Origin of the sequence: Citrobacter sp. Cpo061 (assembly GCF_030332845.1) — a bacterium.
GTDB classification, from domain to species: domain Bacteria; phylum Pseudomonadota; class Gammaproteobacteria; order Enterobacterales; family Enterobacteriaceae; genus Citrobacter; species Citrobacter portucalensis.
Genome location: NZ_JAOWHB010000019.1, coordinates 112,930 through 170,600 on the forward strand (window position 1 = coordinate 112,930; position 57,671 = coordinate 170,600).

The 57,671-nt window shown below is 52.0% G+C and carries 54 protein-coding genes, 2 tRNA genes and 1 other RNA gene (2 of these 57 only partly in view); 26 read left to right on the forward strand and 31 right to left on the reverse strand.

Annotated features, from left to right (window positions below; translation table 11 throughout):
• From tdcA to garP, 6 genes are all read right to left on the reverse strand, one after another.
• Nucleotides 1-270, reverse strand: the beginning of a protein-coding gene (tdcA, locus tag OGX97_RS01840; RefSeq protein ID WP_003828596.1) for a transcriptional regulator TdcA. It extends 669 nt beyond the left edge of the window; the window shows 270 of its 939 coding nt (coding positions 1-270); the start codon lies at nt 268-270; its stop codon lies off the left edge, out of view.
• A 1,075-nt stretch (nt 271-1,345) separates the two neighbouring features.
• Nucleotides 1,346-1,722, reverse strand: an RNA gene (rnpB, locus tag OGX97_RS01845) — RNase P RNA component class A.
• A 32-nt stretch (nt 1,723-1,754) separates the two neighbouring features.
• Complete coding sequence (gene garK / locus OGX97_RS01850; RefSeq protein WP_032934186.1) at nt 1,755-2,900, reverse strand: glycerate 2-kinase; 1,146 nt, start codon at nt 2,898-2,900, stop codon at nt 1,755-1,757.
• A gap of 65 nt (nt 2,901-2,965) precedes the next feature.
• Entirely contained in the window at nt 2,966-3,856 is an 891-nt protein-coding gene (gene garR / locus OGX97_RS01855) for a 2-hydroxy-3-oxopropionate reductase (RefSeq protein ID WP_003828600.1), read from the reverse strand.
• A 30-nt stretch (nt 3,857-3,886) separates the two neighbouring features.
• The gene (gene garL, locus OGX97_RS01860; RefSeq protein ID WP_279850791.1) at nt 3,887-4,657 is read right to left on the reverse strand and encodes a 2-dehydro-3-deoxyglucarate aldolase; all 771 of its coding nucleotides are present in this window, start codon (nt 4,655-4,657) and stop codon (nt 3,887-3,889) included.
• 15 nt (nt 4,658-4,672) lie between these two features.
• Nucleotides 4,673-6,007, reverse strand: a complete 1,335-nt coding sequence (gene garP, locus OGX97_RS01865; RefSeq protein ID WP_008785890.1) for a galactarate/glucarate/glycerate transporter GarP — start codon at nt 6,005-6,007, stop codon at nt 4,673-4,675.
• Between the two features lie 405 nt (nt 6,008-6,412).
• On the opposite strand from garP, the gene garD reads away from it, so the two are divergent.
• The 7 genes from garD to OGX97_RS01900 all read left to right on the forward strand — a co-directional run bounded on the left by garD (nt 6,413) and on the right by OGX97_RS01900 (nt 14,806).
• Nucleotides 6,413-7,984, forward strand: coding sequence for a galactarate dehydratase (gene garD / locus OGX97_RS01870; RefSeq protein ID WP_079934943.1), 1,572 nt, complete (start codon nt 6,413-6,415; stop codon nt 7,982-7,984).
• Nucleotides 7,985-8,339: 355 nt separating this feature from the next.
• Nucleotides 8,340-9,599 carry an ABC transporter substrate-binding protein gene (locus OGX97_RS01875; protein ID WP_167820720.1) on the forward strand — a complete coding sequence of 420 codons (1,260 nt, stop codon included), beginning with the start codon at nt 8,340-8,342 and terminating at the stop codon, nt 9,597-9,599.
• A 78-nt stretch (nt 9,600-9,677) separates the two neighbouring features.
• Nucleotides 9,678-10,622, forward strand: a complete 945-nt coding sequence (locus OGX97_RS01880; protein WP_079934944.1) for a carbohydrate ABC transporter permease — start codon at nt 9,678-9,680, stop codon at nt 10,620-10,622.
• Nucleotides 10,623-10,631: 9 nt separating this feature from the next.
• On the forward strand, nt 10,632-11,456 hold the full coding sequence (locus OGX97_RS01885; protein ID WP_003024907.1) for a carbohydrate ABC transporter permease: 825 nt from the start codon (nt 10,632-10,634) through the stop codon (nt 11,454-11,456).
• 11 nt (nt 11,457-11,467) lie between these two features.
• A complete protein-coding gene (locus tag OGX97_RS01890) occupies nt 11,468-12,574 on the forward strand; it encodes an ABC transporter ATP-binding protein (protein ID WP_008785894.1) in 1,107 nt (368 codons plus the stop codon).
• Nucleotides 12,575-12,610: 36 nt separating this feature from the next.
• Nucleotides 12,611-13,867: a Gfo/Idh/MocA family protein gene (locus tag OGX97_RS01895; protein WP_048236827.1), complete on the forward strand. Its 1,257-nt coding sequence runs from the start codon at nt 12,611-12,613 to the stop codon at nt 13,865-13,867.
• 18 nt (nt 13,868-13,885) lie between these two features.
• The gene (locus OGX97_RS01900) at nt 13,886-14,806 is read left to right on the forward strand and encodes an ROK family protein (protein ID WP_008785896.1); all 921 of its coding nucleotides are present in this window, start codon (nt 13,886-13,888) and stop codon (nt 14,804-14,806) included.
• 37 nt (nt 14,807-14,843) lie between these two features.
• Here OGX97_RS01900 and agaR read toward each other — a convergent pair whose 3' ends face one another.
• Both agaR and OGX97_RS01910 read right to left on the reverse strand, forming a co-directional pair.
• Nucleotides 14,844-15,614 (reverse strand): transcriptional repressor AgaR, encoded by a 771-nt coding sequence (gene agaR, locus OGX97_RS01905; protein WP_003024920.1) that lies wholly within the window; start codon nt 15,612-15,614, stop codon nt 14,844-14,846.
• A gap of 323 nt (nt 15,615-15,937) precedes the next feature.
• Nucleotides 15,938-16,744 carry a DeoR family transcriptional regulator gene (locus OGX97_RS01910; protein ID WP_235126539.1) on the reverse strand — a complete coding sequence of 269 codons (807 nt, stop codon included), beginning with the start codon at nt 16,742-16,744 and terminating at the stop codon, nt 15,938-15,940.
• Nucleotides 16,745-16,993: 249 nt separating this feature from the next.
• On the opposite strand from OGX97_RS01910, the gene kbaZ reads away from it, so the two are divergent.
• The 8 genes from kbaZ (at nt 16,994) to kbaY (ending at nt 24,371) form a co-directional block, all read left to right on the forward strand.
• Entirely contained in the window at nt 16,994-18,289 is a 1,296-nt protein-coding gene (gene kbaZ / locus OGX97_RS01915) for a tagatose-bisphosphate aldolase subunit KbaZ (protein ID WP_020996349.1), read from the forward strand.
• A gap of 19 nt (nt 18,290-18,308) precedes the next feature.
• Entirely contained in the window at nt 18,309-18,782 is a 474-nt protein-coding gene (gene agaV, locus OGX97_RS01920; protein ID WP_003024925.1) for a PTS N-acetylgalactosamine transporter subunit IIB, read from the forward strand.
• Nucleotides 18,783-18,792: 10 nt separating this feature from the next.
• Nucleotides 18,793-19,572 carry a PTS N-acetylgalactosamine transporter subunit IIC gene (gene agaW / locus OGX97_RS01925; RefSeq protein WP_235126537.1) on the forward strand — a complete coding sequence of 260 codons (780 nt, stop codon included), beginning with the start codon at nt 18,793-18,795 and terminating at the stop codon, nt 19,570-19,572.
• Entirely contained in the window at nt 19,562-20,440 is an 879-nt protein-coding gene (gene agaE, locus OGX97_RS01930; protein WP_003024929.1) for a PTS N-acetylgalactosamine transporter subunit IID, read from the forward strand. The genes agaW and agaE overlap by 11 nt, the downstream gene beginning before the upstream one ends.
• A gap of 16 nt (nt 20,441-20,456) precedes the next feature.
• Entirely contained in the window at nt 20,457-20,891 is a 435-nt protein-coding gene (agaF, locus tag OGX97_RS01935) for a PTS galactosamine/N-acetylgalactosamine transporter subunit IIA (protein ID WP_008785899.1), read from the forward strand.
• A complete protein-coding gene (nagA, locus tag OGX97_RS01940; RefSeq protein ID WP_279850789.1) occupies nt 20,888-22,021 on the forward strand; it encodes an N-acetylglucosamine-6-phosphate deacetylase in 1,134 nt (377 codons plus the stop codon). The genes agaF and nagA overlap by 4 nt, the downstream gene beginning before the upstream one ends.
• Before the next feature lie 301 nt (nt 22,022-22,322).
• Nucleotides 22,323-23,477 carry an AgaS family sugar isomerase gene (locus tag OGX97_RS01945; RefSeq protein WP_279850788.1) on the forward strand — a complete coding sequence of 385 codons (1,155 nt, stop codon included), beginning with the start codon at nt 22,323-22,325 and terminating at the stop codon, nt 23,475-23,477.
• A 12-nt stretch (nt 23,478-23,489) separates the two neighbouring features.
• On the forward strand, nt 23,490-24,371 hold the full coding sequence (gene kbaY / locus OGX97_RS01950; RefSeq protein ID WP_016151042.1) for a tagatose-bisphosphate aldolase subunit KbaY: 882 nt from the start codon (nt 23,490-23,492) through the stop codon (nt 24,369-24,371).
• Nucleotides 24,372-24,426: 55 nt separating this feature from the next.
• Here the strand turns inward: kbaY and rsmI are convergent, their stop codons facing one another.
• Complete coding sequence (gene rsmI / locus OGX97_RS01955; RefSeq protein WP_003024942.1) at nt 24,427-25,290, reverse strand: 16S rRNA (cytidine(1402)-2'-O)-methyltransferase; 864 nt, start codon at nt 25,288-25,290, stop codon at nt 24,427-24,429.
• Between the two features lie 63 nt (nt 25,291-25,353).
• On the opposite strand from rsmI, the gene OGX97_RS01960 reads away from it, so the two are divergent.
• From OGX97_RS01960 to dolP, 4 genes are read left to right on the forward strand one after another with little or no spacing between them, the layout of a single operon-like run.
• Nucleotides 25,354-27,405 carry a penicillin-binding protein activator gene (locus OGX97_RS01960; protein WP_100271868.1) on the forward strand — a complete coding sequence of 684 codons (2,052 nt, stop codon included), beginning with the start codon at nt 25,354-25,356 and terminating at the stop codon, nt 27,403-27,405.
• A complete protein-coding gene (locus OGX97_RS01965; RefSeq protein WP_279850787.1) occupies nt 27,363-27,758 on the forward strand; it encodes a YraN family protein in 396 nt (131 codons plus the stop codon). The genes OGX97_RS01960 and OGX97_RS01965 overlap by 43 nt, the downstream gene beginning before the upstream one ends.
• 34 nt (nt 27,759-27,792) lie before the next feature.
• Entirely contained in the window at nt 27,793-28,383 is a 591-nt protein-coding gene (diaA, locus tag OGX97_RS01970; RefSeq protein WP_003024948.1) for a DnaA initiator-associating protein DiaA, read from the forward strand.
• A 9-nt stretch (nt 28,384-28,392) separates the two neighbouring features.
• Nucleotides 28,393-28,968 carry a division/outer membrane stress-associated lipid-binding lipoprotein gene (gene dolP, locus OGX97_RS01975; protein WP_279850786.1) on the forward strand — a complete coding sequence of 192 codons (576 nt, stop codon included), beginning with the start codon at nt 28,393-28,395 and terminating at the stop codon, nt 28,966-28,968.
• Nucleotides 28,969-29,052: 84 nt separating this feature from the next.
• On the opposite strand, the gene OGX97_RS01980 is transcribed toward dolP, so the two are convergent.
• A complete protein-coding gene (locus OGX97_RS01980) occupies nt 29,053-29,688 on the reverse strand; it encodes an NAD(P)H-binding protein (protein ID WP_149607308.1) in 636 nt (211 codons plus the stop codon).
• A 36-nt stretch (nt 29,689-29,724) separates the two neighbouring features.
• Nucleotides 29,725-30,153 (reverse strand): YhbP family protein, encoded by a 429-nt coding sequence (locus tag OGX97_RS01985; RefSeq protein WP_032945092.1) that lies wholly within the window; start codon nt 30,151-30,153, stop codon nt 29,725-29,727.
• A gap of 52 nt (nt 30,154-30,205) precedes the next feature.
• Between OGX97_RS01985 and OGX97_RS01990 the strand changes: the two genes are divergently transcribed.
• A complete protein-coding gene (locus OGX97_RS01990; protein ID WP_048236838.1) occupies nt 30,206-30,496 on the forward strand; it encodes a GIY-YIG nuclease family protein in 291 nt (96 codons plus the stop codon).
• Here OGX97_RS01990 and OGX97_RS01995 read toward each other — a convergent pair.
• Nucleotides 30,493-30,996, reverse strand: coding sequence for a GNAT family N-acetyltransferase (locus OGX97_RS01995; RefSeq protein ID WP_008785907.1), 504 nt, complete (start codon nt 30,994-30,996; stop codon nt 30,493-30,495). The two genes, OGX97_RS01990 and OGX97_RS01995, sit on opposite strands and share 4 nt — an antisense overlap.
• Nucleotides 30,990-31,514 (reverse strand): ubiquinone anaerobic biosynthesis accessory factor UbiT, encoded by a 525-nt coding sequence (gene ubiT, locus OGX97_RS02000; protein WP_003828637.1) that lies wholly within the window; start codon nt 31,512-31,514, stop codon nt 30,990-30,992. The genes OGX97_RS01995 and ubiT overlap by 7 nt, the downstream gene beginning before the upstream one ends.
• Before the next feature lie 220 nt (nt 31,515-31,734).
• Between ubiT and ubiU the strand changes: the two genes are divergently transcribed.
• The 3 genes from ubiU (at nt 31,735) to OGX97_RS02015 (ending at nt 34,803) form a co-directional block, all read left to right on the forward strand.
• Entirely contained in the window at nt 31,735-32,730 is a 996-nt protein-coding gene (gene ubiU, locus OGX97_RS02005; RefSeq protein WP_003024971.1) for a ubiquinone anaerobic biosynthesis protein UbiU, read from the forward strand.
• 8 nt (nt 32,731-32,738) lie between these two features.
• On the forward strand, nt 32,739-33,617 hold the full coding sequence (locus tag OGX97_RS02010; RefSeq protein ID WP_020996351.1) for a U32 family peptidase: 879 nt from the start codon (nt 32,739-32,741) through the stop codon (nt 33,615-33,617).
• 178 nt (nt 33,618-33,795) lie between these two features.
• Nucleotides 33,796-34,803: a luciferase-like monooxygenase gene (locus OGX97_RS02015; RefSeq protein ID WP_111464725.1), complete on the forward strand. Its 1,008-nt coding sequence runs from the start codon at nt 33,796-33,798 to the stop codon at nt 34,801-34,803.
• Between the two features lie 88 nt (nt 34,804-34,891).
• On the opposite strand, the gene mtr is transcribed toward OGX97_RS02015, so the two are convergent.
• From mtr to OGX97_RS02075, 12 genes are all read right to left on the reverse strand, one after another.
• On the reverse strand, nt 34,892-36,136 hold the full coding sequence (gene mtr, locus OGX97_RS02020; protein ID WP_279850784.1) for a tryptophan permease: 1,245 nt from the start codon (nt 36,134-36,136) through the stop codon (nt 34,892-34,894).
• A gap of 146 nt (nt 36,137-36,282) precedes the next feature.
• Nucleotides 36,283-38,211 carry a DEAD/DEAH family ATP-dependent RNA helicase gene (locus OGX97_RS02025; RefSeq protein WP_003828643.1) on the reverse strand — a complete coding sequence of 643 codons (1,929 nt, stop codon included), beginning with the start codon at nt 38,209-38,211 and terminating at the stop codon, nt 36,283-36,285.
• Nucleotides 38,204-38,284 (reverse strand): protein YrbN, encoded by an 81-nt coding sequence (gene yrbN, locus OGX97_RS02030; protein ID WP_010723222.1) that lies wholly within the window; start codon nt 38,282-38,284, stop codon nt 38,204-38,206. Before yrbN ends, OGX97_RS02025 begins: the two co-directional genes overlap by 8 nt.
• 106 nt (nt 38,285-38,390) lie before the next feature.
• Entirely contained in the window at nt 38,391-39,275 is an 885-nt protein-coding gene (nlpI, locus tag OGX97_RS02035) for a lipoprotein NlpI (RefSeq protein ID WP_003024982.1), read from the reverse strand.
• Between the two features lie 109 nt (nt 39,276-39,384).
• A complete protein-coding gene (gene pnp, locus OGX97_RS02040) occupies nt 39,385-41,517 on the reverse strand; it encodes a polyribonucleotide nucleotidyltransferase (RefSeq protein WP_008785911.1) in 2,133 nt (710 codons plus the stop codon).
• 246 nt (nt 41,518-41,763) lie between these two features.
• Nucleotides 41,764-42,033 carry a 30S ribosomal protein S15 gene (rpsO, locus tag OGX97_RS02045; RefSeq protein ID WP_000059465.1) on the reverse strand — a complete coding sequence of 90 codons (270 nt, stop codon included), beginning with the start codon at nt 42,031-42,033 and terminating at the stop codon, nt 41,764-41,766.
• A 273-nt stretch (nt 42,034-42,306) separates the two neighbouring features.
• On the reverse strand, nt 42,307-43,251 hold the full coding sequence (gene truB / locus OGX97_RS02050) for a tRNA pseudouridine(55) synthase TruB (protein ID WP_174770994.1): 945 nt from the start codon (nt 43,249-43,251) through the stop codon (nt 42,307-42,309).
• Nucleotides 43,251-43,655, reverse strand: coding sequence for a 30S ribosome-binding factor RbfA (rbfA, locus tag OGX97_RS02055; RefSeq protein ID WP_003024988.1), 405 nt, complete (start codon nt 43,653-43,655; stop codon nt 43,251-43,253). Before rbfA ends, truB begins: the two co-directional genes overlap by 1 nt.
• 149 nt (nt 43,656-43,804) lie before the next feature.
• On the reverse strand, nt 43,805-46,495 hold the full coding sequence (infB, locus tag OGX97_RS02060; protein WP_003828710.1) for a translation initiation factor IF-2: 2,691 nt from the start codon (nt 46,493-46,495) through the stop codon (nt 43,805-43,807).
• A gap of 24 nt (nt 46,496-46,519) precedes the next feature.
• Nucleotides 46,520-48,007, reverse strand: coding sequence for a transcription termination factor NusA (nusA, locus tag OGX97_RS02065; RefSeq protein WP_003024992.1), 1,488 nt, complete (start codon nt 48,005-48,007; stop codon nt 46,520-46,522).
• A 28-nt stretch (nt 48,008-48,035) separates the two neighbouring features.
• Entirely contained in the window at nt 48,036-48,488 is a 453-nt protein-coding gene (rimP, locus tag OGX97_RS02070) for a ribosome maturation factor RimP (protein ID WP_003024996.1), read from the reverse strand.
• Between the two features lie 207 nt (nt 48,489-48,695).
• Nucleotides 48,696-48,772: transfer RNA gene (locus tag OGX97_RS02075), tRNA-Met, on the reverse strand.
• A gap of 333 nt (nt 48,773-49,105) precedes the next feature.
• On the opposite strand from OGX97_RS02075, the gene argG reads away from it, so the two are divergent.
• Entirely contained in the window at nt 49,106-50,449 is a 1,344-nt protein-coding gene (gene argG / locus OGX97_RS02080) for an argininosuccinate synthase (RefSeq protein WP_005131837.1), read from the forward strand.
• Between the two features lie 196 nt (nt 50,450-50,645).
• Here the strand turns inward: argG and OGX97_RS02085 are convergent.
• The 3 genes from OGX97_RS02085 to OGX97_RS02095 form a co-directional block, all read right to left on the reverse strand.
• Nucleotides 50,646-50,732 (reverse strand) — tRNA-Leu (locus OGX97_RS02085).
• 9 nt (nt 50,733-50,741) lie between these two features.
• Nucleotides 50,742-51,074: a preprotein translocase subunit SecG gene (gene secG / locus OGX97_RS02090; protein ID WP_003025000.1), complete on the reverse strand. Its 333-nt coding sequence runs from the start codon at nt 51,072-51,074 to the stop codon at nt 50,742-50,744.
• 167 nt (nt 51,075-51,241) lie between these two features.
• The gene (locus OGX97_RS02095) at nt 51,242-52,135 is read right to left on the reverse strand and encodes a LysR family transcriptional regulator (RefSeq protein WP_008785916.1); all 894 of its coding nucleotides are present in this window, start codon (nt 52,133-52,135) and stop codon (nt 51,242-51,244) included.
• Nucleotides 52,136-52,283: 148 nt separating this feature from the next.
• On the opposite strand from OGX97_RS02095, the gene iadA reads away from it, so the two are divergent.
• Nucleotides 52,284-53,417: a beta-aspartyl-peptidase gene (gene iadA, locus OGX97_RS02100; protein ID WP_063941608.1), complete on the forward strand. Its 1,134-nt coding sequence runs from the start codon at nt 52,284-52,286 to the stop codon at nt 53,415-53,417.
• Nucleotides 53,418-53,427: 10 nt separating this feature from the next.
• The gene (dcuC, locus tag OGX97_RS02105) at nt 53,428-54,894 is read left to right on the forward strand and encodes a C4-dicarboxylate transporter DcuC (RefSeq protein ID WP_003025006.1); all 1,467 of its coding nucleotides are present in this window, start codon (nt 53,428-53,430) and stop codon (nt 54,892-54,894) included.
• 44 nt (nt 54,895-54,938) lie between these two features.
• Here the strand turns inward: dcuC and glmM are convergent, their stop codons facing one another.
• From glmM to ftsH, 3 genes are all read right to left on the reverse strand, one after another.
• Nucleotides 54,939-56,276, reverse strand: a complete 1,338-nt coding sequence (gene glmM, locus OGX97_RS02110) for a phosphoglucosamine mutase (protein ID WP_008785919.1) — start codon at nt 56,274-56,276, stop codon at nt 54,939-54,941.
• Nucleotides 56,269-57,117 (reverse strand): dihydropteroate synthase, encoded by an 849-nt coding sequence (folP, locus tag OGX97_RS02115; protein WP_048225717.1) that lies wholly within the window; start codon nt 57,115-57,117, stop codon nt 56,269-56,271. The genes glmM and folP overlap by 8 nt, the downstream gene beginning before the upstream one ends.
• Before the next feature lie 98 nt (nt 57,118-57,215).
• Nucleotides 57,216-57,671 carry the final stretch of an ATP-dependent zinc metalloprotease FtsH gene (gene ftsH / locus OGX97_RS02120; RefSeq protein WP_003025013.1) on the reverse strand. Its footprint extends 1,479 nt past the window's final position, so the window shows 456 of its 1,935 coding nt (coding positions 1,480-1,935); its start codon lies off the right edge, out of view; the stop codon is at nt 57,216-57,218.

The window sequence follows — 57,671 nt, forward strand, 5'->3', positions numbered from 1 at the left end:
GCTGTTCATCTCATCAACCATGTTTTTCATTTCACGGGTAATAGATTCAGACCATGAGAGCATTACCTGACCTGCCTGAGTCAATGTCACACCAGTATTTTTACGTACAACTAACTCAATACCGAAATAAGCCTCTACATCATTGATGATTTTACTGACAGCGGGTTGAGTTAAACCTAATTCTTTTGCAGCTGAGCCGATAGAACCGCTTCTAATGACTTCCTGAAAGACCACTAAGTGCTGTGTTTTAGGGAGTGTAATAGTATTCATATCGACCTGCGTTAATTACTTTGTTGACGGCAGGAAGTGTACCAAATTAAGCGAACAAGGATATGTGCTACCCCTCACAAATCCCCTTGACTTACATTTTGTAAGACTATCGTTAAAATTTAAATTACTTAATAATCATATAGATATGAATTATCGATCTCACTTTATCCTGACTTTAGTCAAAAAAAGATGGGGGGATAACGATTTTTTATGGCTATAACACCCCCATTTTTTCCACTATTTTTTAAAACCATGAAAGGCTATATTTCAATCAATTACAGAACAATTATCAGGCAAGATGGTGCTTAAATTTAATAAACAACTTATCAAATTTAATTATATTTTAATGATTATGGCGATTAAATAACGTTATGCATCACATTTTTTCGCCACATTTGTTTGTAAAGAAACATTGCATTCATTAAAATTCAATCTAAAAAACACAAACAATTATCATATGCAACATTATATTAACACTGATTTTGTGCGATTTATTAGCAAGTAATTTTGTGATGGCGATCGATTGCGTTCGATTATTCTCGAGAAAAACGTATCGCACAGCGTTTTGTGTTGGTCGTCACAAAATTAGAAATATCCACCGACACATTCCCCTCAGATAAAAGAAATTCGGTGCATAAATAATAGGGATATAAAAATTAGATAAGAAGGAAATAAGCGCCTGCATCCTCGAAAACCAATCTCAATGCTCGCTGTAAAACCTCTGCCGGATGGCGGTGTAAACACCTTATCCGGCCTACAAAACCACTCTCTCCCCCAGTAGGCCTGATAAGCGCAGCGCCATCAGGCATGGCAACCTGCCCAGAAAGCAAAAACCCCGCCGAAGCGAGGCCTTATAAAGAGTGAAGCTGACCGATAAGCCGCGTTCTTTTGAGTATAGCGTCGTGGACAGTCATTCATCTGGCTTACCCAGAAAGCAAAAACCCCGCCGAAGCGGGGTTTTATTAAAGAGTGAAGCTGACCGATAAGCCGCGTTCTTTTGAGCATAGCGTCGTGGACAGTCATTCATCTGGCTTACCCAGAAAGCAAAAACCCCGCCGAAGCGGGGTTTTATAAAGAGTGAAGCTGACCGATAAGCCGGGTTCTGTCGTGGACAGTCATTCATCTAGGCCAGCAATCGCTCACTGGCTCAAGCAGCCTACCCGGGTTCAGTACGGGCCGTACCTTGTGAACCCCTATTTGGCCTTGCTCCGGGTGGAGTTTACCGTGCCACGGACTGTTACCAGCCGCGCGGTGCGCTCTTACCGCACCCTTTCACCCTTACCTGATCCCACTTGCGTGGGCCATCGGCGGTTTGCTCTCTGTTGCACTGGTCGTGGGTTTCCCCCCCAGGCGTTACCTGGCACCCTGCCCTATGGAGCCCGGACTTTCCTCCCCTCCGCCCGTCTCCCCCGAAGAGGACGACGACGAAGCGGCGACTGTCTGGTCAGCTTCGGCGCGCAGTATAGAGGGTTTGCGGGGCAATGTCACCCCGCACTGCGCATTCCTATCGCTAACGTGGCAGCGATGTTTCTTGAGGCGCGATAAATATTATCAAATGCCCCACGGAAGGCCTCTTCCAGCGTGCTGATGCTGGTCAATACGCTAAATACCGCATCGATACCATATTGATGCACGACCTCCACATCGCGCGTCAGGCTGCCGCCAATACCAATAACCGGCTTGTGGTACTTCTTCGCGACATTCGCCACGCCTACCGGCACTTTGCCGTGAATGCTCTGGCTGTCGATCCGCCCTTCGCCGGTCACCACCAGCGTACAGTCGTGAATATGCTCTTCCAGATTGAGCGCCTGGGTCACAATCTCGATACCGCTGCGCAGCTCGGCGCCTAAAAAAGCCATTAATGCCGCGCCCATTCCACCTGCCGCACCGGAGCCTGGCACATCTTTCACATCAACCCGCAGAGACTTTTTAATAATGTCGGCATAATGAGACAGATTACGGTCCAGTTCGAGAATGCGTTCTTCCGTCGCCCCTTTCTGCGGGCCAAAAATGCGCGAAGCGCCAGAATCGCCGATGAGTGGATTAGTCACATCACAGGCCACGCGAATGGAACAGGTTTTTAAGCGCGGATCCAGACCCGAGATATCGATGGAGTTCAGACTCATCAGGCTTCCACCACCATAGCCAATTTCTGTCCCGTTGGCGTCGCAAAGTTTTGCCCCCAGCGCCTGCACCATACCCGCGCCACCGTCGTTGGTGGCACTGCCGCCGATGCCAATAATGATGCTCTGCGCACCGCTATCCAGCGCCTGCAAAATCAGCTCTCCGGTACCGCGTGACGTAGTGACTAAAGGGTTGCGCTTTTCAGGAGGCACCAACGCCAGACCGCTGGCTGCCGCCATTTCGATAAACGCAGTTTTACCATCTCCAGACATGCCCCAGCAGGCATTCACTTTTTCGCCCAGCGGCCCCGTTACTTGCGCTGAATGTTCACTCCCTTGCGTCGCGGCAATCATGGCTTCAACCGTTCCTTCGCCGCCATCGGCAACCGGAACAGAAACATATTGCGCATCGGGGAAAATTTCCCGAAATCCTTTTTCTATTGCCTGAGCTACCTCGGTGGCAGAAAGGCTTTCTTTATAAGAGTCTGGGGCAATTACGATTTTCATAGTTATGTAGCCTGACTGTGCCGCGCAAGGCAAGAAATACAGGGCGCACATCCGCGCCCTTCTTGTTAGCGAGTGACTTCCACTTTCGCCAGTTTTTCGTAGTAGCATGCGAGCGCACTGTGATCGGCAGTACCCAATCCATCTGCGCGTAGCGCCTGCATCATCTCCATGACTGCTGCAGTCAGCGGCAACTGAGCGCCAACGCCATGAGAGGTATCCAGCGCGTTCGCCAGGTCTTTGATATGCAGGTCAATACGGAAACCTGGTTTAAAGTTGCGATCCATCACCATCGGCGCTTTCGCATCCAGCACGGTGCTGCCTGCCAGCCCGCCACGGATCGCCTGATACACCAGATCCGGATTCACACCCGCTTTGGTCGCCAGCGTCAGCGCTTCAGACATCGCGGCAATGTTCAGCGCCACAATCACCTGATTCGCCAGCTTGGTAACGTTACCCGCACCAATTTCACCGGTATGCACCACGGAGCCTGCCATCGCTTTCAGCAGATCGTAGTACTTGTCGAAAATCGCTTTATCGCCGCCGACCATCACCGACAACGTGCCGTCAATCGCTTTTGGCTCGCCGCCGCTGACCGGCGCATCCAACATATCCACGCCTTTCGCTTTCAGCGCGTCGCTAATTTCACGGCTGGCTAACGGCGCGATGGAGCTCATGTCGATAAGCACTGTGCCCGGTTTCGCCCCTTCAATAATGCCGCCTTCACCCAGTGCCACTTCCTTAACATGCGGAGAGTTCGGCAGCATGGTGATAATCACATCACACTGCTCAGCGATATCTTTCGCTGTGGCGGCAGTTTCAGCACCTGCGGCAATTACTTCCGCAATGGATTCCGGGTTACGGTCAGCAACCACCAGCGAGTAACCTGCCTTGAGGAGGTTTTTACTCATTGGTTTACCCATAATACCGAGGCCAATAAAACCAACTTTCATTGTCATGTCTTTATCTCTCTCTACTGTCGATGGTGGTTATTTCTTAAAAGAATCAGCCAGTTTCTGCGTGGCTGAACGGAACACGCCAAGGTCGCTGCCAACGGCAACAAACGTCGCGCCCCACTCCAGATAACGACGCGCATCCGCCTCTACCGGGGCCAGAATGCCGCTTGGTTTGCCGTGTGCTTTCGCGCGGGCAAAAATGTGCTGGATAGCTTTCTGCACATCAGGATGTGACGCATTGCCGAGGTGACCTAGCGCCGCGGCCAGATCGCTTGGTCCGACGAAGACACCGTCAACACCTTCTGTCGCCGCGATTGCGTCAACGTTATCAACGCCCTGCTGACTTTCGATCTGCACGATGATGGTGATGTTCTTATTCGACTGCGCAAAGTAGTCCGGTACGGTGCCAAACATATTGGCGCGATGGGATACGGACACGCCGCGAATACCTTCCGGCGGATAGCGGGTCGACGCCACAGCGTTAACCGCTTCTTCTTCCGTCTCAACGAACGGGATCAGGAAGTTGTAAAACCCGATATCCAGCAGACGCTTGATAATTACCGGCTCGTTGGTTGGTACACGCACTACCGCCGCGCTGTCGCTGCCTTTCAGCGCCATCAATTGCGGAATAAACGTCGAGATATCATTCGGCGCATGTTCGCCATCCAGTACCAGCCAGTCAAAACCTGCCAGGCCTAAAACTTCGGTACTGATTGGGCTGGCAAATGCAGACCAGCAGCCAATCTGAATTTGTTGCGCCGCGAGGGCCGCTTTAAACTTATTCGGGAAAATCGTGTTATTCATCGCCTATACCTTTGTTTATTTCTGCAATTCCATACGTTTAATGTCACCGACAATAAACAGGTAGCAAACCATTGCCATCAGCGCCGAGCACCCTACAAACATCAGCGCAGCATTAAATGAGTGCAGCTCGCTCACCAGATACCCAATCACCAGCGGGGTGACGATGGAAGCCACGTTGCCAAATACGTTAAATACCCCACCGCACAGACCGACAATCTCTTTCGGCGCGGTATCGGAAATCACCGGCCAACCCAGCGCGCCGAAACCTTTACCGAAGAACGCCAGCGCCATCAGCGCCACCACAAGAGCGGTATTATCGGTGTAGTTACACAGAATAATGGTCGATGCGAGCAACATGCCGAGCACTATCGGCAGCTTACGCGCCAGGGTAATGCTGAAACCACGTTTAATCAGATAATCAGAGAACACGCCGCCGAGCACGCCACCGAAAAACCCACACAGTGCCGGAATCGAAGCCACCAGGCCCACTTTCAGAATCGACATACCTTTTTCCTGAACCAGGTAAATCGGGAACCAGGTGAGAAAAAACCAGGTAATTGTGTTGATAAAATACTGGCCAAAGAACACACCAAGCATCATACGATTTGTCAGCAACTGCTTGATATAATGCAGTTTAGGACCACCTGACTTCACATCGCCCGGTTTTTTATGGTCCATATCCACGACCGCGCCGTTTTCAGAGATAAACTTCAACTCTTCTTGCGACATGCGCGGGTGATCGGTTGGGTTATGAATAAACTTTACCCACAGTCCGGTAAGCACAAAACCAATCACGCCCATCACGGTAAAAACGTGCTCCCAGCCCCAGGCGAAGGTCAGCCAGCCGAGCAGCGGGGAAAACAGCGCCAGGGAGAAATACTGTGCGGAGTTAAAAATCGCAGATGCCGTGCCGCGCTCTTTCGTTGGGAACCAGGCCGCCACGATACGGGCATTAGCCGGGAAGGATGGCGCTTCCGAGAAGCCCAGCATAAAGCGCATGATGAACATTGAAATACCCGCCCAGGCCAGCGGGAACATGTCCACAAAGCCCTGCAGGAAGGTAAACAGTGACCAGAAGAACAAACTGTAGGTGTAGACTTTCTTCGAGCCGAATTTATCCAGCAGCCAGCCGCCGGGGATTTGCATCAACAGGTAAGCCCAGCCGAAGGCTGAGAAAATGTAACCCATTGAGATGGCGCTGAGATGTAACTCTTTCGCCACTTCAGTTCCGGCAATAGACAGCGTCGCACGGTCCGCATAGTTAACGGCTGTAACAATAAATATTATCAGCAATATTAAATAACGGGTGTGCGTACCTTTCTTTTTCTCGACAACTGTATCCAATATCATTCTATTTACCTCGGGCACATAAAAGGTTTTTATTATTATTTTGTGGGTGTTTCTCGTGATAAATTACCGATAATAAAAATAGATAATAATTTATCAGACGTTATGAAACCGTGATTTAGTATAATCATCAGCACAACGTTAATCATTGTGCAAGTGCTCATTAAATACACGTTATTAAATTAATGTTTTGGGCATATGCACACAAGCATGGGCGCTAATGCACACATTTACGTATTGCTACCACTGGTGACGCGGCCTTACTGAGTTTAAGTGATCATCGTCACATTCTTCACGTTAAACTCCTGACATTCTTATTTCACGATACCGAATCTTTATTACTTACAATTAGATTCAAAATATAAATATCCACACTATTATCACCACCTTGTTGGAGAATACTGGACAATGGCCGACATCGAAATCAGACAAGAATCGCCAACGGCGTTTTATATTAAAGTTCACGAAACAGATAATGTGGCGATAATTGTCAATGACAATGGTCTGAAAGCCGGAACGCGTTTTCCGGACGGACTGGAACTCATTGAACATATTCCCCAGGGTCATAAAGTGGCGCTATTAGATATTCCTGTTCATGGCGAAATCGTGCGTTATGGCGAAGTGATAGGCTATGCCGTTCGCGATATCCCACGCGGCAGCTGGATTGATGAATCAATGGTTGAGCTGCCCAAAGCCCCGCCGCTGGAGACGCTGCCGCTGGCAACTAAAGTGCCAGAGCCGCTGCCGCCTCTTGAGGGTTATACCTTTGAAGGTTACCGCAATGCTGACGGTAGCGTTGGTACCAAAAATCTACTCGGTATCTCCACCAGCGTGCACTGCGTAGCGGGCGTGGTGGATTATGTGGTGAAAATCATTGAGCGCGATCTGCTGCCTAAATACCCGAACGTCGACGGTGTGGTGGGGCTCAATCATCTCTACGGCTGCGGCGTGGCGATCAATGCTCCAGCCGCCATCGTGCCGATTCGCACCATTCACAATATTGCGCTTAACCCAAATTTTGGCGGTGAAGTGATGGTCATCGGCCTCGGTTGCGAAAAACTGCAGCCAGAGCGGTTGCTGGAAGGCACGTACGACGTGAAAAGTATTCCGGTCGACAGCGCCAGTATCGTCAGCCTGCAGGATGAAAAGCACGTCGGCTTTCAATCGATGGTCACCGATATTCTGCAGGTGGCCGAACGTCACCTGGCAAAACTCAATCAGCGCCAACGTGAAACCTGTCCGGCTTCAGAACTGGTGGTCGGCATGCAGTGCGGCGGTAGCGATGCGTTCTCCGGCGTGACGGCCAACCCGGCGGTGGGTTATGCCTCCGACCTGTTAGTACGCTGCGGCGCGACCGTAATGTTCTCTGAAGTAACCGAAGTGCGCGATGCCATCCACCTTCTGACCCCACGTGCGATTAACGAAGAAGTAGGTAAACGCCTGCTCGAAGAGATGGCCTGGTACGATAACTACCTTGATATGGGCAAAACGGATCGCAGCGCCAACCCTTCTCCGGGCAACAAGAAAGGCGGCCTGGCAAACGTGGTGGAAAAGGCGCTGGGTTCGATTGCCAAGTCTGGCAAGAGCGCGATTGTCGAAGTATTGTCGCCGGGTCAGCGTCCAACCAAACGTGGCCTGATTTACGCTGCAACCCCCGCCAGTGATTTTGTTTGCGGTACACAGCAGGTCGCTTCCGGGATCACCGTGCAGGTGTTCACCACCGGTCGCGGTACGCCGTATGGCCTGATGGCCGTGCCGGTGATTAAAATGGCGACACGCACCGAGCTGGCCAACCGTTGGTTTGACCTGATGGACATTAACGCGGGCACCATCGCCACCGGAGAAGAAACCATTGAAGATGTGGGTCTGAAACTGTTCGAATTTATTCTCGACGTCGCCAGCGGGCGTAAGAAAACCTTCTCGGACCAGTGGGGACTGCATAACCAGCTGGCGGTGTTTAACCCGGCGCCAGTGACCTGATTATCGAAACGAAAGCCAACGAAAAAACGGGGATTTATCCCCGTTTTTTATGTCTATGTAACAACAAATAAAGTGATAACGTTCGCATTTTAAGAGGTTTTTTTAAACATCTGTTTTTTTCGATTCAAACCCACAAAATGAACCTAACAACATGAAATTAAACGAAATAATATCGCCATTGTTTTATGTTATATTTTCGTTTTGATAAAAGAGAAACCTACCGAAAGACGACCTTGTTTTAATGCGATAATCCCCTATTTTTTACCGCTTTGACTTTCTCCGATGTAAAACAGATTATTCATAGGCTCCTGTAATTTACCTCATAAGCATTCTGACCTGAATAAAGAGGGAAGTTATGTATACCCTGAATAAAAATAATGTCGCATTGGCCTGTCTAATTTCCTGTTTACTGGCAACTCCTGTCGTCGCGAGTGCTGAAGGCCAATCGGACGCAAAGCCTGTTAAATTACGCTACACGTTATGGGACCGTAATCAACTCCCTGGCGAACAACAGCTCGTTAATGAATTCGAAAAAAACAACCCTGGCATCAAAGTCGAAATTGAATTAACACCTTATGACCAATATTTTATCAAGCTAAGTTCAGCAGTCGGTGGAAATGTAGCACCGGATGTATTCTGGATGAATATGCCTAATTTCCAGCAATATGTTAAAAATGGCATGCTGGAACCACTGAGCAATTATCTGAAAGAGAAATCAGCGCCGAAACTGGATGATTTTGTTAAAAGCTCAGTCGATGCCTATCAATACCAGTCGCAGCAATATGCCATCCCAAGGGATATTGATGCAATTGCCGTCTGGTACAACAAAAAAATGTTCGATCAGGCTGGCGTGAGCTATCCCGATAAAAACTGGACATGGGACGATTTAAAACAAAAATCAGAGCAGTTGCGTAAAGGGCTGGATAAACAGTCTTATCCACTGGCAATGGAATTCAGCAGCGGACAGGACAGTTATTTTAACCTGCTATTACAGGCTGGCGATAAAATTGTCCTGCCTGAGGGCAAAACGGATGTTGCCAATGACAAAGCCATCGCCGTCTATCGCGATGTTCAAAGCATGCTGAACGCGGGACTAATCCAACCGCCAGGCGAGATGGAAGCCTCGGATGTCTTTCAGTCCAACCGGGTGGCCATGGTCTACGCGGGCTCATGGTGGGCATTACCCTTCTCTCAAAACGAGCTGATTAAAGATCACATCGGCGTGGTACCAATGCCTAAAATGGCAGAGCAGGCAGGTGTATCCCATAGCCTGGCATTTGCCATGTCAGCAAAAAGTCAGCATAAAGATGCGGCGTGGAAGTTCATTGAGTTCATGAGTTCTGAGCATGCGCAGCAGACGCTGGCTACGGGAAAAGTCGTGATCCCCGCTAACCAAAAAGTGGCCAAAGAGTGGGCTGAAGGCTTTAAGGGTATTGATGTTTCAGCCTATATCGATTCATTGGCTTTCTCACATAAATATCCAACCGCAGGCTCCAATACCGCCAAGTGGAATAGCATCCTGAATGATGGCTTGAAAAAAGTCTGGACGGGTACTGACCCAGAAAAAGTCATGCCTGGTGTTGCAAAACGCGTTGAACGAGAAATGCAGAAATAATCCTGAGGGAGCCATGCTCCCTCTCGCTTTCGCCCACGCAATATATTTTGGTTGCACAGTGAGCATCCCGGAGTCTGTATGAGCTATTCAGATGAAGCTGCATCCCCACAATTACCAGCCAGGGAAGTGCACAAAAAATCCCTGACCAAGCTGGAAAAAGAAGAACGCTTCTGGGGATGGATAATGATTATGCCGTTACTGGCGGGGTTAATTGTTTTTTACTTTACTCCATTCTTCCAGAACGTTTTTTATAGTTTCACCGACCTGGGCGAGTTTCAGATCTGGACGACGATCAGCTTAGATAACTATATTAATTTATTCAGCGATGATGAGTTTCGTTCAGCAATATATAACACCCTGGCCTATGTTTTTATTTGCGTACCGATAATCACCGTTTTGTCATTACTGCTCGCAATTGGCCTGAATCAGGCGATTCGCGGTCAGTGGTTGTTTCGCACGCTGTTATTTCTACCCGCTGTCACTATGCCTGCGGCCATTGCTATGGTCTGGCAGTGGTTGATGAACCGAAACTTCGGCTTAATTAATCAGATCCTGGCTTTTTTCGATCTTCCGTCCATCGGTTGGTTATCCGATCCCGATGTCGTCCGCCTGAGCGCCTCGTTGGTTATCATCTGGTCGGCTATTGCGTTGAAGATGATCATTCTGCTCGCCGGATTGCAGGGGATCCCCAAACAAATTTATGAAGCGATGTCGCTGGATGGCATCAGCAAATTGCGTGGATTCTGGTCTATTACCTTACCGCTAATGATCCCAACGCTGTTTTTCGTACTGGTGATCTCTTTTATCGAAACGCTGCAAATTTTCGATGTGGTTTATCTGCTGTTTGGTAGTTCATCCATGGTGGACGATCAGACGATGACCATCGCCTATCTCTTCTATAAATACGCCTTTATCTACCATGAAAAAGGGTATGCCTCAGCAATCGCCGTGGTGATTTTCGTTATCACGATGGTCCTGACGCTGCTGCAAATATGGATTGGTAAACGACTTAAAGCACAGTGAGGCACCACGATGTTCATGACAAAACGTGAAAAATGGCTAATTTACGGCCTGATGATCCTCGCGACGCTGGTAACGGTGGTTCCGTTTATCTGGATGATCATCACCTCTTTTAAAACCCAGGCAGAAAGCATCGCCTTTCCGCCGATCCTGCTACCCGCCAACCCAGGGTTTCAGGCTTACGGTAAAATCTTGCATGAAATGCCTTTTGGCAGCTTTTACTTTAACTCGATCGTCTCCACGCTGGTCATCGTCATTTTGCAGACGCTGATTGCGGCAATGGCAGCGTACGGTTTCTCCCGACTGCGTTTCAAAGGACGAGATGTCCTGTTTATGCTGTGTATTTCAATTCTGATGGTGCCCGGTCAGATCTTTTTAATCCCACAGTTTTTAACCGTTGAAAAAATCGGTTTGCTGAACTCAATTCCTGGACTGGTGTTACCGGGTTTATTCAGCATATATAGCGCCTTTTTATTACGTCAGTTTTTTCTGTCAGTACCTAAAGAACTGGAAGAGGCGGCCATTATGGATGGGTATAACCATCTGACTATTTTCTTCAAAATTATGCTGCCATTAATTAAACCGGGACTGATTGCCTGCGTCATTATTAACGGACTGTGGAGCTGGAATAATTTAATGTGGCCACTGATCGTCAACACCTCCATGGATAAAATGACATTACCAGTAGGATTAGCCTCACTTTCTGGCCGTTCAGGCGTGGAATATCCGATGTTAATGGCGGGCGCATTGCTGGCGATTATCCCGATGTTGTTACTTTATATCTTCTTCCAGCGCTATTTTATTCGCGGCATCGCTGGTGCCGGAATTAAAGGATAAGGGGCAGTGTTATGTCAGGTATTCAATTACAGGCAGTAAGCAAAGTCTATCCCAATGGCTTTCAGGCGATCCATGGCGTTGATCTTGAAATCCACGACGGCGAATTCATGGTGTTTGTCGGGCCATCAGGCTGCGCCAAATCAACGCTGCTACGCATGATTGCAGGTCTGGAAGATATCACTCATGGCCATATCGCAATCGGAGAGAAGTGCGTCAACGACCTGCTACCAAAGGAGCGAGGCGTTGCCATGGTCTTCCAGAATTATGCCCTCTATCCCCACATGACGATTTATAAAAATATGGCATTCAGTCTGTTAGGGAAAATGAGCAAAGAAGAGATTGATATCCGCGTCCGGGAAGCTGCACACAAGCTGGAAATCGAAACATTGCTCGACAAAAAGCCCGGTCAGCTTTCAGGCGGTCAATGCCAGCGAGTAGCCGTTGGCAGGGCCATCGTGCGTAAGCCAGACGTTTTTTTGTTTGATGAGCCGCTGTCCAACCTGGATGCAAAACTGCGTGTTTCAATGCGCGTGCGGCTGACAGAACTGCATCGACAACTGCGTCACGAAGGCGTGAGCGCAACCATGGTGTACGTCACGCACGATCAGATTGAAGCAATGACGATGGGAGACAGGATTTGCGTTCTAAATGGCGGTCGTATTATGCAGGTGGATACCCCAGGGAATATTTACCATCACCCCAGGAACAAATTTGTTGCTGGTTTTATTGGTAATCCGGCAATGAATATTATGCTGCTTGATATTGACCCCAGCACTCGTGGCCTGCGCCTGGCTGATAATTTAATCCTGCCATTAAATACGCGCTTGAGTAACCTACTGGAGCAATATCCGCACTCCAGCGTCTGGTTTGGCATCCGCTCAGAGGCCATTCAGTTAGCCTCGCAGCATGATGCCTCTGCGTTCGATGCGCACATTACCAACGTAGAAAGGATGGGCAACGAAGACCTTCTGCATTTTGATATTGGTGAGCAACATATGATCTTACGTATTAACTCCTCACCCGACTGGACCCCACTTCCCGGTGAATCTATCAAAGTGAAATTTAATCTGGATGCCGCCTTTTTGTTTGATAAAAAACATGAAGAAAATTTGGCCTGACCGTTATTCAGGCTAAGTGAAAAATGAGAGGTTTATATGTGTGCGAATAAAGTGACCGTATTAGTGGTAGGGGCTGGTGCGCGCGGAGAAATATATTCTCGCTATGCGCTTGAACATCCAGACAGAATGCAGGTGGTAGGCGTTGCCGAGCCCAGAGAGGCATACCGCCAGCAGTTTGTCGCACAGCATAAGATTGACCCAAATAACGTGTTTTGCGACTGGCAAGAAGCTGCGGCCCAACCCAAAATGGCCGATGTGGTACTTATTTGCACGCAGGATAATATGCACAAAGATCCTGCCGTGGCATTTGCTAATCTCGGCTATCACATTCTGCTGGAAAAACCGCTCGCCCCTACGCCAGAAGATTGCCGGATCATTATTGATGCGGTCAAACGCAACAACGTATTACTGGCCGTCGCGCACGTCCTGCGTTACACCCGCTATACGCAAAAGCTGAAATCACTGCTTGATGATGGCGTAATTGGCGATATTGTCAGCATGCAGCATCTCGAACCCGTAGGTTACTGGCATCAGGCGCACTCGTTTGTACGTGGTAACTGGCGCAATGAAGCAGAATCGTCATTTATGTTGTTACAGAAATCCTGTCATGATTTGGACTGGATCCGCTACATCATGAGCGACAACTGCCAGGACGTAGGATCATTTGGTAGCCTGAGTCACTTTGTGAAAGAGAATCAGCCTGCTGGTGCCGCCGACCGCTGCCTTGATTGTCAGGTTGAATCAACCTGTCCCTGGTCTGCCTGCAAAATTTATCTGGGTGAAAACCACAAATGCACTCCACACTTCCGTCGGGTGCTGACTGCAGATCCTAGCGAAGAGAATGTTCGCCAGGCGCTGCGCGATGGGCCTTATGGTCGTTGCGTTTATCGTTGTGATAATGATGTGGTGGATCATCAGGTTGTTAACTTACGTTTTGCCCACCAGCAGACAGTGACCTTTACCATGACCGCGTTTACCAAAATGGAAGATCGAAAAACGCGCCTGTTTGGTACCAGAGGTTATCTGGAAGGCGATGGCGAGCAGATCCGGGTGTTTGATTTCCTGACAGACAAAGAAACAGTGCATCAGATCGAGGAGATCGCCGCTGGCACACAAACCCAGATGGGGGGGCATGGTGGTGGCGATTACTACCTGATGGATCGCTTCATCCACGCAGTCATGGCCAACGATCAAAATATGATCCTTTCTGGCCCGGATGAATCACTGGAAAGTCACTTAATGGTCTTTGCCGCAGAGCGCGCTCGCAAGGAAAACTGTCTGGTTACGCTGTGAAGCCGGAGGAGATGAGGCATGTTTTACGGTGTTGATATTGGTGGAACCAAAACTGAAATTGTCGCTTTTGATAAGGAAATGCAGGTTTGCTGGCGTAAGCGCGTCGCCACGCCAGTGCAGGATTATGAACTCTTTCTTTCGACCTTTACTTCACTTATTGATACCGCCGACTGGGCGACTGGAACGCAAGGAAAAATTGGCATCGGCATGCCCGGTCTTATGGACAGACATACCGGAAAATTACTGTCATCTAACGTGCCTTGCCTCACAGGACGCCAGGTGATGAACGATCTGGCCCACCGCCTCAATCGTTCGGTTGAACTGGACAATGACTGCTGCTGTTTTGCACTCTCGGAAGCCCATACCCAGCAGGCTCGCCAGTTCTCCCGAATTTTTGGTGCCATTATTGGCACCGGCATGGGTGGAGGGTTAGTCATTGACGGTCAGTTGTATCGGGGTCGCAACCGAATGGCCAGTGAGTTCGGCCATTTACCGCTTCCGGCAACGTTTATGCGTCGTTATCACCTGCCGGAGTTGAAGTGCGGCTGTGGCTTACAAGGGTGTCTGGAACGCTATCAATCCGGTCCTGGTTTACTGTGGCTCCACAAACACTTCAGTGGAGAACAACTCAAAATGGAGACCCTGCTGGAGCATTATCGTCATGGCAATGCCAGCGCCGTTACTACCATAGAAGCATGGATTGATATGTTGGGTTGTACGCTGGCGCAATTGCAGTTGATTCTGGATGTCGATGCTTTTGTTCTCGGCGGTGGAGTTTCCAACATCGAGGAAATTTATACGTTACTGCCGCAGGCCATGTCACGTTACTTGTTCCCGGGATTAGAGCCTGCCCGCGTATTCCCGGCCATCCATGGTGCATCCAGCGGGGTTCGCGGTGCCGCATTGCTGCTGGTTGAACAGGGTACGCTGACCCACTAAAACACTGCTGGCGAGAAAATCTCGCCAGCAATTTCAGTTATTCATCCGCAATCACCACATCCACCCCAAGCTGGATTAACGTCCGGTGATAATTTTCAGGGATACCGCTGTCGGTAATCACCCGATCAATCCCGCTGATTTCGCTAATCATACAGAAACTTTTGCGGCCAAACTTGCTGGAGTCAGCGACTACCGTGACCTCCTGTGCAACCTCACACATTACCTGATTCAGATGCGCTTCTCCCGGATGTGGCGTGGTTATCCCTGCTTCCAAGCAGAATCCATCAACGCCCAAAAAAAGCTTATCAAACCGGTATTGTCTGAGCTGGTGTTCTGCTGAAGGGCCATACAATGAATAGACGCTTTGCCTGACGTTCCCTCCCAGGATCATGACGTCTACGCGCTCAAAATTCGCCAGCTCCCACGCAATGTTGAGCGCATTGGTCATCACCACCAGATCGCGGCGATTCTTTAACATTGGAGGAATGAGCGTGGTGGTCGAACCGGAATCGAGGATTAACGTGTCACCATCTTTTACAAAGCTGGCTGCTTTTTCGGCAATACGCGTTTTCACATCGCGATTCAGCCGGTCCTTATCCTGCAAAGGCCGGTCAAGGGCAAAGTGCTGATTGAGAACCGCACCGCCGTAGGAGCGCATGACGCATCCTTTCTGCTCCAGATAACGTAAGTCGTTGCGGATCGTGACCGATGACACACCAAAATGGACGCTCAGTGGCTCGACACGAACGCTACCCTGATCGCACAGCAGATCAATTATTTGCTCGCGACGTCTTAAGTTATCCAGCATTTCTATTGCTCCATCAAATATTCATGTTGTTTTGTTTTAGCGCTTTAGCACTTTCGTTTTCTTTTGAATATATTACATCAGAAGCAATAAGGTGAATTTGTGCGCACAGACTCAGCGTTTAATTTAACCAAAACTGACTATTTTCTTTCGTTTTAGCAAACCGAAACGAAGAAAACCGAAAAAATGAAAAGACTCAAAACGGGTAAGATGCGAGAAAGAGACGGGAAGCATGCAAAAAACGAAAGCGAGCTACTAAAAAAGCTCGCTTATGGTTTGTTTTTGTTTAATTGAATGGGATCACATTTTTGAATTTTAGAGCGGGACTACTCAACAATGATCACTTCAACACCGCTGCGGCGTAGTTCCTGCAAACTTTCCTCTGGGATACCTTCATCAACAATGATGGTATGGATCCTCTGGGTATCAATGATCTTATGCAGGCTGGAGCGGTTAAACTTCGTCGAGTCGGTAACAACAATAATACGTTCAGCCACTTCACACATCCGACGGTTGAGACGCGCTTCATCTTCGTTGTGCGTGCTAACACCACGCTCTAAATCAATAGCATCAACGCCAAGAAACAGCATGTCGAAGTGATAATTTTGTAGCGACTGCTCAGCCTGATCGCCATAAAACGATTGTGACTGACGACGCAAATGACCGCCGGTCATCAGCAGCTCAACCCCTTCGGCTTCCAGTAGCGCATTGGCGACATTCATACCGTTGGTCATAGCAATGACATTAGTATGCTGGCGCATAAGGCGGGCAATTTCATAGGTCGTGGTACCGGAGTCAAGGATCACGCGGTGTCCCGGTTGAATCAACTCTGCGGCGGCTCTGGCAATACTGCGTTTTACTGCCGTATTAAGTGAACTCTTATCTTCAACAGAAGGCTCCACAACAGGCGCATTGCTTTCGCAAATCAGCGCTCCGCCATAGGCACGTACCGCAATCCCCTGCTTTTCCAGAAAAGCGAGGTCGTTGCGAATAGTGACCGTGGAGACGCCAAAAAATAAGGAGAGATCGTTAACCTGAACGCTTCCCTGCTGCCGTAACCGCTGGATGATCTGCTCACGTCTTTCGCTGGTGCCAATAACGCGCTTGTCTGCAGAGGGCTCGGTGTTACTCATAAGAAATCCTTTAGTTGAACCTTTCGTTTTATTTCGTTTTGTCTATTAACGCCTTTCTTTTGCGCGAATGCAAGCCCCGCAAGCAGGGAAGAGCCGGACGAACTTACGCTGAAACCTTTCATTGTGTTTCTTTTGTGAAACAGATCGGAAAACTATTATCTTTCGTTTTATTTTTATAACACCATGATGCAGTATTAAATGAAACAAAACGAAAGATTGATGTCGCAGTAATCTGACCTGGAGAGGAAAGTGAAACATCTAACTAAAATGGTCGAGCAGCATAAACGGGGGAAGGCAAATGGGATTTATGCCGTTTGTTCCGCGCATCCAATCGTACTGGAAGCCGCAATACGCTACGCCCATGCAAACCATACACCGCTGTTGATCGAAGCAACCTCTAATCAGGTTGACCAGTTTGGCGGCTATACAGGTATGACGCCAGCCGATTTTCGCAGTTTTGTCTGCCGATTAGCCGACTCGCTTGATTTTTCTCAGGATATGCTGATTCTCGGCGGAGACCATCTCGGGCCAAACCGTTGGCAAAATCTGCCTGCGGAACAGGCAATGGCCAATGCTGACGATCTGATCAAGAGCTATGTCGCCGCAGGCTTTAAAAAAATCCACCTCGATTGCAGCATGTCTTGTGCCAACGACCCGGTTCCACTGACGGATGAAATCGTCGCTGAGCGCGCCGCACGCCTGGCCAAAGTCGCCGAAGAAACCTGTATGGCACATTTTGGCGAGTCTGACCTGGTCTATGTGATTGGCACAGAAGTTCCGGTTCCTGGTGGCGCACACGAAGCGTTAACCGAACTGGCGGTAACAACGCCAGATGCCGCACGTGCAACGCTTCAGGCCCACTATCACGCCTTTGAAAAGCGCGGGCTGGAAGGTATATGGGCACGTATTATCGCCCTGGTCGTGCAACCTGGCGTTGAATTCGACCACACGCACATCATTGATTATCAACCGCAGAAAGCCGTGGCACTCAGCAAAATGGTGGAAGACTACGACACGCTGGTTTTTGAAGCGCATTCTACCGATTACCAAACGCCACAGTCCTTGCGCCAACTGGTGATAGACCACTTCGCTATTCTGAAAGTGGGACCCGCGCTTACCTTCGCCCTGCGCGAAGCGCTGTTTTCGTTAGCTGCCATTGAAGAAGAATTGCTGCCTGCAAAAGCCAGCTCGGGCCTGCGACATGTGCTGGAAAGCGTAATGCTTGATAGACCAGAGTACTGGCAGAGCCATTATCACGGTGATGGCAACGCACGCCGTCTGGCCCGTGGATACAGCTACTCTGATCGGGTTCGTTACTACTGGCCGGACAGCCAGATTGATGAAGCATTTGAACGTCTGGTACGTAACCTGGCGGACGACCCCATTCCACTACCGCTGATTAGCCAGTATTTACCTTTGCAGTACGTAAAAGTGCGCGAGGGAGATCTCAGCGCCACGCCGCGAGAACTCATCATTAACCATATTCAGGACATACTGCAGCAATATCACTGCGCCTGCCTGGGTGCTCCAGATCGTAACGCATAACAAAAAAGAGAAAAATACCATGCCAAACATTGTATTAAGTCGCATTGATGAACGTCTGATTCACGGTCAGGTTGGTGTGCAATGGGTCGGGTTTGCGGGGGCAAACCTGGTGCTGGTCGCTAATGATGAGGTGGCTGAAGATCCAGTGCAGCAAAACCTGATGGAAATGGTACTGGCAGAAGGGATCGCCGTACGCTTCTGGTCACTACAAAAAGTGATCGACAATATTCACCGTGCCGCCGATCGCCAGAAAATTCTGCTGGTCTGCAAATCGCCTGCGGATTTCTTCCGTCTGGTCGAAGGCGGTGTTCCTGTTAACCGTATCAACGTTGGCAATATGCACTACGCCAACGGCAAGCAACAAATCGCCAAAACGGTTTCTGTAGACGCTGCAGATATTACGGCGTTCAACGGGCTCAAAGCCGCTGGAGTGGAATGCTTCGTTCAGGGCGTTCCAACAGAACCCGCCCAGGACCTCTATAAACTTCTCTGAGGGATTCACAATGGAAATCAGTCTGTTGCAGGCTTTTGCGTTGGGTATTCTCGCCTTTATTGCAGGCCTGGATATGTTCAATGGGTTAACGCACATGCACCGCCCGGTTGTTCTCGGGCCGCTGGTCGGCCTGATTCTGGGCGATCTGCATACCGGTATTTTAACAGGTGGTACGCTGGAACTGGTGTGGATGGGTCTTGCCCCACTGGCGGGAGCTCAACCGCCAAACGTGATTATCGGCACTATCGTGGGAACCACGTTTGCCATAACGACCGGAGTGAAACCTGAAGTTGCCGTAGGTGTGGCGGTACCGTTCGCCGTAGCAGTACAGATGGGGATTACCTTCCTGTTCTCTGTGATGTCCGGGGTGATGGCTCGCTGCGATCGCATGGCAGCGAATGCCGATACCGCCGGGATTGAGCGAGTCAACTATCTGGCGTTGCTCGCGCTGGGGACCTTCTACTTTTTATGCGCGTTCCTGCCGATTTACTTTGGCGCGGAACATGCCAAAACCGCGATAGATGTTCTGCCGACGCGTCTGATTGACGGCCTGGGTGTGGCAGGCGGCATCATGCCAGCTATCGGCTTCGCCGTACTGCTGAAAATCATGATGAAAAACGTCTATATCCCCTACTTCATCCTGGGTTTTGTAGCAGCAGCCTGGCTCAAACTCCCTGTGCTGGCGATCGCCGCCGCAGCACTGGCAATGGCGCTGATCGATTTTCTGCGTAAATCACCTGAACCTACAACTCCCGCAGCACAAAAAGAGGAATTCGAAGATGGCATCTAATCAAACGGCTCTGCCGAACGTTTCCGAAACCGAAGAAACGCTGCTGTCCGGCACCAATGAAAACGTCTACGAAGACCAGAATATCGGTGCCGAGCTGACGAAAAAAGATATCAACCGTGTTGCCTGGCGTTCAATGCTGTTGCAGGCCTCTTTTAACTACGAACGTATGCAGGCATCAGGATGGCTGTACGGCCTGTTACCTGCTCTGAAAAAGATCCATACCAATAAGCGCGATCTGGCGCGTTCGATGAAAGGCCATATGGGCTTCTTCAACACGCACCCGTTCCTGGTCACGTTTGTTATCGGGATTATCCTGGCGATGGAACGCTCCAAGCAGGATGTGAACAGTATTCAAAGCACCAAGATTGCCGTGGGTGCGCCGCTTGGCGGCATCGGCGATGCCATGTTCTGGTTAACGTTACTGCCTATTTGCGGCGGTATCGGGGCCAGTCTGGCGCTGCAAGGCTCTATTCTTGGCGCAGTTGTCTTTATTGTTATGTTCAACGTGGTTCATCTTGGTCTGCGCTTTGGGCTGGCACACTATGCTTATCGAATGGGCGTTGCTGCCATTCCGCTGATTAAAGCTAACACCAAAAAGGTTGGACATGCGGCATCCATCGTTGGGATGACGGTGATTGGTGCGCTGGTAGCGACCTATGTTCGCCTGAGCACTACGCTGGAAATCACTGCTGGCGATGCGGTAGTGAAACTGCAAACAGACGTGATAGACAAGCTGATGCCTGCTTTTTTGCCGCTGGTCTACACATTAACCATGTTCTGGCTGGTCCGCCGTGGCTGGAGTCCTCTGCGCCTTATCGCCATTACCGTGGTGCTCGGCGTCGTAGGTAAGTTCTGTCATTTCCTGTAAATATAAGGGGTTGTAGATGTTAGGTATTATTTTGACGGGTCATGGCGGGTTTGCCAGCGGAATGGAAAAAGCAATGAAACAGATTCTGGGTGAGCAGACTCAGTTCATTGCCATCGACTTTCCGGAAACCTCAACCACTGCCTTGCTCACCTCACAACTTGAACAGGCGGTGGGTGAACTGGATGCGCAGCAAGACATCGTGTTTCTGACTGATTTGTTGGGCGGAACGCCATTTCGCGTCGCTTCCACACTAGCCATGCAAAGGCAAGGTACTGAAGTGATCACCGGTACCAATCTACAACTGCTACTGGAGATGGTGCTGGAGCGCGACGACCTGAGCAGCGAAGCGTTTCGTTTGCAGGCGCTGGAGTGCGGGCACCGGGGTTTAACCAGCCTGGTGGACGAGCTGGGACGCTGCCGTGAGGAAAAGCCCGTTGAGGAAGGGATATGACACTGCTACTGCGCGCCAGACGTCTACTGACCGAACAGGGTTGGCTGGACGATCATCAATTGCATATTGAAGACGGTATCATTGCGGCAATAGAGCCAATTCCTTCCGGCGTTATGGTCCGCGATGCTGAACTGCTCTGTCCGGCATACATTGATACCCACGTACACGGGGGCGCGGGTGCCGATGTGATGGATGAAGCACCGGATACACTCGACAAACTGGCGATGCACAAAGCACGTGAAGGGGTAGCCAACTGGCTACCCACTACCGTCACCGCTCCATTACCGGATATTCACAAGGCGCTTGAGCGTATCGCCCATCGCTACCATTCCGGAGGGCCAGGCGCACAGGTGCTGGGCAGTTATCTTGAAGGCCCGTACTTTACGCCGCAGAATAAAGGGGCGCACCCGCCTGAGCTTTTCAGAGAACTGGAACTCAGTGAACTGGATGAACTGATTGCGATTTCCCAGCAAACATTGCGCGTCGTTGCGCTGGCACCAGAAAAACCCGGTGCATTGCAGGCCATCGAACATCTGAAGCAGCGCAACGTACGGGTGATGTTGGGACACAGCGCAGCGACCTGGGAACAAACCCGCGCAGCCTTTGACGCCGGCGCTGACGGACTGGTTCACTGCTATAACGGTATGACCGGCTTACATCATCGGGAGCCAGGAATGGTTGGCGTAGGATTAACCGACTCTCGCGCCTGGCTGGAACTTATCGCTGACGGACACCATGTCCACCCGGCGGCCATGAAACTCTGCTGCTGTTGCGCCAAAGACAGGCTGGTGCTGATCACCGATGCCATGCAGGCTGCAGGAATGCCAGACGGACGCTATACGCTCTGCGGTGAGGAAGTGGAAATGCACAGTGGTATTGTGCGTACCGCTTCCGGTGGCCTGGCTGGTAGCACGCTCTCGGTTGACGCAGCCGTACGTAATATGGTCGAGCTCACCGGGATAACGGCAGAAGAGGCAATTCATATGGCCTCTCTCCACCCCGCACGTCTGTTGGGTATCGATCGCCAACTGGGATCGTTAGCAGTGGGAAAACGTGCAGACGCGATCGCGCTCAATAGCGGGCTACATTTACAACAGATCTGGATTCAGGGTCAGGCTCTCCCCCTTTGACCTTTCATTTTGTCTCGTGTTGGCCTGCGGTCTTCGATCGCAAGGCCTTTCTTTTCCTTTCGCTTGAGTAAATATCTAACCATCCTACAACAAGCCTACTTCTTATAGATCAACAAGATAACCACACCTTTCGTTCCCACGATCACAAATTTCGTTTTATTTCATTTTGAATTATTGCTCTTTCGATTTCTTTCCTATAGATTTTAATCAATCGACGAGATGAACAAGTGAAACGAAACGAAAGATAGCGACATTCTCGCCAGCGTCTTATGTGGAATTTACAAGACTAAGGACTTAAGTTATGCCAGAAACCTATACCCCTGTTACCGCGGTAACGGGCACCTGGACCGAAGAAGAGATCCGTCAACAACCTGCCAGTTGGATCCGTTCCCTTACGAATATCGACAACATTCGATCTGCCATTGACAGCTTTCTCGCACCATTACTGCGCAAAAACGATCTGCGGATCATACTGACCGGGGCTGGAACATCAGCATTCATTGGCGACATCATCGCCCCCTGGCTGGCAAGCTATACCGGTAAAAACATCAGCGCTGTGCCGACCACCGATCTGGTCACCAATCCGATGGATTACCTGAATCCCGCACATCCGCTGCTGCTCATTTCTTTCGCTCGCTCAGGTAACAGCCCTGAAAGCGTTGCGGCAGTGGAACTGGCTAATCAGTTTGTGCCTGTGTGTTATCACCTGCCGATCACCTGCAACGAAGCAGGTAGCCTCTATCAAAACGCAGTTGCAAGCGACAATGCCTTTGCTCTGTTAATGCCCGCAGAGACACATGACCGTGGCTTCGCCATGACCAGCAGCATTACCACCATGATGGCCAGCTGCCTGGCAGTATTTGCCCCAGAGAAAATCAACAGCCAGACCTTCCGTGACGTGGCCGATCGGTGCCAGACGATTCTGACTTCGCTGGGCGATTTCAGCGACGGTGTATTTGGCAATGAACCCTGGAAACGGATCGTTTACCTCGGTAGCGGTGGATTACAGGGAGCAGCGCGGGAATCGGCACTGAAAGTCCTGGAGCTGACTGCAGGCAAACTGGCCGCATTCTATGACTCCCCGACAGGCTTTCGTCACGGTCCAAAGTCGCTGGTTGATAACGAAACGCTGGTAGTGGTCTTTGTTTCCAGCCATCCGTATACACGTCAATACGATCTCGATCTGCTGGCAGAGTTACGCCGCGATCGGCAGGCATTGCGGGTTGTCGCGATTGCCGCACAAACCCATGAGGTGATTGAAGCAGGCCCACATATTCTGCTGCCACCAGCACGCTCTTTCATCGATATGGAATTGGCGTTCTGCTTCCTGATCTACGCCCAGGTTTTTGCTTTGACGCAATCCATCAATATCGGCAATACACCGGATACGCCTTCTGCCAGCGGCACTGTGAACCGCGTTGTACAGGGCGTTGTTATTCATCCCTGGAACGCCTAAAAGGATCGTTTTATGAGCATTATTTCCACGAAATACCTCCTGCTGGATGCCCAAAAAAAGGGTTATGCCGTACCTGCCTTTAACATTCATAACGCCGAAACGATCCAGGCGATCCTTGAAGTGTGCTATGAAATGCAATCGCCGGTGATCCTGGCAGGAACGCCGGGTACCTTTAAGCATATCGCGCTAGAAGAGATCTACGCGCTGTGCAGCGCTTATTCCACCAGCTACGGTATACCGCTGGCGCTGCACCTCGATCACCATGAGTCGCTGGACGACATTCGTCGTAAAGTGAATGCAGGAGTGCGCAGCGCAATGATTGACGGCAGCCACTTTCCGTTTGAAGAAAACGTGAAGCTGGTGAAATCCGTTGTGGATTTTTGCCATGCCAAAGATTGCAGCGTGGAAGCTGAGCTGGGTCGCCTCGGTGGCGTAGAAGATGATATGAGTGTGGATGCAGAAAGCGCCTTCCTCACCGATCCACAAGAAGCTAAACGGTTTGTTGAGCGTACTGGCGTAGATAGCCTTGCTGTTGCCATCGGCACAGCACACGGTTTGTACACCAAAACGCCCAAAATCGATTTTCAGCGGCTGGGTGAAATTCGTGAGGTAGTCGACGTTCCGCTGGTGCTGCATGGCGCAAGTGATGTCCCTGACGAATACGTCCGCCGCACGATCGAGCTTGGCGTTTGCAAAGTTAACGTCGCGACCGAACTGAAAATCGCTTTTGCCGATGCGGTCAAAGCGTGGTTTGCGGAGAATCCGCAGGGCAACGATCCCCGCTATTACATGCGGGTCGGTATGGATGCGATGAAAGAAGTGGTGCGTAGCAAAATCACTGTATGCGGGTCAGCAAACCGCTTATTAATCAGTGAAACTGCCGCTCAGTCTTAAGCACTGTGTTAGCTAATGGCCATACCCTTGTCGGTTTGGCCATCAGCAATCGGGCTTACTCTCCCTGCTGTTCCAGCGCGTGCTTATACAACGCATTCTTTTTCACGCCATGGATTTCAGCAGCCAGCGCGGCGGCCTTTTTCAGCGGCAGTTCTGCCTGCAATAAGGCCAATGTACGCAGCGCATCGGCAGGAAGATCGTCTTCCTGCGCTTTATGCCCTTCAACAATCAGCACCATTTCGCCTTTGCGACGGTTTTCATCTTCCTTGACCCACGCCAGCAGTTCACCAACCGGTGCACCGTGAATAGTTTCCCAGGTTTTGGTCAGCTCGCGCGCCAGCACCACGTAGCGGGATTCGCCCCACACGGCAACCATGTCTTCCAGGCTATCCAGCAAGCGGTGGGTAGATTCATAAAAAATAAGCGTACGCGGCTCGGCCTCAATGGCTTTCATCGCATCACGACGCCCTTTCGATTTGGCAGGCAGAAATCCTTCATAGCAAAAACGGTCTGAAGGCAGGCCTGCAGCGCTCAGGGCAGCAATCGCCGCACAAGGACCAGGCAGGGGAACAACGCGGATCCCCGCTTCACGACAGGTACGCACCAGATGGTAGCCAGGATCGTTAATCAGCGGCGTTCCGGCATCGGAAACCAGCGCAATGTTTTGTCCTTCTTTGAGCTTCGCGACCAGCGTTTCAGCCTTTTGCTGCTCGTTGTGGTCATGTAGCGCGAACAGACGCGCGTTAATCGCGAAGTGTTGTAACAATAATCCTGTATGACGAGTGTCTTCAGCGGCAATCAAATCAACGGCTTGTAAAACTTCGAGCGCTCGTTGGGTAATATCAGCCAAATTTCCTATAGGAGTAGGTACAATAAAGAGTTGGCCTTGAGAATTATCCGCCGATTCGTGTTGTTTCATTGTGTCGTCCGTATTGCCGATTTAATATTGAGCATTGAGTAAAAAAATATCACTGGATACAGTATGGTACCCTCAACATTTTCTCGTTTGAAAGCCGCACGCGCGCTACCAGTCATTCTGGCAGCACTGATTTTCGCAGGCTGTGGCACCCAGGCGCCAGACCAGAGTGCAGCCCATATGCAGGGCACTGCGCAGGCTGATTCCGGCTTTTATCTGCAACAAATGCAGCAAAGCTCAGATGATAGCAAGACCAACTGGCAATTACTCGCCATTCGTGCACTGCTGAAAGAAGGCAAGAGCCAGCAGGCTATCGAACTGTTTAACCAGCTACCGCAGAAGCTAAGCGATACCCAGCAGCGTGAGCAGTCACTGTTGGCCGTCGAGATTAAGCTCGCGCAGAAGGATGTCGCTGGCGCACAGGCCCTGCTGGATAAGTTAACTCCCGCCGATTTCGATCAAAACCAACAGGCACGCTACTGGCAAGCGCAAATCGACGTCAACCAGGGTCGCCCGTCTCTGACGCTGCTGCGCGCCCTGATCGCGCAGGAACCGCTGCTGGCCGCGAATGCTAAGCAGAAAAATATGGACGCCACCTGGCAGGCGCTGTCGTCCATGACCCAGGAGCAAGCGCAAGCGCTGGTCATCAATGCTGATGAAAACGTGCTGCAAGGCTGGCTGGATCTCCAGCGCGTCTGGTTCGATAACCGTAACGATCCGGACATGATGAAAGCTGGTATTGCGGACTGGCAGAAACGTTATCCGCAAAACCCAGGAGCAAAACTGTTACCAACACAGTTGGTTAACGTGCAGAGCTTTAAGCCCGCCTCCACCAGCAAAATCGCCCTGCTGTTACCACTGAACGGTCAGGCCGCTGTATTTGGCCGTACTATTCAGCAAGGCTTTGAAGCTGCGAAAAACATGGGCACTCAACCTGTCGCAGCCCCTGTTGCTGTCGCACCTGCCGCAGTTCCAGCTGCCGCGACCACCACAGAACAGCCGCAAACGACTGACGGCGTTGCCAGCCCGTCTCAGGCGTCAGTAAGCGATCTGACCAACGAGACGCCGGCTCAGCCAGAAACACCTGCTGTGCAGCCCGCAGCACCCGCTCAGCCAACAACCGCCAGCGCACCGGCGAATCCATCCGCTGAGCTGAAAATCTACGACACTTCATCACAGCCGCTGAACCAGATCCTGACTCAGGTTCAGCAGGATGGCGCCAGCATCGTGGTTGGCCCACTGTTGAAGAACAATGTTGAAGAGCTGATGAAAAGTAACACGCCATTGAACGTCCTGGCGCTTAACCAGCCGGAGTCGGTGAAAAATCTGCCGAACGTCTGCTACTTCGCCCTGTCGCCAGAAGATGAAGCGCGCGACGCCGCACGCCACATCCGCGATCAGGGAAAACAGACGCCGCTGTTGTTGATTCCACGGAGTTCATTAGGCGATCGCGTTGCCAACGCCTTTGCACAGGAATGGCAAAAACTGGGTGGCGGCGTGGTATTGCAGCAGAAGTTCGGCTCCACCGCTGAACTTAAAATGGGCGTCAACGGCGGCTCGGGGATTTCCCTGACAGGCAGCCCGGTGGCCTCCTCTGTGCCAGCCCAACCCGGCGTGACGATTGGCGGTCTGACCATCCCGGCAGCACCTACCGATGCGCAAATCACCGGCGGCAGCGGTCGTGTTGATGCCGTGTATATTCTGGCGACGCCGGAAGAAATTGCATTTATTAAGCCGATGATCGCCATGCGCAACGGCAGTCAGAGCGGAGCAACGCTGTACGCCAGCTCTCGTAGTGCGCAGGGCACTGCCGGCCCGGATTTCCGTCTGGAGATGGAAGGCTTGCAGTACAGCGAAATTCCGATGCTGGCAGGCGCTAATGCGCCTCTTATGCAGCAGGCGCTTGGCGCGGTTCGTAACGACTACTCGCTGGCGCGTATGTATGCCATGGGTGTCGATGCCTGGTCGCTTGCCAACCACTTCTCGCAAATGCGTCAGGTGCAGGGTTTCGAAATTAACGGCAATACCGGGGCCTTAACCGCAACGCAGGATTGTGTGATTAACAGGAAGTTATCATGGCTCAAATACCAGCAAGGACAAGTCGTCCCTGCCAGTTAACGAGTAAACAGACCGGTGACGCGTGGGAATCCACCGCGCGTGACTGGCTGCTGAGCAAGGGACTGCATTTTATCGCCGCCAACGTGCGTGAACGTGGTGGCGAAATCGACCTGATAATGCGTGAAGGCAACACCACCGTATTTGTTGAGGTTCGCTACCGACGCTCAGCACAGTTCGGTGGTGCGGCGGCGAGTGTGACCCGGAGCAAACAACACAAATTATTACAGACCGCCCGCTTGTGGCTTGCGCGCCACAATGGGAGTTTTGATACTGTGGATTGCCGGTTCGATGTGTTAGCCTTCACCGGAAATGATGTTGAGTGGTTTAAGGACGCGTTCAACGACCGCTCATAGTTGAAGATTCAGAGCCTGGTTCTTAAGGATTAGCGTGTTAGATAGAATTAAAGTCTGCTTTACAGAAAGCATTCAAACTCAGATAGCTGCGGCTGAAGCACTTCCGGATGCAATCTCCCGTGCCGCCATGACGCTGGTTCAGTCCCTGCTCAATGGCAACAAAATTCTCTGTTGTGGTAATGGGACGTCCGCTGCCAACGCACAGCATTTTGCTGCCAGCATGATCAATCGTTTTGAAACAGAACGCCCAAGTTTACCTGCGATTGCACTAAACACTGATAATGTGGTCTTAACTGCGATTGCCAACGATCGCCTGCACGACGAAGTTTATGCAAAACAAGTCCGTGCGCTGGGACATGCAGGTGATGTTCTGCTGGCAATCTCTACGCGTGGTAATAGCCGCGATATCGTAAAAGCCGTTGAAGCCGCCGTGACACGCGACATGACAATCGTCGCGCTGACCGGGTATGACGGAGGGGAACTGGCCGGATTACTGGGGCCACAGGATGTTGAAATCCGTATACCCTCACACCACAGCGCCCGCGTTCAGGAAATGCACATGCTGACGGTCAACTGCCTTTGCGATCTTATCGATAACACGCTTTTCCCTCACCAGGATGATTAAGGAGTACACATGAAGGCATTTTCGCCGCTTGCTGTGATTATCGCTACACTGCTGCTGCAAGGCTGTGTCGCTGCCGCCGTTGTTGGAACTGCAGCTGTCGGGACTAAAGCCGCGACGGATCCTCGTAGTGTCGGCACCCAGGTTGATGACAGTACCCTGGAATTACGCGTCAATACGGCGTTGTCGAAAGATGCCCAGATCAAGAAAGAAGCGCGAATCAACGTGAGCGCATATCAGGGTAAAGTGCTGCTGGTCGGCCAGTCGCCGAATAGCGAACTGTCTGCACGTGCAAAACAGATTGCGATGGGCGTAGAAGGTACGACTGAGGTCTTTAATGAGATCCGTCAGGGCCAGCCAATCGGTCTGGGCGATGCGTCCAACGATACCTGGATAACCACCAAAGTACGTTCCCAGTTACTGACCAGCGATCAGGTGAAATCCTCTAACGTGAAAGTAACGACAGAGAACGGAGAAGTGTTCCTGTTAGGTCTGGTGACCGAGCGTGAAGCGAAGGCGGCGGCGGATATCGCCAGCCGGGTAAGCGGCGTGAAACGCGTCACGACAGCCTTTACGTTTATTAAGTAACACGCCTGTAGATGGCATCTTATCCGGCCTACAGAACGTAATCGTTTGTAGGCCGGAGAAGCGTCAGCGCCATCCGGCATTTTTTTATTTAGCCCTTTCGCGTAGCTCGGAAGAGGTCAGGATCGAAACCCCTTCATGCCCAGGTGCCAGCGCTTCTGCCAGCATTGCCCGAGCAACATCGCGCGCTTCAATCGACTTCCAGTTACCCGGCAGCAGCCTGAACAACGGCGCTAAAAACATCTCATTCGTCCGCTGTTTGTCCCTATCCCCCAGTAGCATTGAAGGCCGGACAATCGTCAGCCGTGGCCAATCCTGCGCGATCAGCGCCTGCTCCATTTCACCTTTCACCCGATTATAAAAAAACGGTGAATTCGCATTGGCGCCCATCGAACTCACTACCAGCATATGCTGGGCGCCTAACCTACGTCCCGTCAGGGCCGTATCTACCACCAGCGTGTAGTCAGCATGGATAAACGCCTCTTTGCTGCCCGCTTCACGCCGGGTAGTCCCCAAACAACAAAAGACAATATCGACCGGATCGGTGACCTGCGCCAGAGCATCGGTTAGCTGCGGATCATGGGGGTTATAGATACCAACCGTATCTGCCAGCGGTCGACGCGTTGGTGCCGTGATGGCATTGACCCGGGGTTCATTGAGCAGCATACGCAGCAAATGTCCGCCCACCAGCCCCGTGGCTCCCGTTATTAACACCTGACTCATCGCTTATCTTCCCCAGGTCTTCAATCACTGTTCTAACTATAGATCACGCAGCCAGTGCATCTTTTTACCGAAGCCCAGCGTGTTGTCCGTAAATTTGACTTCATCCAGTCGAATTTCCCATACGGGTGCTGGCAGCATTCTGGCGACGGGGAAACGGCGGTTGTAGGCTTTACGCGCAGCTTCGCTCTCCTGTCCTTCAAGACGCCGGATTTCCCCTTTAAACTGTACGCCCCGAATCAGAGCGACGGTTTTAGGCTGACCGTTTACTGTACCGGCAATCGGCGCGCGGGGTCCGGACATCTGCGCATGCCGCGTTTTCTCTTCAGTCAGCACATAGAACACCATCTTCTGCGCATCAAATAGGTAAAACGCATTGGCGCACCACAATTCACCTTCATGGTGTACGCACCAGGTCACGACGTGCTGTTTTGCCAGCCAGCGAGACACCGCAGTCAGTGTTTCCATTTCTGTTCTCTTTTATACTGTAGGCCTGAAAATTATCACGTCGATGGTAACAATGACACCCTGGTATCTGTACCTGATCCGTACCGCAGACAACGCCTTATACACCGGAATAACCACCGATGTGCAGCGCCGCTATAAGCAGCATCAAAATGGGAAAGGCGCGAAGGCGCTACGCGGAAAGGGGGAACTCACGTTGGCATTTGCGGCGCAGGTCGGCGACCGTTCGCTGGCCCTGCGCATAGAGTATCGCGTTAAACAGCTCACCAAGCGGCAGAAAGAGCGCCTTGTCGAAGGCGAAGGGTTTGAGGCGCTATTAAGCAGCCTGCAAACCCCGGAAGCTTAAAAGCGATTGAAGTGGTCGTGGTATTCCACAAGTCCCGTCACGCCATCCAGCGCATCGTCCGCCAGGCGATGAACCTGGAACGCGCTTTCGGTGCCCGGCCAGCGGCAACGCAGGTCATGATGGGCCGCCAGCTCAAAGCCAAAGCGGCTGTACAGGGCCGGATCCCCCAGCGTAACCACCGCTGCGTAGCCAAACTCGTTCAACGAATCGAGTCCTTCATAGACCAGCTGACGCGCCAGGCCCTGCCCCCGGTAGTTTTCATCCACCGCGAGCGGCGCCATGCCGACCCATTGCAGATCTTCACCCTGAACATCGACTGGGCTGAACGCGACGTAACCTACTACCTGACCTTCATCATCGGTAGCAACCAGACCCAGCGTTAAGAAACCATCTTCACGCAGGTCGTGCACTAATTTCGCTTCCGCATCGCTCTCAAATGAACGGCGCAGCAGCGCATCAATACCAGGGGCATCAATGGGAATTTCAACTCGAATCAGCATGGCTCACCTACCGAGGTCTGTTTGGTTTCTGGCGACGTTTTCATCCCCGCCTCAACAAAATCCGCCAACTGCATCAGCATGACGCGCAACGCTTTAGGCATCTGCTCCAGTTCGATGGCATCCATCAGATTTTTTACGTATAGCCCTAATTCTGTATCACCTTCAATCACCAGACGACGCTGGAAGAAAAGCGTATCCGGATCCTGCTTGCGGGCCACGATCATCAGCAGATCGCTGGCATCGGCGCTAAAACTCACATCCGCATCTGCATTCTGGCTGACGATAAGTTTATCGTTCTCAACAGAGGTATACCATTTGAGGTCAATGTCACGCACATGAATGCTCAGCCAGCGACCTTCGAGAAACTCCAGCTCCCCATCGGCCAGCGCCTGACTAAACTGCCAGCTCAGGACCTGCTCCAGAACCTGGCGCTTCAGCGCAAAGGGCGTCAGTTTAACTGGTACACTCATCAGAGAAGGACCAAATTGTACTAAGCGTGAACGCAGTTTATCCAACACGAGCTTTACTCCCTGTTTCAATAGTCCTGCTATTTTGCCATATCAAATAAACGACATAGCGGCATAAATCAACAATTCGATGCGAAATTGTTACCTCTTTATTGGTGTCACCAATACGACTTTAACTGCCTCAAATCAAAAATTGTCTCAGCAAGGTTAACTAAAATCCCCATTCGTTAACATTTCTGCGCCCATCACGGCGCAACGTTCAGGATAAATTATGGAGCTGCTCTGCCCTGCCGGAAACCTACCGGCGCTTAAGGCGGCCATCGAGAACGGCGCTGATGCTGTCTACATCGGGCTGAAAGATGATACCAACGCCCGTCATTTCGCCGGCCTTAATTTTACCGAGAAAAAATTGCAGGAAGCGGTGAGTTTTGTCCATCAGCACCGCCGTAAGCTGCACATTGCGATTAACACCTTTGCGCACCCGGATGGTTACGCGCGCTGGCAACGTGCCGTTGATATGGCAGCGCAACTGGGTGCAGACGCGCTGATCCTTGCCGACCTCGCCATGCTTGAGTATGCCGCAGAGCGCTACCCGCATATTGAGCGCCATGTCTCTGTTCAGGCATCTGCAACCAATGAAGAGGCAATTAATTTCTATCATCGCAACTTTGACGTCGCCCGCGTGGTGCTGCCGCGCGTGCTGTCTATTCATCAGGTGAAACAGCTCGCTCGCGTCACGCCAGTTCCTCTGGAAGTGTTCGCCTTCGGTAGCCTGTGCATTATGGCGGAAGGCCGTTGCTATCTTTCGTCCTATCTGACGGGTGAGTCTCCTAATACGGTTGGTGCATGCTCGCCTGCCCGTTTTGTCCGCTGGCAACAGACCCAACAAGGGCTGGAATCCCGTCTTAATGAAGTGCTGATCGACCGCTATCAGGACGGGGAAAACGCCGGTTATCCGACGCTATGCAAAGGCCGCTATCTGGTTGACGGCGAGCGTTACCATGCGCTGGAAGAACCCACCAGCCTGAACACGCTGGAGCTGCTGCCGGAACTACTGGCAGCCAATATTGCCTCGGTGAAAATCGAAGGTCGTCAGCGCAGCCCGGCCTATGTCAGTCAGGTGGCGAAAGTGTGGCGTCAGGCGATCGACCGCTGTATGGCCGACCCGCAAAACTACGTCCCGCAGGCCGCGTGGATGGAAACGCTCGGTTCTATGTCCGAAGGCACGCAGACCACGCTTGGCGCGTATCACCGTAAATGGCAGTGAGAGAAGCAATGAAATATTCCTTAGGGCCAGTCCTGTGGTACTGGCCGAAAGAAACGCTGGAAGATTTTTATCAGCAGGCTGCCGTAAGCCAGGCCGACGTTATCTATCTTGGTGAAGCGGTATGCAGTAAACGCCGCGCCACCAAAGTGGGCGACTGGCTCGATATGGCGAAATCGCTCGCTGGCAGCGGTAAACAGGTTGTGCTGTCAACACTGGCGCTGGTGCAGGCCTCTTCTGAACTGGGAGAGCTGAAGCGCTATGTCGAAAACGGTGACTTCCTGCTGGAAGCCAGCGATCTCGGCGTAGTAAACATGTGCGCCGAGCGTAAGCTGCCGTTTGTCGCCGGGCATGCGCTCAACTGCTACAACGCGGTTACCCTGCGTATCCTGCTCAAACAAGGCATGGTGCGCTGGTGTATGCCGGTAGAGCTTTCCCGCGACTGGCTGGCAAACTTGCTCAACCAGTGTGATGAGCTGGGTATTCGCAATCAGTTTGAAGTTGAGGTGCTGAGCTACGGGCATCTGCCGCTGGCGTACTCTGCCCGCTGCTTTACCGCGCGCTCTGAAGACCGTCCAAAAGACGAGTGTGAAACCTGCTGCATCAAATATCCGAACGGGCGCGATGTGCTGTCGCAGGAGAATCAGCAGGTCTTTGTCCTCAACGGGATCCAGACCATGAGCGGCTATGTTTACAACCTCGGCAACGAACTGACATCGATGCAGGGGCTGGTTGATATTGTGCGTCTGTCCCCTTCAGGCACTGAAACATTCGCCATGCTCGACGCCTTCCGCGCCAATGAAAATGGCAGTGCCCCATTACCGCTTGCCGCCCACAGTGACTGTAACGGCTACTGGAAGCGACTGGCTGGACTGGAGCTGCAGGCCTAGCCGGATGCGGCATAAATGCCTTATCGGGCCTACAAATAGCGATCCCGTAGGCCCGATAAGCGCAGCGCCATCGGGCATGTTATATTCGATGCCCGCTGTATAAAGCTCACTTTGTTAACAACATTCGCTAATCTTTAATGCAGTATTAAAAGATTAACCGGTAACAAAGTGAGCCGTTATGACTGACAAAACTATTCCGTTCTCGGTGCTGGATCTGGCGCCGATCCCTGAAGGGTCTTCGGCAAAAGAGGCCTTCACACACTCGCTTGATCTCGCTCAACTGGCCGAAAAACGCGGTTACCACCGCTATTGGCTGGCGGAACATCACAACATGACCGGCATCGCCAGCGCAGCAACCTCAGTGCTGATTGGTTATCTGGCTGCCAATACCACCACGCTGCATCTCGGGTCTGGCGGCGTGATGTTGCCTAACCATTCGCCGCTGGTGATCGCCGAGCAGTTCGGTACCCTGAACACGCTATATCCGGGACGAATCGATCTCGGGCTTGGTCGCGCACCGGGCAGCGATCAACCAACAATGCGCGCACTGCGCCGCCATATGAGCGGTGATATCGATAACTTCCCACGTGATGTAGCTGAACTGGTGGACTGGTTCGACGCCCGCGATCCTAATCCCCATGTACGCCCGGTTCCCGGCTACGGCGAGAAGATCCCGGTCTGGTTATTAGGCTCTAGCCTGTACAGCGCACAACTGGCGGCCCAGCTTGGTCTGCCGTTTGCCTTCGCCTCGCACTTTGCCCCGGATATGCTGCATCAGGCGCTGCATTTGTATCGCACCCAATTCAAACCCTCGGCGCGGCTGGCAAAACCGTATGCGATGGTGTGCATCAACATTATTGCCGCCGACAGCAATCGCGACGCCGAGTTTCTTTTCACCTCCATGCAGCAGGCCTTTGTGAAGCTGCGTCGTGGCGAAACCGGCCAGCTACCGCCGCCGGTAGAGAATATGCATCAGCTGTGGTCCGCTTCTGAGCAGTACGGCGTACAACAGGCGCTGAGCATGTCGCTGGTCGGTGATAAGGCAAAAGTGCGGCATGGTCTCGACGCCATTTTGCGTGAAACCCAGGCTGATGAGATTATGGTTAACGGCCAGATTTTTGATCATCAGGCACGTCTACATTCGTTTGATTTGGCGATGGATGTGAAGCAGGAATTATTGGGGTAGTGCTATTTGTGCCGGATGGCGGCTGCGCCTTATCCGGCCTACTCAATCTCTGTGGGCCCGGTAAGCGTAGCGCCACCGGGCAATTGTTCTACTGGTATACAGGCAACAGATTCACGCTCGACAGAATATGGATAACCGCGTTGCCGATACCGAATACCAGGATCAGCGCAATCATCGGCTTGCCGCCCCAGACACGGAATTTCGGGCTACCGAAACGCTCGCGGGATTTACGTGCCAGCAGCGCCGGAACAATGGCGGCCCAGATGGTTGCCGCGAGTCCTGCATAGCCAATGGCGTACAGGAAACCGTTCGGCCACAGCAAGCCACCGATAATTGGTGGGACAAACGTCAGCAATGCCGTTTTGAAACGTCCCATTACCGAGTCATCAAAGCCAAACAGATCCGCCAGATAGTCAAACAGACCGAGCGTAACGCCGAGGAATGAACTCGCCACCGCAAAGTTGGAGAACACCACCAGCAGCAGATCCAGACTGCGGCTGTTTAGTACACCGCTCAGCGCCTGTACCAGCACATCAATGTTACCGCCCTGCTGCGCAATACCGATAAACTCCGGACGCGGAATGTTACCCATCGTCCCCAGCAACCACACGGTATACAGCACCAGCGCCAGCAGCGTGCCGTACACCAGACACTTAACGATGGTCTTCGGATCTTTGCCGTAGTACTTCATCAGGCTCGGGACGTTGCCGTGATAGCCGAATGAGGCCAGACAGAACGGTAGCGTCATCAGCAGGTACGGCGTATACGAAGCATTGCTTTCCGCCACGTTAAACAACGTTGTGGGCTGAACGTGTCCCAATAAGCTGCCGAAGGTCAGGAAAAAGGTAATCACCTTCGCGCCCAGCACAATCGCCGTCATGCGGCTCACCGCTTTGGTACTTAACCACACCACAAACGCCACCAGCAACGCAAAGCCAAGACCTGCCGCACGCGCCGGAACGTTCAACGACATCTCGGAGAAGGTGTGATGCAGGATCGAACCGCTCGCCGAGATATACGCGTAGGTTAGAATATAGAGAACGAAAGCAATCGAGATGCCGTTCACCACGTTCCAGCCTTTGCCCAGCAGATCTTTCGTGATGGTGTCAAAGCTGGAACCAATACGGTAATTGAGGTTAGCTTCAAGGATCATCAGCCCGGAGTGCAGCATGCAGAACCAGGTGAAGATCAGCGCTGCCATTGACCAGAAGAACCACGCCCCGGACATGACCACTGGCAGAGAAAACATCCCCGCGCCAATAATGGTGCCGCCGATGATCACCACGCCGCCGAGCAGCGAAGGTGACGTTTGGGTGGTGGTTAGTGTTGCCATTTAGCCATCTCTCCAGTCATTTATATTGTGACTACATCTCAATGTGCTGCACTGTACCAGTACACGAGTACAATTGAAATAAAAAAAGCCCCGATTGTTGAGATCGGGGCCGTATATTTTACTTTACAGCTATAAAGCTAAAAGGCTTATGCATCACCGCCGAAACGACGACGACCAGCAGAGTCATCACGACGCGGAGCAGAAGAATCGTCACGACGCGGACCACGGTTGCCTTCACGACGTTCGCCACTGAAACGACGACCATCGCCACGACCGCCTTCACGACGTTCACCGCTAAAGTTACGACCTTCACCGCGACCGCCTTCACGACGCTCACCGCTGAAACGACCACCGCCACGACGCTCACCACCGGTGTGCGGAACCGCATCGCCAACCAGCTGCATGTTCATCGGCTTGTTCAGGATGCGAGTACGGGTAAAGTGCTGCAGCACGTCGCCCGGCATACCTTTCGGCAGTTCGATGGTGGAGTGGGAAGCAAACAGCTTGATGTTACCGATGTAACGGCTGCTGATATCACCTTCGTTAGCAATCGCACCAACGATATGACGAACTTCAACACCGTCATCACGGCCCACTTCAATGCGGTACAGCTGCATGTCACCAACATCACGACGTTCACGACGCGGACGGTCTTCACCACCACGGTCATTACGGTCACGAGGGCCACGATCGTTGCGGTCGCGCGGACCACGGTCATCACGGTCGCGGAATTCGCGTTTCGGACGCATCGGCGCATCTGGCGGCAGGATCAGAGGACGTTCGCCCTGAGCCATTTTCAGCAGTGCAGCTGCCAGCGTTTCGATATCCAGCTCTTCTTCCGGCTGCATTTTCGCCAGCAGAGCACGGTACTGATCCAGATCGCTGCTTTCCAGCTGCTGCTGAACTTTAGCAGCGAATTTTTCCAGACGGCGTTTGCCCAGCAGATCTGCGTTCGGCAGTTCTACTTCCGGAATAGTCAGCTTCATGGTGCGTTCGATGTTACGCAGCAGACGACGCTCGCGGTTCTCAACGAACAGCAGCGCACGACCCGCACGACCCGCACGACCGGTACGGCCGATACGGTGAACGTAAGACTCGGAATCCATCGGGATGTCGTAGTTAACAACCAGGCTGATACGCTCAACGTCCAGGCCACGGGCCGCAACGTCGGTTGCAATCAGAATATCCAGACGGCCATCTTTCAGACGCTCCAGAGTCTGCTCACGCAGGGACTGGTTCATGTCGCCGTTCAGTGCAGCGCTGCTATAACCGCTACGCTCCAGCGCTTCTGCTACTTCCAGGGTCGCATTTTTGGTACGTACGAAGATAATCGCCGCATCAAAGTCTTCTGCTTCCAGGAAACGCACCAGCGCTTCATTTTTACGCATGCCCCACACAGTCCAGTAGCTCTGGCTGATGTCAGGACGGGTAGTAACGCTGGACTGAATACGTACTTCCTGCGGCTCTTTCATAAAGCGGCGGGTAATACGACGAATCGCTTCCGGCATGGTTGCAGAGAACAGAGCGGTCTGATGACCTTCCGGGATCTGCGCCATGATGGTTTCAACGTCTTCGATGAAGCCCATACGCAGCATTTCGTCAGCTTCGTCCAGTACCAGACCGCTCAGTTTGGAGAGGTCCAGAGTACCGCGCTTCAGGTGATCCAGCAGACGACCCGGCGTACCGACGACGATCTGTGGCCCCTGACGCAGGGCACGTAATTGCACGTCATAACGCTGGCCGCCGTACAGGGCAACCACGTTCACGCCGCGCATGTGTTTAGAGAAATCCGTCATGGCTTCTGCTACCTGAACCGCCAGTTCGCGGGTCGGTGCCAGCACCAGAATCTGAGGTGCCTTCAGCTCAGGATCAAGATTGTTGAGCAGCGGTAAAGAGAACGCTGCGGTTTTGCCGCTACCTGTCTGGGCCATACCCAGAACATCGCGGCCGCCCAGCAGATGCGGAATGCACTCTGCCTGGATTGGAGATGGTTTTTCGTAACCCAGATCGTTAAGGGCTTCAAGGATAGGAGCCTTCAGGCCCAGATCTGCAAAAGTGGTTTCGAATTCAGCCATGTAGTACGTGTGCCTCAAAATTAATGGCGGCCAGTCTACATAACTCATCATGAAATTGATCTGCAATTTTCATTGAAAAGTGTGAACCGGCTCAAAGTAGGTGTATTAACGAACAACAACGCCCTCACCCGTGAAGGTGATGGCAATCAAAAAAGATTACGGGCTGATGTGTACGTCAGCTATTGCTGGTCCGATTCTGCCAGGTCATCTTGGTCCTGGCCCAGGAGCGATAATTCCAACAATGCGTATCGGTGCTCAACAAAGTTATGAACGTTGTTAGCCACCGCCAGTTTGAACAATGCCGTAGCGTTGTCCAAATCCCCCAGACTTAGGTAGTACTTACCTAAATAGAAGTTGGTTTCACTGAGATGCTCAGCGAGCGAGGTGTTATCCGTTGCGTCCGCCTTCAGGCGTTCCATCAGCGTTGCTTCGCTAATGTTGCCCAGGTAGAACTCGACAATGTTCCATCCCCATTGCTCTTTATCCGATTTCTCAAAGCGTTGCTTCAACGCTTCTTTAGCCTGCTTCTCATCGAGCTTCTGCTCGGCAAGATAAAGCCACAGACTACGGAAAGGATCATTGGGATCGTCTTGATAAAACGCTAGCAGATCATCTTGCGCTAACTTGTCGCGACCGCCGTAATACAATGCGATACCGCGATTTAAGTGCGCGTAGTTGTAAGTTGGATCAAGCTCAAGTACAGAATCAAACGCTTCATAGGCAGCATCAAAATTGCCTGCCTGCGTTAAATATATACCTAAGTAATTGAATACTTCAGGCATATCTGGTCGGATTGCCAGCGCTTGTGAAAAATCATTTCGCGCCAATGCCCTCAGACCGAGACTATCATACAACACTCCGCGCTCATATAAAAGCTGTGCGCGTTCGTCATCGGTTAAAGCCCGACTGGCAAGAATTTGTTCCATACGTGCCAGAATCACTTCCTGCTGCAAAGTCGGTTGCAATGGTACTGCGAGGACTTCACTCTTTCGCCAGGCGGAATTACTGCATCCAGCCAGCGTGAGTGCTGTCGCAACGAAACACCAGCGCAAAAAAGGCTTCATTTCCCACTCCCGAAGACAACGATTGAATGAACGTCCAGGTTCCCCGGTTGCTAACAAGGCATCCTGCCGGGTTAAAGGCCCTCCGCTTTCACGGAGGGCAATGGCAACCTTACTCGCCCTGGCTTGCCGGAGCTTCCGGTTCGCCTGCAGGCTGAGACTGCTCAGTTGCTTCTTTAATGCTCAGACGTACACGGCCCTGGCGATCAACTTCCAGAACTTTGACCGGTACTTCCTGGCCCATCTGCAGGTAGTCGGTCACTTTCTCAACGCGCTTGTCAGCGATCTGAGAGATGTGTACCAGACCTTCTTTACCGCCACCAATGGCAACGAATGCGCCAAAGTCAACGATACGGGTCACTTTACCATTGTAGATACGGCCTACTTCGATCTCTGCGGTGATCTCTTCGATACGACGGATAGCATATTTCGCTTTCTCACCGTCGGTCGCAGCAATCTTCACGGTACCATCATCTTCGATTTCAATGGTGGTGCCGGTTTCTTCGGTCAGAGCACGGATAACAGAACCGCCTTTACCGATAACGTCTTTGATCTTGTCCGGGCTGATCTTGATAGTGTGGATACGCGGAGCGAACTGAGAAATATCGCCACGCGGAGCGTTGATCGCTTGTTCCATCACACCCAGGATGTGCAGACGCGCACCTTTAGCCTGGTTCAGAGCAACCTGCATGATTTCTTTGGTGATACCTTCAATTTTGATATCCATCTGCAGTGCAGAGATACCGTCGCGGGAACCCGCCACTTTGAAGTCCATATCGCCCAGGTGGTCTTCGTCGCCCAGGATGTCAGACAGAACAACAAAGTTGTCGCCTTCTTTCACCAGACCCATCGCGATACCCGCAACGGCTGCTTTGATCGGCACGCCTGCGTCCATCAGCGCCAGGGAAGCACCACATACGGAAGCCATGGAAGAAGAACCGTTAGATTCGGTGATTTCAGAAACCACACGCACGGTGTACGGGAATTTATCCAGTTCCGGCATTACTGCCAGTACGCCACGCTTAGCCAGACGGCCGTGACCAATCTCACGACGCTTCGGAGAACCGACCATACCGGTTTCACCTACGCAGTACGGAGGGAAGTTGTAATGGAACAGGAAGTTGTCAGTACGCTCGCCCATCAGTTCGTCGAGGTTCTGCGCATCACGAGTGGTACCCAGGGTCGCAGTAACCAGCGCCTGAGTTTCGCCACGGGTGAACAGTGCGGAACCGTGGGTACGCGGCAGAACGCCAGTACGCACGTCCAGGCCACGGATCATGTCTTTTTCACGGCCATCGATGCGCGGCTCGCCTGCCAGTACGCGGCTGCGAACAACGTTTTTCTCGATAGCGTGCAGGATTTCACCCAGTTCGTTAGCGTCCAGGGTTTCGTCTTCAGCCACCAGAGTCGCGATGGTTTCAGATTTGATCACGTCAACCTGAGCATAACGCTCTTGTTTGTCAGTGATACGGTAAGCATCGCTCAGGCGAGCTTCTGCCAGTGCGGCAACGCGTGCGTTCAGCGCTTCGTTGACGGCTTCTGGCTGCCAGTCCCAACGCGGTTTGCCAGCTTCTTTCGCCAGCTCGTTGATCGCCTGAATCACAACCTGCTGCTGTTCGTGACCGAACACAACAGCGCCCAGCATCTGATCTTCGCTCAGCAGTTCAGCTTCGGATTCAACCATCAGTACGGCTGCTTCAGTACCTGCAACAACCAGGTCCAGCTTGCTTTCTTTCAGTTCGTCCTGAGTCGGGTTCAGTACGTACTGGTCATTGATGTAACCAACACGTGCAGCACCGATCGGGCCGTTGAATGGGATACCAGACAGAGTCAGCGCAGCAGATGCACCAATCATTGCCACGATGTCCGGGTTAACCTGTGGGTTAACGGAAACAACGGTCGCGATAACCTGAACTTCGTTAACGAAGCCTTCCGGGAACAGCGGGCGAACCGGGCGGTCAATCAGACGCGCGATCAGGGTTTCACCTTCGCTCGGACGGCCTTCACGACGGAAGAAGCTACCCGGGATACGGCCAGCAGCGTAGGTACGCTCCTGATAGTTAACGGTCAGCGGGAAAAAGTCCTGGCCTGGTTTCGCTTTTTTCTGACCAACAACGGTAACGAATACCGCGGTGTCATCCATGCTAACCATAACAGCGGCAGTCGCCTGACGCGCCATCATGCCGGTTTCCAGCGTAACGGTATGCTGACCGTACTGGAATTTACGAACGATCGGATTAAGCAAAATAATATCCTTTCTCTATTTTTTGACGGCACATTTTTGCGCCATCGTTAATACCCGATCTTCTGCGCATCCTCGCGACTAATGACAACCCTAACCCATAAGCATGAGTAAAGCCTCTCATTAGCCGCGCGAACCTCTGCAACGGAAGATCATTCATAGCAACAATACATTAGTTTCCAGCGAATTGCTGCCATCTGCTGGAAAAAAGGGGCCATGAAGGCCCCCTCTTTCTGAAACTCGAAAGAATTAGCGACGCAGGCCCAGACGCTCGATCAGCGCGGTGTAACGTGCAACATCTTTACGTTTCAGATAGTCGAGCAGTTTACGACGCTGAGAAACCATGCGCAGCAGACCACGACGGCTGTGGTGATCTTTTTTGTGCTCTGCAAAGTGGCCCTGCAGGTGGTTAATCTGTGCAGTCAACAGAGCAACCTGAACATCGGTAGAACCGGTGTCGTTTGCATCACGACCAAACTCAGAAACGATTTTAGCGGTAGCTTCAGTACTTAGAGACATTTTAAAACTCCAAAGTGATAAGAATGAAAGGATGCCGATCTCTAATTCAGCTATCCCAGTGTATACACTTTATCCTTCAAACTGACTCTGCGTTGGCTGCGTCCGCTCACCTCAGTCACTTACCTAAGTAAGCTCCTGAGGATCCTCAGACTTGCCGCCTTGATGCAGCTCGAATGATTTTGTGTATACGCCACGCAGATTGTTAAACAATTCACGCGACGTTAAGCGGCAGTATTCTACTCGCAGCGCCCTTTTATCGCAAGACAGAGAGCGCTATGCAGGATACTCAACCACCAGGCGGCGGGGGGCGACACGACCTTCATCGTCCATCTCCCCCATGCCAATAAACTTGCCGTCATCGCCTTCCGTCACGCGTACCAGCCCTTCCAGCGGGGCGCCTGTCGTCCGTACCGGATTACCATTTTTAAAGTAAACCGACGATGTTAAAGGCAAATTAACAACAGGATAGTCCGATGCCGGACTGTCCATTGGCATCAGCAAAGGATCAAGCAGCTGAGCCGCCGGAATGTTCTGCTGTTCTGCCTGTTCGACCAGCTCACGCAGGTGTTCCAGCGTGACCATACGATCCACCGGATACTTGCTGACCGTCAGACGACGCAGATACGTTACGTGCGCGCCGCAGCCCAGCTTCTCACCGAGATCGTCAACGATGGTACGAATATAGGTGCCTTTGGAGCAGTGAACTTCCAGCTCCAGTTCGTTACCTTCATGACGGATAAACAGCAGCTCATAGACGGTAATCGGGCGCGCTTCACGCGGCACTTCAATGCCCTGACGCGCATATTCGTACAGCTTCTTACCCTGATACTTCAGCGCCGAATACATCGACGGAATCTGCTCGATATTGCCGCGGAAAGTCTCCAGCGCGCTCGCCAGTTGTTCTGCGGTGAAGGTTACCGGACGCTCCTGCACGATCTGCCCATCGGCATCGGAAGTGTCAGTACGCTGGCCCAGACGGGCAACCACGCGATAGCGTTTGTCAGAATCCAGCAAATACTGTGAAAACTTTGTCGCTTCACCAAGGCAGATAGGCAGCATGCCTGTCGCCAGCGGATCCAACGCGCCGGTATGTCCCGCGCGGTTGGCATTGTAGATGCGCTTTACTTTTTGCAGCACGTCATTGCTGGACATGCCCTGCGGCTTATCCAGCAGCAGGACACCATGAATATCGCGACCACGACGACGAGGACGACTCATCAGTCCTCCTTGCTGTCGTCCGCTGGGTTCACACGACGCTCATCGTCATGTTTCACCACGCTGGTCACTAGGTTGGACATGCGCATCCCTTCAACCAACGAGTTGTCGTAGAAGAAGGTCAGCTCAGGCACGATACGCAGACGCATTGCTTTACCCAGCAGAGAGCGGATAAAACCAGAGGCTTCCTGCAGTGCCTTAATGCCGTTTTTCACGGCAGCTTCGTCCTGATCGTTGAGGAAAGTCACGAATACTTTGGCATATGCCAGATCACGGGACATCTCAACACCCGATACGGTGGTCATCATGCCAACACGCGGGTCTTTGATTTCGCGTTGCAGGATGAGTGCGATTTCTTTCTGCATCTCCTGCGCGACACGCTGCGGGCGACCAAATTCTTTCGCCATAATAAATTCTCCAGACAAAAAAGGGGCATTCAGCCCCTTTTGAAAATAATTCGGTGATTAGGCTGTAGGCCTGATAAGCGTAGCGCCATCAGGCATTACATTGCCGGATGTCGGCGTAAACGCCTTATCCGGCCTACACCCGAACAACCTTAAGCAATTGTACGTTTGATCTCGATGATCTCGAACACTTCGATCATATCGCCAACGCGAACGTCGTTGTAGTTCTTAACGCCGATACCACATTCCATACCGTTACGGACTTCGTTAACGTCATCTTTGAAGCGGCGCAGGGACTCCAGCTCGCCTTCATAGATAACCACGTTGTCGCGCAGTACGCGGATTGGGTTGTGACGTTTAATCGTGCCTTCGGTAACCATACAGCCTGCGATAGCGCCGAATTTCGGTGATTTGAACACATCACGAACCTCAGCCAGACCAATGATCTGCTGTTTCAGTTCCGGAGACAGCATGCCGCTCATCGCTGCTTTCACTTCGTCGATCAGATGATAGATGACGGAGTAGTAACGCAGATCCAGACTTTCTGATTCGATAACTTTACGTGCAGAGGCATCAGCACGTACGTTGAAGCCAACCAGAATCGCGTTGGATGCCGCAGCCAGGGTTGCGTCGGTTTCGGTGATACCACCTACGCCAGAACCGATGATCTTCACTTTTACTTCGTCGGTAGACAGTTTCAGTAAAGAGTCGGAAATCGCTTCTACAGAACCCTGTACGTCAGCCTTCAGCACGATGTTCACTTCGTGAACTTCGCCTTCGGTCATGTTGGCGAACATGTTCTCAAGTTTAGATTTCTGCTGACGAGCCAGTTTAACTTCACGGAATTTGCCCTGACGGTACAGTGCAACTTCACGCGCTTTCTTCTCGTCACGAACAACGGTAACTTCGTCACCCGCAGCCGGAACACCGGACAGACCGAGGATTTCCACCGGAATGGACGGACCCGCTTCCAGTACTTCCTGACCCAGTTCGTTACGCATCGCACGAACGCGGCCGTATTCGAAACCACACAGAACGATATCGCCCTTGTTCAGGGTACCTTCGCGAACCAGGACGGTAGCAACCGGGCCACGACCTTTATCCAGGAAGGATTCGATAACCGCACCGCTCGCCATACCTTTACGCACAGCTTTCAGTTCCAGTACTTCGGCTTGCAGCAGGATAGCATCCAGCAGTTCGTCGATACCGGTACCCGCTTTCGCAGAAACGTGAACGAACTGGCTCTCGCCGCCCCACTCTTCCGGCATGATGCCGTACTGGGACAGTTCGTTTTTAACGCGATCTGGATCCGCTTCCGGTTTATCGATTTTGTTGACTGCAACAACTACCGGCACACCTGCCGCTTTCGCGTGCTGGATAGCTTCGATAGTCTGCGGCATCACGCCGTCGTCTGCTGCAACAACCAGAACAACGATATCCGTTGCCTGAGCACCACGAGCACGCATGGAGGTAAACGCGGCGTGACCCGGGGTGTCCAGGAAGGTGATCATACCGTTGTCAGTTTCAACGTGGTACGCACCGATGTGCTGAGTAATGCCGCCCGCTTCGCCAGAGGCCACTTTCGTTGAACGAATGTAGTCCAGCAGAGACGTTTTACCGTGGTCAACGTGACCCATGATGGTCACTACCGGTGCGCGCGGTTCAGCCGCAGCGCCGGTGTCACGGTCGCTCATTACTGCTTCTTCCAGCTCGTTTTCACGACGCAGGATAACTTTGTGGCCCATCTCTTCGGCAACCAGCTGTGCGGTTTCCTGGTCGATGACCTGGTTGATAGTCGCCATTGCGCCCAGTTTCATCATTGCTTTGATGACCTGAGAGCCTTTGACCGCCATCTTGTTCGCCAGATCGCCAACGGTGATGGTTTCGCCGATCACAACGTCACGGTTAACGGCCTGAGCTGGCTTCTGGAAGCCCTGCTGCAGAGCGGAACCTTTACGCTGCTTGCCGCCTTTACCGCCGCGAACCGCTGCACGTGCTTCTTCACGGTCAGCTTTAGATTCAGCGTGTTTGTTACCTTTCTTCGCCGGACGCGCAGCTTTAGTGCTGCGAGTACGACCACGACCGCCTTCAACTTCACGATCGTTCTCGTCTTCAGCCTGGCGAGCATGCTGAGAGGTGGTGACGTGATAATCACTGGTGTCTTCGACAGGTTCAGCGTTATTCACACCATTTTTCTCGTTTTCTTCCGCCATACGGCGAGCTTCTTCCGCTACGCGGCGCGCTTCTTCTTCAAGCTTGCGACGTGCTTCTTCTTCCGCTTTACGCTTCAGTTCTGCGGCTTCATTTTCACGGCGGGCTTTTTCGGCCTGGGCGGTTTTAGTCATATCGTCGGTCTGTTGATTGCTCACTTTGTCTTTTTCCGCAGCTTCACGTTTCGCTTTATCAGCGGCTTCACGCTTAGCTTGTTCTGCGGCCTCACGTTCGGCTTTTTGTTGCGCCTCGCGTTTGGCAGCTTCTTCTGCCTCACGACGGGCTTGCTCTTCCGCTTCACGCTGCGCCTGCTCTTCCGCGGCAAGGCGTTCAGCCTCTTGCGGATCGCGTTTTACAAAGGTGCGTGTCTTGCGGACTTCGATTTGTACCGATTTGCTTTTTCCACCGGTACCTGGAATATTGAGAGTACTGCGCGTTTTACGCTGCAATGTCAACTTATCCGGCGCTGAGCCGTTTTCACGGTTCAAATGCGCCAGTAAGGTTTGTTTCTCTTGTGCGGACACAGAGTCGTCAGCAGACTTCGGGATACCGGCATCAGCAAATTGCTGTACCAGGCGATCTACGGAAGTCTGTATCTCTGCAGCCAGCGTTTTTACGGTTACATCTGTCATACTGTTCCTTCCTGCTACAGTTTATTACGCTTCGTCGCCGAACCAGCAAATATTACGGGCAGCCATAATCAGCTCACCGGCTTTTTCGTCGGTCAACCCTTCGATATCAGCCAGATCATCAATGCCCTGTTCAGCGAGATCTTCCAGCGTACAAACACCACGGGCCGCCAGTTTGAAGGCCATCTCACGATCCAATCCTTCCAGATTCAGCAGATCGTCAGCCGGTTTGTTATCACCGAGGCTTTCTTCCTGGGCCAGTGCCAGAGTGGTCAGTGCGTTTTTAGCACGCTCGCGCAGCGCTTCAACGGTCTGTTCATCCAGACCGTCAATTTCCAGCAGTTCTTTCATTGGCACGTAGGCCAGTTCTTCCAGCGTCGCAAAACCTTCTTCCACCAGAACGGTCGCGAAATCTTCATCGATATCGAGATATTTGGTGAAGGTATCGATGGCTGCATGTGCTTCAGCCTGATGCTTCGCTTGCAGGTCATCAACGGTCATCACGTTGAGTTCCCAACCGCTCAGTTGTGAAGCCAGGCGGACGTTCTGACCATTACGTCCAATCGCCTGAGCCAGGTTACCGGCTTCAACCGCGATATCCATGGTGTGTTTGTCTTCATCCACCACGATAGAAGCGACGTCTGCTGGTGCCATTGCGTTAATCACGAACTGCGCCGGGTTATCATCCCACAGGACGATATCGATACGCTCGCCGCCCAGTTCGGTAGAAACCGCCTGAACGCGCGCACCGCGCATACCAACACAGGCGCCGACCGGATCAATACGCTTGTCGTTGGTCTTAACGGCGATTTTCGCGCGCGATCCCGGATCGCGAGCAGCCGCTTTAATTTCGATAACTTCTTCGCCGATTTCCGGCACTTCAATGCGGAACAGCTCAATCAGCATTTCCGGCTTGGAACGGGTTACGAACAGCTGTGCACCGCGCGCTTCCGGGCGAACTGAGTACAGAACGCCACGAATACGGTCACCAGGGCGGAAGTTTTCACGCGGCAGCATGTCTTCACGCAGGATCACAGCTTCAGCATTGCTGCCCAGATCCAGTGAAATGTTGTCGCGGTTTACTTTCTTCACCACACCGGTGACGATTTCGCCTTCATGTTCGCGGAACTGATCAACAACCATTGCGCGTTCAGCTTCACGTACTTTCTGTACGATAACCTGCTTCGCGGTCTGGGTAGTGATACGGTCAAAGGTGACAGATTCAATCTGATCTTCAACATATTCGCCCACGTTCAGACTTTCGTCTTCGAAGCGTGCCGCTTCCAGCGTAATTTCTTTGGTCGGCTGAGTAACTTCTTCTACGATTACCCAACGACGGAAGGTATCGAAATCACCGCTTTTACGATCGATTTCTACGCGAACGTCGATCTCTTGCTCATATTTTTTCTTTGTTGCTGTAGCCAGCGCACTTTCCAGCGCTTCAAAAATTTTCTCGCGTGGCAGCGCTTTTTCGTTGGATACGGCTTCAACAACAGCCAAAATTTCTTTGTTCATCGCGGGCTTTTCACCTCAATCCAGACTGTTAAAAGTGGGGAACCAGGTTCGCCTTCTGGATATTACTCAGCGCGAACACTTCATCTTTGCCTTCGACTGTGACCGTGATCATCTCACCGTCCACCGCTTTGATAACGCCCTGCCATTTACGACGGTTTTGTACCGCCATACGAAGAACCAGCGTGACTTCTTCACCCAGGAAACGCACGTAGTGTTCAGCTGTGAACAGAGGACGGTCGAGACCCGGAGAGGAGACTTCCAGGTTATAGGCAACGGTGATTGGGTCTTCGACATCCATCACGGCGCTTACCTGATGGCTCACATCAGCACAATCATCAACATTGATGCCATCTTCACTATCAATATAGATGCGCAGTGTGGATGTGCGACCACGAATAAATTCGATGCCGACCAGTTCGTAGCCCAGGGCTTCAACTGGCGCTGTAATCATCTCTGTTAATTTTTGCTCTAATGTGGACAAGCCCACCCCCAAGACATAAAAAAAGGGCCTAAAGCCCAGTTATTCTGTAGTCAGATAACAAAAAACCCCGATAAATCGGGGCTTTAGATAACTGAACCCTATAACCGCACCTGCGGTTCGGAGAACCTTCCGAAAGAATTTTTTTCAAATCCAGCTACGAAGGCCTAAGTCTTCACAGTATATTTGAAAAAGAACTCTAAGGGAAAGTGGTTGCGGGGGCCGGATTTGAACCGACGACCTTCGGGTTATGAGCCCGACGAGCTACCAGGCTGCTCCACCCCGCGCCTGAAACGTGGCAAATTTTACTCGTTTTGGGTAAAAAATGCAAATACTGCTGGGATTTGGTACCGAGACGGGACGTAAAATCTGCGCACAGTATATTGATTCACTATGCGTTATGTCAACCTTGTTACGACTATGCAAATCAATGAATGCTGCCCAGCGCTAGCCCAGCAAGATAAATATGCCGCCCACGCCGTTATTTAACGAAATTATCACTAAACTCTTCCTGTCATCCAGAAAAGATGATTAAATGAAAACTCATTTATTTTGCATAAAAATGCAATTAGTATAATAAGCCGACCTCTTCACCAGTCTATCAAGCAGGGTTTTATTTTATGACGACGATTCTCAAGCATCTCCCGGTAGGTCAACGTATTGGTATCGCTTTTTCCGGCGGCCTGGACACCAGTGCAGCACTGCTGTGGATGCGACAAAAAGGGGCTGTCCCATATGCATATACTGCGAATTTGGGCCAGCCGGATGAGGATGACTATGACGCCATTCCTCGCCGTGCAATGGAATATGGTGCTGAGAATGCTCGCCTGGTAGATTGCCGTAAGCAGCTGGTTGCCGAAGGGATCGCTGCCATTCAGTGCGGTGCATTCCACAACACCACCGGCGGACTGACCTATTTCAATACCACCCCGCTGGGCCGCGCCGTGACCGGCACCATGCTGGTTGCCGCCATGAAAGAAGATGGTGTAAACATCTGGGGCGACGGTAGCACCTATAAAGGTAACGATATTGAACGTTTCTATCGTTACGGTCTGCTGACCAACGCCGAACTGCAGATTTACAAACCATGGCTGGATACCGATTTTATCGATGAACTCGGCGGTCGCCATGAGATGTCCGAATTTATGATTGCCTGTGGTTTCGACTACAAAATGTCCGTTGAGAAAGCGTACTCAACAGACTCCAATATGCTCGGTGCGACTCACGAAGCAAAAGATCTGGAATTCCTGAACTCCAGCGTCAAAATCGTCAACCCGATTATGGGCGTGAAGTTCTGGGATGAGAGCGTGAAGATCCCGGCAGAAGAAGTGACCGTGCGTTTTGAACAGGGTCATCCGGTTGCTCTGAACGGTAAAACCTTCAGCGACGACGTTGAGATGATGCTGGAAGCCAACCGTATCGGCGGCCGTCACGGTCTGGGTATGAGCGATCAGATTGAAAACCGTATCATTGAAGCGAAGAGCCGTGGCATCTACGAAGCCCCGGGGATGGCATTGCTGCATATCGCCTACGAGCGTCTGCTGACCGGTATTCACAACGAGGATACCATCGAGCAGTATCACGCGCACGGTCGCCAGCTGGGTCGTCTGCTGTATCAGGGCCGCTGGTTCGACTCTCAGGCGCTGATGCTGCGTGACGGTCTGCAGCGTTGGGTTGCCAGCCAGATTACCGGCGAAGTCACGCTGGAACTGCGTCGTGGTAATGACTACTCAATCCTCAACACCGTGTCTGATAATCTGACGTACAAACCAGAACGTCTGACGATGGAAAAAGGCGACTCCGTATTCTCTCCGGATGACCGTATCGGTCAGTTGACCATGCGTAATCTGGATATCACCGATACCCGCGAGAAGCTGTTCGGCTATGCGCAGTCTGGCCTGCTGACCGCCTCTTCCGCAACCGGCCTGCCGCAGGTTGAGAATCTGGAAAATAAGGCGAAGTAAAGACTCACTATCTTAAGGCCGCGCAAGCGGCCTTTTTTATGCGCGGAATATAAGGTGTCTGTAGGCCTGATAAGCGTAGCGCCATCAGGCGTTGTAATAATGTCGGATGGCGGCGTTAACGCCTTATCCGACCTACAGGATAGCCATAAATAACAGACGAAAAAAAGACGCTTTGCAGCGTCTTTTTTTTGGAATTTGGTACCGAGGATGGGACTCGAACCCACAAGCCCGTTAGGGCACTACCACCTCAAGGTAGCGTGTCTACCAATTCCACCACCTCGGTACAGAATACTTAGCGTGGGATATCGCTGGTCGGCTGAGCCGGAGCAGCTGGCTGAGTTTGCTCGGTTTTCGCCGGTGCACTCAGATTTTCCCACTCACTTCCTTTATTGGTCTTATTGCTGTTCATGTTACCCAGCACCAGACTGATGATGAAGAACAAGGTTCCCAATACAGCTGTCATACGGGTCATGAAGTTACCAGAACCACTTGAACCAAACAGAGTACCAGAAGCGCCTGCGCCAAAAGAGGCTCCCATATCAGCGCCTTTGCCTTGCTGTAGCATGATCAAGCCTACCAGGCCAATTGCCACAATAAGGAAAACTACTAAAAGAGCTTCGTGCATAATCAACCTGTTCCTTGCGGAGTTGCCGCGTACAATGCTTCGACCATTAAAGCGGGAATATTTACTGTTTCCCACTGAAGCGGGTGTGAATACTAACCAAAGCGAATAACCTTCGCAAGGGCAATTTGTTAGCATTGTATCAACTGCGGAAAAAATCGCCATATCAATCAAAAACGCAGCAACTTCTCCCAGCATCTCTGCATAACGGCACGTTGATCTTCAAGATTCGCCCATACCACAACGGGGATTTCACAAATCAGGTCTGTATTTTCTGGCCAGCAGTGAATAATTTGCTGATTCACCAACTCTTCCGCCACCATCGATTCAGGTAACCAGGCCATTCCCATATGGCGCAGTACCATTTCTCGTATCGTTTCGCTTAAACCACTCTCAAATACTTTTTTTAGCCGTGGGCGGACGCGTTGTTCTGCCGACTCAATAATACGTCTGACAAAGGTGTAGTCGCTATAGCATAGCCACGGAATCGGAGCATGCGGATCATTAAGCGCATCAGCCAACTGGGCGGAAATAACCGGTATAAATCGCTCATACCGCCATAGTGAACGTTTTAACCCTCCGGCGATCTCCAGACCCGGCTGGGCAGATGGTAAATCGTAGGTTACCAGTAAATCAATTTGCCGGTTCATCAGGGCATTGAAGTGGTTGTCTATCCCCTGGATACTGGCGTTGACCGTAAAGTTTAACTGCGGCTCACTCTGTCGCAGGTAGTTGATCATATCCGGCAGGATATTCACCGACAGCGTATGCAGGCTGACCATCACCAGCGTGTTATCCGTTGCTGGCGTCATCGCCGACAGCTCATGGCGTGCCTCTGTTAACGTGCTGAGAACGTGCCGGGCATAAGGTTCAAAGCGTTCACCATAGCGCGTCAGCGTGACAGGGGTCGTTGTCCGGTCAAACAAAGGCACGCCCAGCACCTCTTCCAGCGCCTTTATACGCCGACTCAACGCAGGTTGAGTAATATGCCGCTGCGCCGCGGCCTGAGAGTAGTTTCCATGCTGGCTCAAGGCCAGAAAATCTTCCAGCCACTTACAATCCACGTTGTGCTCTCCGCCATGCCATAACCGCATCCTCCAATAACAAATCGGTAATAGTCATAGTTATAGTAATGGCTTTATGGTGGGCATCATAACAACAATATTTCGTTTCACCTGCCGACTCTCACCCTCGACGTTTGACAGGACCGCTATGTTTACTTTATTGACCAATGCCCGTGTTTTTTCTCCTGAGGATTTAGGCCTCTGCTCCCTGCTCATTCATGCCGACCGAATTGTGGCGGTAGAAAAAGATATTTCATTGTTTGATGGCATCAACGAGGTCATCGATTGTCGGGGTAAATGGGTTATCCCTGGTATCATCGATCAGCATGTTCATCTTACCGGTGGCGGTGGTGAAGCCGGATTTGCCAGTCGGACGCCCGCCGTCAAGCTGCGCGACCTGATTCAGGCAGGTATTACCACGGTGGTTGGCGTGTTAGGCACCGATGCCATTTCTCGTTCCCCCAAAGATCTCTACGCTAAAATGCAGTCTCTCAACCTTGAGGGATTACGCGCGTTTATGCACACGGGAGCCTACGCCGTTCCCAGCCCAACTATTACGCGATCCATCCGCGATGATATGGCCTTCATTCCGGCAATTCTTGGTGTAAAAATCGCCCTCGCCGATCACCGCGGTTCTTACCCCTCTTTCCAGGAGTTGCTGAGGATAGTGAGCGATATTCGCGTCGCTTCCCTGCTGGCTGGGAAAAAAGGCTTGCTGCATGTGCACCTGGGGAATCTGCCGGAAGGGATGTCGCAACTTATTGAGCTGTGTGATGCGGGTATTCCGATTCACCATATTTCACCGACGCATGTTGCGAGAACTGAGCCCTTGTTCGAACAGGCGATTGCTTTCGCCCATCGCGGCGGCCATATCGATGTTACGTCCGGTGGCAGTCGTTTTATGCCTCAGGAGCAAGCGATTCTCCACGCACTCGAAGCACAGGTTCCGGCGGAGCGCATCACGATCAGTTCTGACGGCAATGGCAGCGTTCCGCGCTTTAACGCTCAGGGTATCGTTGAAGGTTTAAGCGCGGCACCGGTCGCAGGCAATCTTAACCTGCTTCCTCGCCTGATTGATGTCGGGATTCCGGTGCCACAGGCCATCGCGATGCTGACGGCAAACGTTGCGCGCTCGCTGGGTATTTCCGGGGGCGTGCTCTGCGCCGGGGAACGTGCCGATATCTGTGTACTCAATGATGACCTCTCGCTGGCCCATCTGTTTGCCGCGGGTAAACCGTTGCTGCGGGATGGCGAGTGCCTGGTTACCGGCAACTTCGAGTAAGGGGGCAAGAATGTCATTGCTACTGGCGCTAATCGCCATCATTTTTGCCGGACGTCTGATCCTCAAAAAATATCACCCCCAGTCGGTACTGTTATTGACCGGGATTGTGCTGTTGCTTATCGCGCATTTTAGCGGAATGACCTCACTCAGTGGCCTGGTGAAAAAGAGCACCGGATTTGGCCCCTTTGACGCCTTTGAGTTTATTCGCGATACCCTGAGCGTGCGTCTCGGCGGCCTCGGACTGCAAATTATGCTGATTGGTGGTTTTGCCACCTACATGTCAGCCATTGGCGCAAGCCAGGTACTGGTTCGGGTGACGTCTCGTCCTTTGCAACGGCTGAACTCGCCATATCTGCTGCTGGGGCTGGCACTGCTATTGGGTCAATTCCTGTCGCTGTTTATCAGCAGCGCCACCGGATTGGGTCTGCTGCTGATGGCGACGCTTTACCCGCTGCTTACCCGTCTTGGCTGTAGCCGCGCCGCGGTTGCCGCCGTTATCGCCAGTACCTGTGCGGTTGAGTTTGGCCCCGGCTCCGGCAACTCTGTTCTCGCCGCCAAAACCGCAGGCATCGAGGTCGTGAACTATTTCGTGCAGGATCAGTTGCCGATCGTTGTGCCCGTCATTCTTTTCATCGCCCTACTGCATATTGTTGTGCAACGCTTTTTTGACCGTCGAGAAAGTGGCGACAATGCAGCTCAGCAAATGCAGACATTAACGGCGACTGATGAAGCCGACGCACCTATCGCCTGGCTGTTTCTGCCCATGCTGCCGCTGGTATTGATGCTGGTGTGCAGCGATTTAGTATTCAGCTCTCTCAAGATCACGCTGGATACCGCCGTACTGATAAGCCTCGCTATTACGCTGGTTTGTGAGTACTGCCGTCATCGCAAGGCGCGTGAGGTGATGGCTGGCGTACAAAAGGTTTTTGACAGCATGGGCAGCGTTTTTGCCACCGTCGTGACGCTGATTATCGCCGGTGAAGTCTTTTCCGCCGGACTGAAAGCCATTGGTGCCGTTGACGCACTGTTGTCACTTTCCGGTGAATTTGGCCTCAGCGCCGCCTCTATTATCCTGCTGATGACCCTGATCACCTTCGCAATTTCAGCGCTGATGGGCTCCGGGAATGCGGCATTTTTCTCCTTCGCACCCATGGTGCCGGACATCAGCCGTCATATCGGTAGCGATATCGCTGTCATGATGTTGCCTATCCAGATCTCGGCGGGTATTGGTCGTACGCTATCGCCCATCGCCGGCGTAATCATTGCTATCGCAGGGATTGCAGGTGTCTCGCCTGTGGATATTGTTAAGCGTACCGCGATTCCGATGCTGGGCGGTTGGCTACTGATGATTGCGTTAACCTTTGCCCGGTCTGGGCATCTGCTGGCGGTTCTGCCGTGGCTGGCAGTCCTTGTTCTACTGATGGTCGGTGGTTACTTCTGGCAGCGCCGACGTAAACAGCCGCTTGCCGTACAGTAAAAAAAAGCCGGAGTCTCAGACTCCGGCTTTCACTCTCTTCGGAATTACGCCGCTTTCACAGCATCGGCAATACGGTGGGCGAATTCAGTCACCTGCGCTTCGTCTTCACCTTCAACCATCACACGAATTAACGGTTCGGTACCAGACTTACGCAGCAGGACGCGTCCACGGTTACCCAGCGCCGCTTCCACTTCCGCCATCACCGCTTTCACGTTTTCATGTTCCAGTGGATCGCCGCTACCTGCTGTGTATCGTACGTTAACCAGCAGCTGTGGGAACATTTTCATGCCGCTGCACAGGTCGTGCAGGCTCATATGGTTGCGTACCATCGCCGCCAGCACCTGCAGACCCGCCACGATACCGTCACCAGTAGTGGTTTTGTCCAGCAGGATCACATGACCAGAGTTTTCGGCACCGATACGCCAGCCTTTTTCCTGCATTTTTTCCAGCACATAGCGGTCGCCAACTTTTGCACGGGCAAACGGAATACCCAGCTGTTTCAGCGCCAGCTCGAGGCCCATGTTGCTCATCAGCGTACCTACCGCGCCACCGCGCAGCTGACCCTGACGCAGGGCTTCACGGGCGATGATATACATGATCTGATCGCCATCGACCTTATTACCTTCGTGATCAACCATAATGACGCGGTCGCCATCGCCATCCAGCGCAATACCCAGATCGGCTTTTTCCGCAATCACGCGCGCCTGCAGGGCACGGACGTCGGTGGCGCCGACTTCTTCATTGATATTCACACCGTTTGGCTCACAGCCAATGGCAATCACGTTTGCACCCAGTTCACGCAGTACATTTGGCGCAATGTGGTACGTCGCACCGTTAGCGCAATCCACCACAATTTTAAGCTCATTCAGACTCAGTTCGTTCGGGAAGGTGCCTTTGCAAAACTCGATATAGCGACCGGCAGCATCAACGATACGCGTGGCTTTACCCAGTTCAGCGGAATCCACGCAGGTGATCGCTTTTTCCATCTCGGCTTCAATGGCTTCTTCCACTGCATCCGGCAGTTTAGTCCCGTCGGTAGAGAAGAATTTAATCCCGTTGTCATAGTACGGGTTGTGCGAAGCGGAGATAACAATCCCGGCCTCAGCACGGAAGGCGCGCGTCAGATACGCAACGGCGGGTGTTGGCATTGGCCCTGTGAATGAGGCTGAGAGTCCGGCGGCAGCCAGGCCCGCTTCCAGCGCAGACTCCAGCATATAGCCGGAAATACGCGTATCTTTACCGATAATAATTTTACGTGAACCATGACGAGCAAGCACTTTCCCTGCAGCCCAGCCCAGCTTGAGCACAAAGTCAGGAGTAATTGGGGCATCGCCTACGCGACCGCGGATCCCATCAGTGCCAAAATATTTACGATTACTCATAGCGTTTTTTTTCCTTTGCAGACAATGTGGCTTCCACCACACGCATCGCTTCTACGGTTTCTTTGACGTCATGGACACGAACGATCTGCGCCCCCTGCATTGCGGCAATCACCGCGCACGCAAGGCTACCGCTCAGGCGTTCAGATGGCCCCACATTCAGTAACTGGCCAACCATTGATTTTCGTGACATCCCAACCAGCAATGGCAGATTAAAATGATGAAACTCAGACAAACGTGCCAGTAATGTGTAGTTGTGAGTGAGATTTTTACCGAATCCGAATCCGGGGTCGAGCAACAATTTATCTTTTGTGATTCCAGCCCGCTCGCAACGTGCTATTTGCTCAACAAAGTAACGGTTTACCTCAGCAAAAACATCCTCATACTTTGGTGCTTCCTGCATGGTTTTCGGCTGCCCCTGCATATGCATCAGGCAAACCGGTAATCCGGTCTCCGCTGCGGCTTCCAGCGCTCCAGGCTCCGAGAGTGAGCGAATATCATTGATGATATGCGCGCCAACTCTGGCGCATTCGCGAATCACTTCGGGTTTTGAGGTATCGACCGAAATCCACACTTCAAAACGCTGGGCAATCGCCTCGACCACTGGGATCACTCGCTGCAACTCTTCTTCCACACTCACATCAGCCGCGCCCGGACGCGTGGACTCACCGCCCACATCAATGATAGTCGCCCCGGCGTTAATCATCAGGTTTGCGTGTTTTACCGCCTCAACCAGAGAGTTGTGCGCTCCACCATCGGAAAATGAGTCTGGCGTAACGTTCAAAATCCCCATGACGTGCGGATGGCTGAGATCCAGTGAAGAACCCTGAGCAAAGAGTTTCATAGTTTTATCCCTGGTAAAATCTTGAATATGCAGATAAGAAAAACCCCGGAGCAAGCCCCAGGGTTTTCAATTAAAACACGGTCATCATCAACGATAACTTATTTGTCGCCCAGTTGCTCTGACATAGTGCCAGAGTCCGGCGCACGCGGTTCATCAACCGGACGCGGTGCACTCGGCTTACCGGTGCTACCAGAGTTGTTGTTAGAAGAACCCGGTTCTTCCCAACCCGCTGGCGGACGTACGTCGCGGCGAGCCATTAGATCGTCAATCTGCGGCGCATCGATGGTCTCATATTTCATGAGCGCATCTTTCATTGAGTGCAGAATGTCCATGTTTTCGTTCAGCAAACGACGTGCACGGTCATAGTTACGCTCAATCAGCAGCTTAACTTCCTGATCGATAATGCGAGCGGTTTCATCGGACATGTGTTTCGCTTTCGCCACAGAACGTCCCAGGAACACTTCGCCTTCTTCTTCAGCGTACAGCAACGGACCGAGTTTATCGGAGAAGCCCCACTGAGTAACCATGTTACGCGCCAGGTTAGTCGCGACTTT

Excerpts from the sequence above, each read along its gene's own strand:
- OGX97_RS01910 (WP_235126539.1), bottom strand. The coding sequence starts at position 16,744 with ATGAGTAACACCGAGCCCTCTGCAGACAAGCGCGTTATTGGCACCAGC.
- glmM (WP_008785919.1), bottom strand. The coding sequence starts at position 56,276 with ATGAGTAATCGTAAATATTTTGGCACTGATGGGATCCGCGGTCGCGTA.
- OGX97_RS01945 (WP_279850788.1), top strand. The coding sequence starts at position 22,323 with ATGCCAGAAACCTATACCCCTGTTACCGCGGTAACGGGCACCTGGACC.
- rpsO (WP_000059465.1), bottom strand. The coding sequence starts at position 42,033 with ATGTCTCTAAGTACTGAAGCTACCGCTAAAATCGTTTCTGAGTTTGGT.
- infB (WP_003828710.1), bottom strand. The coding sequence starts at position 46,495 with ATGACAGATGTAACCGTAAAAACGCTGGCTGCAGAGATACAGACTTCC.
- rbfA (WP_003024988.1), bottom strand. The coding sequence starts at position 43,655 with ATGGCGAAAGAATTTGGTCGCCCGCAGCGTGTCGCGCAGGAGATGCAG.
- OGX97_RS01960 (WP_100271868.1), top strand. The coding sequence starts at position 25,354 with ATGGTACCCTCAACATTTTCTCGTTTGAAAGCCGCACGCGCGCTACCA.
- kbaY (WP_016151042.1), top strand. The coding sequence starts at position 23,490 with ATGAGCATTATTTCCACGAAATACCTCCTGCTGGATGCCCAAAAAAAG.
- OGX97_RS01885 (WP_003024907.1), top strand. The coding sequence starts at position 10,632 with ATGTTCATGACAAAACGTGAAAAATGGCTAATTTACGGCCTGATGATC.
- OGX97_RS02025 (WP_003828643.1), bottom strand. The coding sequence starts at position 38,211 with ATGGCTGAATTCGAAACCACTTTTGCAGATCTGGGCCTGAAGGCTCCT.
- ubiU (WP_003024971.1), top strand. The coding sequence starts at position 31,735 with ATGGAGCTGCTCTGCCCTGCCGGAAACCTACCGGCGCTTAAGGCGGCC.
- garL (WP_279850791.1), bottom strand. The coding sequence starts at position 4,657 with ATGAATAACACGATTTTCCCGAATAAGTTTAAAGCGGCCCTCGCGGCG.
- agaW (WP_235126537.1), top strand. The coding sequence starts at position 18,793 with ATGGAAATCAGTCTGTTGCAGGCTTTTGCGTTGGGTATTCTCGCCTTT.
- yrbN (WP_010723222.1), bottom strand. The coding sequence starts at position 38,284 with ATGAAAATTGCAGATCAATTTCATGATGAGTTATGTAGACTGGCCGCC.
- nagA (WP_279850789.1), top strand. The coding sequence starts at position 20,888 with ATGACACTGCTACTGCGCGCCAGACGTCTACTGACCGAACAGGGTTGG.
- OGX97_RS01965 (WP_279850787.1), top strand. The coding sequence starts at position 27,363 with ATGGCTCAAATACCAGCAAGGACAAGTCGTCCCTGCCAGTTAACGAGT.
- OGX97_RS01895 (WP_048236827.1), top strand. The coding sequence starts at position 12,611 with ATGTGTGCGAATAAAGTGACCGTATTAGTGGTAGGGGCTGGTGCGCGC.
- agaR (WP_003024920.1), bottom strand. The coding sequence starts at position 15,614 with ATGCTGGATAACTTAAGACGTCGCGAGCAAATAATTGATCTGCTGTGC.
- agaV (WP_003024925.1), top strand. The coding sequence starts at position 18,309 with ATGCCAAACATTGTATTAAGTCGCATTGATGAACGTCTGATTCACGGT.
- OGX97_RS01880 (WP_079934944.1), top strand. The coding sequence starts at position 9,678 with ATGAGCTATTCAGATGAAGCTGCATCCCCACAATTACCAGCCAGGGAA.
- truB (WP_174770994.1), bottom strand. The coding sequence starts at position 43,251 with ATGAGTCGTCCTCGTCGTCGTGGTCGCGATATTCATGGTGTCCTGCTG.
- rsmI (WP_003024942.1), bottom strand. The coding sequence starts at position 25,290 with ATGAAACAACACGAATCGGCGGATAATTCTCAAGGCCAACTCTTTATT.
- agaE (WP_003024929.1), top strand. The coding sequence starts at position 19,562 with ATGGCATCTAATCAAACGGCTCTGCCGAACGTTTCCGAAACCGAAGAA.
- OGX97_RS02010 (WP_020996351.1), top strand. The coding sequence starts at position 32,739 with ATGAAATATTCCTTAGGGCCAGTCCTGTGGTACTGGCCGAAAGAAACG.
- OGX97_RS02015 (WP_111464725.1), top strand. The coding sequence starts at position 33,796 with ATGACTGACAAAACTATTCCGTTCTCGGTGCTGGATCTGGCGCCGATC.
- OGX97_RS01985 (WP_032945092.1), bottom strand. The coding sequence starts at position 30,153 with ATGGAAACACTGACTGCGGTGTCTCGCTGGCTGGCAAAACAGCACGTC.
- dolP (WP_279850786.1), top strand. The coding sequence starts at position 28,393 with ATGAAGGCATTTTCGCCGCTTGCTGTGATTATCGCTACACTGCTGCTG.
- garK (WP_032934186.1), bottom strand. The coding sequence starts at position 2,900 with ATGAAAATCGTAATTGCCCCAGACTCTTATAAAGAAAGCCTTTCTGCC.
- nlpI (WP_003024982.1), bottom strand. The coding sequence starts at position 39,275 with ATGAAGCCTTTTTTGCGCTGGTGTTTCGTTGCGACAGCACTCACGCTG.
- iadA (WP_063941608.1), top strand. The coding sequence starts at position 52,284 with ATGTTTACTTTATTGACCAATGCCCGTGTTTTTTCTCCTGAGGATTTA.
- garR (WP_003828600.1), bottom strand. The coding sequence starts at position 3,856 with ATGACAATGAAAGTTGGTTTTATTGGCCTCGGTATTATGGGTAAACCA.
- argG (WP_005131837.1), top strand. The coding sequence starts at position 49,106 with ATGACGACGATTCTCAAGCATCTCCCGGTAGGTCAACGTATTGGTATC.
- OGX97_RS01890 (WP_008785894.1), top strand. The coding sequence starts at position 11,468 with ATGTCAGGTATTCAATTACAGGCAGTAAGCAAAGTCTATCCCAATGGC.
- OGX97_RS01875 (WP_167820720.1), top strand. The coding sequence starts at position 8,340 with ATGTATACCCTGAATAAAAATAATGTCGCATTGGCCTGTCTAATTTCC.
- folP (WP_048225717.1), bottom strand. The coding sequence starts at position 57,117 with ATGAAACTCTTTGCTCAGGGTTCTTCACTGGATCTCAGCCATCCGCAC.
- OGX97_RS01900 (WP_008785896.1), top strand. The coding sequence starts at position 13,886 with ATGTTTTACGGTGTTGATATTGGTGGAACCAAAACTGAAATTGTCGCT.
- OGX97_RS01990 (WP_048236838.1), top strand. The coding sequence starts at position 30,206 with ATGACACCCTGGTATCTGTACCTGATCCGTACCGCAGACAACGCCTTA.
- dcuC (WP_003025006.1), top strand. The coding sequence starts at position 53,428 with ATGTCATTGCTACTGGCGCTAATCGCCATCATTTTTGCCGGACGTCTG.
- mtr (WP_279850784.1), bottom strand. The coding sequence starts at position 36,136 with ATGGCAACACTAACCACCACCCAAACGTCACCTTCGCTGCTCGGCGGC.
- garP (WP_008785890.1), bottom strand. The coding sequence starts at position 6,007 with ATGATATTGGATACAGTTGTCGAGAAAAAGAAAGGTACGCACACCCGT.
- secG (WP_003025000.1), bottom strand. The coding sequence starts at position 51,074 with ATGCACGAAGCTCTTTTAGTAGTTTTCCTTATTGTGGCAATTGGCCTG.
- agaF (WP_008785899.1), top strand. The coding sequence starts at position 20,457 with ATGTTAGGTATTATTTTGACGGGTCATGGCGGGTTTGCCAGCGGAATG.
- garD (WP_079934943.1), top strand. The coding sequence starts at position 6,413 with ATGGCCGACATCGAAATCAGACAAGAATCGCCAACGGCGTTTTATATT.
- OGX97_RS01995 (WP_008785907.1), bottom strand. The coding sequence starts at position 30,996 with ATGCTGATTCGAGTTGAAATTCCCATTGATGCCCCTGGTATTGATGCG.
- nusA (WP_003024992.1), bottom strand. The coding sequence starts at position 48,007 with ATGAACAAAGAAATTTTGGCTGTTGTTGAAGCCGTATCCAACGAAAAA.
- OGX97_RS01980 (WP_149607308.1), bottom strand. The coding sequence starts at position 29,688 with ATGAGTCAGGTGTTAATAACGGGAGCCACGGGGCTGGTGGGCGGACAT.